Source organism: Cyanobium sp. ATX 6F1, assembly GCF_024346315.1.
Lineage (GTDB): Bacteria > Cyanobacteriota > Cyanobacteriia > PCC-6307 > Cyanobiaceae > ATX-6F1.
In genome coordinates, this window is the sequence record NZ_JAGQCS010000003.1 from 329,299 (window position 1) to 373,689 (window position 44,391).

Sequence of the window (44,391 nt, forward strand, 5' to 3'; positions counted from 1 at the left end):
CTTTGTCGATGCAGGCGCGGGCAAAGATGCCCCGCCCGCGCATGCCGCGCAGGTGGCTGAGGCTGGTGAGCTTGACCAGGTTGCGATAGCCGGTGACGTTCTTGGCCAGCACCACCAGGTGGTAGCGCCGCTCTCCTTTGACCCACGGATCCTCGATCGAACCGTTGATCACGTACATCTCGTTGCCGATGATCGGCTTGATGCCCGCCTTGGTGCAGAGCTTCAGCAGCTCGATCGCGCCATACATGACGCCGTGGTCGGTGAGCGCCAGGGCGCCCATCCCCAGCTCGACGGCCCGCTCCACCATGGCCGGCAACTGACTCGCCCCGTCCAGCAGGCTGTAGTCGCTGTGGTTGTGGAGGGGGACAAAGGCCACGGGGTCCTGGCGCAGAGCGCCACCACAGGTTGGGCTCAGATTACTGGCAACCACCAGATGTGGTGGCCTCAGCGGATCAGCTGGCCCTCGGGGCGTTTCTCCATCACCGCCGCCGCCAGCTCGTAGTGGTGGGCCACCTGCAGCAGCCGTTCCTCCTGGAGCACCCCGGTGATCAGTTGCACGCCGATGGGGAGATCGGCGTCATCGAAGCCGCAGGGCAGGCTGATCGCTGGCAGACCCGCCAGGTTGGCGGGAATCGTCAGCAGGTCGGCCAGGTACATGGCCAGGGGATCATCGGCATTGTCACCGCCGCGGAAGGCGGTGGTGGGGGAGGTGGGCGTGAGCAACACATCGACGGTCTCGAAGGCGGCGTCGAAATCGCGGCGGATCAAGGTGCGCACCTGCTGAGCCTTCTTGTAGAACGCCTCCACGTAGCCCGCTGAGAGGGCATAGGTGCCGATCAGGATGCGGCGCTGCACCTCATCTCCGAAGCCCTCGGCGCGGCTGCGGGATGTCATCGCCGCCAGGCTGGCCTCCCCCTCACTGCGCAGGCCGTACTTGACCCCGTCGTAGCGGGCCAGGTTGGCGGAGGCCTCCGAAGGGGCGATCACGTAGTAAGTCGCGATGCCGTCGTTGAAGCGCGGACAACTGACATCCACCAGCTCGCAGCCCAGGGCCTTGAGCTGCTCGGCGGCCGCCAGCACCGAGGCGGCCACCTGGGGATCAAGGCCGTCCTGCTCGAAGCATTCGCGGATCAGACCCACCCGCAGGCCCGCCACGGGCTGCCCCAGGGCGGCCCGGTAATCGGGCACAGGCACATCCAGACAGGTGGCATCACGGGGATCGGCCCCAGCGATCACCTGAAGCATTTCCGCTGCATCAGCCACGCTGGAGGTGAAGGGGCCCACCTGGTCGAGGGAGCTGGCAAAGGCCACCAGCCCCCAGCGGCTGACGCGGCCATAGGTGGGTTTGAGCCCCACCACGCCGCAGAAGGAGGCGGGCTGGCGGATCGAGCCGCCGGTGTCGGAACCCAGGGAGGCGACGCATTCGCCCGCCGCCACGGCGGCGGCACTGCCGCCGGAGCTGCCGCCCGGCACCCGCTCGATGTTCCAGGGGTTGCGGGTGGCCCCGAAGGCGCTGGTCTCGGTGGAGCTGCCCATGGCGAACTCATCGAGATTGGTCTTGCCCAGCATCACCCCGCCCGCCAGCCACAAGCGCTCGGTGACGGTGGACTCATAGGGGGGCACGAAGTGCTCCAGCATCCGGCTGGAGCAGGTGGTGGCAATGCCCTTGGTGCAAAGGTTGTCCTTGATCGCCAAGGGAATGCCGGCCAGGGGCGGCAAGGGCTCCCCGGCGGCACGGGCGGCATCGATGCGGTCCGCATCGGCCCTGGCGCGATCGGCCGTGACCGTCAAGAAGGCATGCAGGCTGGGATCGACCGCCGCGATCCGGTTCAGGTGAAGGTCGGTGAGTTCACGGGCGGAAATCTCCCCCCGTTCCAGCTGAACCCGCCACTCGGCGATCCCCATCAACCTCTCACCACTTGGAGGCCCGACGCTAGTTCAGGGCGATCCCTCCACCGTGAGCGGTTCACCCCGGCGGACCTGCAACAGCTCGTGCTCGATGAACCCTGGACCTTCGCTCTCCACATCCGCCAGGAAGGCCGGCAGCGCCGCCTCCAGCTCAGTGCGGCGCACGAAAGGGCCGAACCAGTAGGTGACCTCGGGGGAGCGGGTCTGAATCCGCGCCCACCAGGCCAGCCCAAGACCATTGGCCAGGCTTCGGAGCGGCCACAGCAGGGAAGACATCGCAACAGATGCAGTCGCTTCATTCTGAAGGGCCTCCGGCCTTGGGTGACCGCCTTCAGAGACAGATGTCCTCACCGACACAGGCCGCCGCCCCCTTGGCCTGATCTATGGCCTGATCTATGGCCGGGTCGGTGGCCGGGTCGGTGGCCGGGTCGGTGGCCTCGTCCACCAACAGGGCGCTCTGGGAAGGCGCCTCAGGGGTGGAGGCCCCATCACCGGGGCCGTCATCGCTGGGCGACGAGGCCGCAAGGGGAGGCACATCCGAAGCCTGATCATCCACAGGATGAACCTTCAGACCATGGGCCTCGTTCGGCTCGGTTGAGCCAGGCGCGGCCGTCGAGGGGCGGGTGCTCAGCAGGGGACGCACCACCCGGGGTGCCGGAGCGGAGCCGGTGATCTGGCGCATCCAGCCCCTGCGCGCCACCTCATAGAGCAGCAAGGCCGTCGCCACCGAGGCGTTCAGGCTGGGGGTCGCTCCCCGCAGCGGGATGCGCACCAACTGGTCGCAGTGCTTGCGCGTGAGCATCGAGAGGCCCTCGCTCTCCGATCCGGTGACGATCACCAGCGGGCCATCGAGCATCGCCTCGGTCAGGCTGACACTGCCCTCCTCCGCCAGACCGATGACGCGGTAGCCCTCCTGTTTGAGGCTGTCGAGCGATCGATTGAGGTTGACCACCCGCGCCACCGGCAGGTGCTCCAGTGCACCGGCGGCCACCTTGGCCACCGAGCCGGTGAGACCGGCGGAGCGCCGCTGGGGCAGCACCAGCCCGTGGGCCCCGAGGGCCTCGGCGCTGCGCACGATCGCCCCCAGGTTGTGGGGATCGGTGAGGCCATCAACCGCCATCAGCAGCGGCGGCTCCTCCAGGCCGCGGCAGCCCTCGATCAGGGCGTCGAGGTCAAAGGTTTCAGCGGCGGCGGTCTGCAGCACGATGCCCTGGTGCACGGCGCCGCCGGTGAGCTGGCCCAGACGGGCCCAGGTCACCTCCTCCACCAGCACCCCCGAAGACTTGGCCTCCCGCAGCAGTTGCAGGAACTTGGGGCTGAAGCGCAGTTCGGGCGTGCACCAGATCCTGTGGATGGGTCGCTCGGACTCAAGCGTCGCCTGGGCCGAGTGACGCCCCCAGATCAGATCGTCGGCGGGGGCAGCACCGAAGCGCTCGGAGCCGGAGGCCGCCTCTACGGCGAACTCTGTATCTGGTGTGCGCTCGCCCTGGCCCGTCCCAGGGGAGCCCGCCCTGCTGGGGCGATCGGGGCCCTCCTGGGTGGGGCGGCCGGGCCGGCCAGCGAGCGGCCGATAGGCGCCGCGATGGTCGCCATCGCTCTGCTCGGGGCCCCGGCGGCTGAAGCGCCCTCCGACGGGGCGAGCCCCCATCGGCCGGGAACCACCGGGACGGTCCCCACTGGGGCGGGAACCTTCGCCCCAGGCTCCTTCAGCCCGGCGGCCGTCGGAGGGCCGCGCCTCGAAGCGGTTGCCCCGGGGCCGCTCGCCGTAGGGGCGATCCCCTGGGGCGCCGAAACGATCGGGCCGGGGAGCCTTGAAGCGATCCGCCCCAGGGCGACGGCCCTCAGGTCGACGTGCCTGGTAGCTGCCCCCTTCAGCGCCCCGTCCCTCGCCACCTCGTCCGTCGGTACCTCGTCCGTAGGGAGCGCGGCCATCCAACGAGCGCCCCTCAAACGGGCGGCGCTCAGCGCCCCGCCCCTCGGGCCGGCGGCCCTCGTACCTGGAACCCTCTGGCTTGCGGGGATCCGCGCGGCGGCCTTCGAAACGACGGGGCTCATAGCGCCCCCCCTCGGGCCTGGGTCCCTCCCGACGGCCCTCGCCGCCGCGCTCATCACCGCGCGTCCCACCCCGTTCACCGTCGTCGCGCCACTCCGACCTCGGGCCTCTGAAGGCGCCGCCCGAGCGGGGGGCACCGAAACGGGGCGCACCAAACCGCGCAGGCCTCGGTCCCCGTGGACCTTCACCGGCGGAGCCCGCCCCGGAACCCTTGTCCCGGCGGATGAATTTTGGGCTCATGGCAGAAACGGGCGAAGGTCTATGGGTCGGTCTCATCCAGTCGATCCAGCAGCTGAGCGAGCCGGTTCGGGTTCTGCAGAAAGAGCCAGCCCACCATTGTCTCAAATCCCGTCGCCCGGCCATAAATCCCGGCTTCCCCCTTGCGGGGACCCTGACCGGCCCGGTTGCGGCCCCGCCGCACCCATTCCAGCTCCTGGCCTTCAAGCAGCGGTTCGAGTCGCTCCAAGGCAGCGGACTGGGCCTGGGCCCGCACCTCGTTGACCACCGCCGAATGGAGTTCCTGCACCCGGCCAGGACGCTGGCAGCGGCGCAGACGCTGGTGCAGTTCCCACACCGCATCCCCCAGCCAGGCCAATTGCAGGGGAGTCAGCTGGTCCGCCGGACAGAGGGCACAGGCCCGCTCCAGCCAGGCCCCCGCCGGTTCACTGCCTTCCTGCTGGACGGGGGATCCTGGCGGTTCAGGCGGCGGCGAGGGAGCCAATCGCCGTCTCCAGGTCGGGCTGCAGGTGCAGGAAGCTCTCCAGGCGCACCAGCTTCACGGTCTGCACCACCCGGGCATTGCCCACCACCTGGAACTGAACGTTGGCCTCATTGCATTGCTTGGCCAGCTGGACCATGGCCCCAAGGCCGGAGGAATCGATGAAGTCGATGCGGCTGAGGTCGATCACCAGCGCCAGGGCGGCATTCTTGCGGTGCTCGGTGATGAATTCCAGGAACTGCTTCTCGGAATACGCATCCAGCTGGCCCGTGAACCGAAAGAGCAGATGGGAGGCTGCCGGTTCGCAGCCACCCCGCAGGGAGACCGTCAATCGCTGCAGATCCGTGATCGGTCCAGCCCTCAAACGTCACAAGCGTCAGAAGTGTAGAGATCTCTTCGGTCTGTGGAACCGGGTCGAACCATTGGCAACGACGGGCTGCCCATCCGGCGGCGAAGGCCCTCAGAGCGGTCGGCGCTCGGCCATCAAGGCAACGAAACGGCTGAAGTGATGGTCGGCATCGTGGGGGCCGGGGCTGGCCTCCGGGTGGTACTGCACTCCGAACACAGGCAGGTGCCGGTGGACCAGGGCCGCCACGGTGCGGTCGTTGAGGTTGTAGTGGGTGATCTCCACCTGTTCGCCCCGCAAGGACTCGGCGTCGATGGCGAAGCCGTGGTTCTGGCTGGTGATCTCCACCAGGCCGGTGCTGCCGCAGGGGTGGTTGAGACCGCGGTGGCCGAACGCCAGCTTGAAGGTACGTCCCCCCAGGGCCAGCCCTAGGATCTGGTGCCCCAGGCAGATGCCGAACACCGGCAGATTCCGCTGTTGCAGCAGGCCGCGGGCCAGTGCGATGCCAGGGGTGACGGCGGCGGGATCGCCGGGCCCGTTGGAGAGAAAGACCCCCTCAGGTTCATGGGCCAGCACGGCGGCCAGATCACTGCCAGCGGGCAGCACGGTGATGGCGCAGCCGTGGGCCACCAGCCGCTCGAGAATCGCCCGCTTGATGCCGAAATCGATCGCCACCACCCGGTAGGGCCGCTCGGGTCGGGGTTGCAATCGCTGGTCGAAGGCCGCGGGGCACAGCGACTCCCAGTTGTAGGCCGCGGCGGTGCTGACCCTTTCGGCCAGGTTGAGACCCTCCATCGACGGGGCCTGAAGCACCTGCTCCAGGAGCTCTCTCACCGGGGTGCCGTCGCTGCTGATGGCGCCGTTGATGGCGCCACCGTCGCGCAGGTGCCGCACCAGGGCACGGGTGTCCACTCCGGAGATGCCCACCACTCCCTCGTTCTGCAGCCACTGGTTCAGATCGCCCCGCTGGCGCCAGCTGCTGGCCACGGGCGCCAGCTGGCGGGCGATCACACCGCGGATGGCGGCGTGGCCAGCCTCCTGATCCTCGGGGTTGACCCCGGTGTTGCCGAGCTCGGGGTAAGTGAAGGTGATCAGCTGGCCGGCGTAGCTGGGGTCGGTCATCACCTCCTGGTAGCCGGTCATGCCCGTGTTGAAGACCACCTCGCCAAGGGCTGTGCCGACGGCGCCGAAACCCTTGCCCCGCAATACCAGACCATCGGCCAGCACCAGCAGGGCTTCCCGTTGCTCGGGGGCGGGCGCGGCGGCAGTCAACGGCATCAGTGGCTCCACCCCTTGATCATCCCCCAGCGCCATCTGAGGCCAGGGCCGAACGCAGCGCCAGCAGACGCCCCCAGGCCTCGCCGGAGCTCAGGGCCGCCTGGGCCACGGGCAAGGCCTCTGCCACCGAGTCGCAACGACCGGCGGCCCAGAGCACCAGGGCGGTGTTGAGGGCCACCACGTCGCGCTGGGCCCTGGTGCCGCGCCCCTGCAGCACCGCTTCGAGGATGGCCTGGTTGGTGGCCAGGTCACCGCCGGCCAGGGCGTCAGCGGAGGCGACCTCCAGGCCCAGGGCCAGGGGATCGAGAGTGCCGGCGCTGACCTGTGCGCCTTCCACCAGCCGCAGCTCGCTCGCACCGGAGAGGGTGGCCTCATCGAGCCCCCCGTGGCCATGGACCACCACGGCCCGACGCAGACCCAAGCGGGCGAGGGCCTCGGCCATCGGATCGAGCAGGTCGGCACGGGCCACCCCCAGCACCTGGGCCTCGGGAGCCAGGGGATTGACCAGCGGACCGAGCAGGTTGAACACGGTGCGCACCCCGAGGCTGCGCCGCAGTGGGGCCAGGCCCACCAGGGCCGGATGCCAGCCAGGGGCAAACAGAAACGTGACGCCCGCCCGGGGGAGTGCCGCGATCACCTCGGCCGCAGGAGCCCTGAGGTTGAGGCCCAGGGCTTCGAGCACATCGGCCGAGCCCACCCGGCCACTGGCGCTGCGGTTGCCGTGCTTGGCCACTGTGGCGCCACAGGCGGCGGCGGTGAAGGCCACCGCTGTGGAGATGTTGAAGCTGTCGGCGCCATCACCGCCGGTGCCGCAGGTGTCCACCAGGGGCAGATCGGGCCGCTCGCCGGGCACGGGGCAGGCCTGGCGCAGCACCCGGGCCATGGAGGCCAGTTCCTCACCGGTGGGCCCCTTGGCCCGCAGGGCCGCCAGCAGGGCCCCGGTCAGCACCGGATCGATCCGCTCCTCGAGCCAGCCCCCCATCAGCGCCGTCGCCTCATCCCCGCTCAGTGATCGGCCCTGCAACAGGGTCTCCAAAAGAACTGGCCAGGAGGTCGATTCAGCCATCCGGGGCGGTCGGTTGCGGGAGGTGCTCAGAAAAAAGCCCGGGTGCAATGCACTCCGGGCCGGGTGATGGGGACATCTCCACTATCACCCGAAGGGGGCCTTTCTGGCGAACACCCGCAGATGTGTTCGCATCGTTGCGTTCAAGCCATGCCCTCAGTCATTGGTCTGGTCCGCCGTGTCGAAACCGGAGCCCACAGGCTCCTGCTGGGCCAGGGCCCCGGGCCGGTGCCCGGCGGCCCAGATCGCCCGGGTGCGCTGGTGCAACTGCTGGCGATCGAGGGCCCAGAGACGCAGGGTCTTGGCCAGGTCGTCTTGGAGGTCATGGGCACCGGGGAAGCCCTCGTAGCGCATCGCCAGCCGCGCCAACTCCACCAGGTCCTGGTCCACCGGTGCCGTCACCGCCAGCAGGCGGTCCACCAGGTCCCGGTCGGTGGCATAGAGAGGGTGGGTCTGGAGGACATCGGGTTCGGCCATCACTGCGGGTCCGGCGCTGGACGGGTGGGGCTCCAGCATGGCCCCGGGATCCGTAGGTTGGTGCTTCCCTGCCCACCCCGATGGCCGCCCTGCGCCCTGGCCTGCTCTGGAGTTACCTCAGGCCCCACCGCCGGCAGCTCCTGGTGGGCGTGGTGGCGCTGCTGGTGGTCAACCTGCTGAGCGTGGCGATCCCGCTGATCGTGCGCAACGCGATCGATGGGCTGAAGGTGGGATTTGCCCTCAACGATGTGCTGCGGCAGGCCGGGCTGATCGTGGTGCTGGCGACGGTGATGGGCGGCGCGCGGCTCTATTCACGCCTGGTGGTGTTCGGCGTCGGGCGCCAGGTGGAGGTGACCCTGCGCCAGCGGATCTTCGATCACATGCTGCTCCAGGAACCGGGCTGGGTGCAGACCACCGGCAGTGGCGAGGTGATCAGCCGCGCCACCAGCGATGTGGAGAACGTGCGCCGGCTGCTGGGTTTCGCCGTGCTCAGCCTGAGCAACACCGCCCTGGCCTACGCCTTCACCCTGCCGGCGATGCTGTTGATCGATCCCTGGCTGAGCCTGGCGGCCCTGGCGATCTACCCGGTGATGATCTCGGTGGTGCGCCTGTTCGGTGGCCGGATGATGGGCCAGCAGCGACTCCAGCAGGAGGACCTGGCCCGGCTCAGCGACCTGATCCAGGAGGACCTCTCCGGCATCAGCGCCATCAAGATCTACGGCCAGGAGGCCACCGAAGAAAAGGCCTTCGCCGAGCGCAACGGCCGCTACCGCGATGCCGCCCTGCGGCTGGCCCGCACCCGCAGCACCCTGTTCCCGTTGCTGGAAGGCATCTCGGCCCTGAGCCTGCTCCTGCTGCTGGCCCTGAGCAGTGGCCAACTGGAGAACGGACGGCTCAGCATCGGCGACTTGGTCGCCCTGATCCTCTACGTGGAGCGACTGGTGTTTCCCACCGCCCTGCTGGGGTTCACCCTCAACACCTTCCAGACGGGCCAGGTGAGCCTGGAGCGCGTGCAGAGCCTGCTCAGCCGCCAGCCAAGCGTGCAATCGAGCCCCACACCCGTTGCACCCAACCCTGAGGGTCAGGGGGTGCTGGAGGCCCGGGGTCTGGAGGTGCGCTATCCGGGGGCGAGCCGGTCGGCCCTGGCGGGTGTGAGCTTCCGGCTCGAGCCCGGTGAACTGGTGGCGGTGGTGGGCCCGGTGGGCTGCGGCAAGACCACCCTGGCCCGGGCCCTGGGGCGCATGGTGGAGGTGGACCCGGGGCAGCTGTTCCTCGACGGGGTCGATGTGACCGACCTCTCCCTCGACGACCTGCGCCGCAGGGTGGCCCTGGTGCCCCAGGAGGGCTACCTGTTCACCGCCACCCTCGCGGACAACCTGCGCTACGGCGATCCCCAGGCGGGCCAGGCCCGGGTGGAGCAGGCCGCCCAGGACGCCCGGCTGGAGGGCGACATCAAGGGTTTCCCCGACGGCTACGCGACCCTCGTCGGGGAACGTGGCATCACCCTCAGCGGCGGCCAGCGTCAGCGCACGGCCCTGGGTCGGGCCCTGCTGGTGCGCACGCCGTTGCTGGTGCTCGATGACGCCCTCGCCAGCGTCGACAACAACACCGCCGCCGAGATCCTCCAGTCGGTGCGTTCCCAGCAGGGGCGCACGATCCTGATGATCAGCCACCAGCTCTCGGCGGCGGCCGCCTGCGATCGGATCCTGGTGCTCGAGGAGGGACGCCTGGTGCAGCAGGGTCACCACAACGAGCTGGTGAGTGTGCCGGGCACCTATCGGCGGCTGTGGGAACGCCAGGAGGCCGAGCAACAGCTGCAGGCGGTTTGAAGCCTCCCCCAAGACACCTGGACGCGGGTTCACGGGCGTTTTTGCCTAGGCTCCTGGGTGGCTCACGAGCGGGATCGATGGCGGTGATGGACGAACGTCATGCGGTGCTGGGCACGCCCCTGCGCTCAGCGCTGCTCCCCGGCCAGGGGGAGGTGCTGTTCGGTTGCGGTTGCTTCTGGGGAGCCGAAAAGGGCTTCTGGCGCTTGCCGGGAGTCGTGACCACGGCGGTGGGCTATGCCGGCGGCACGACCACCAACCCCACCTATCAGCAAGTCTGCTCCGGTCGCACCGGCCACAGCGAAGTGGTGCGGGTGGTGTGGGATGAAGCACATATCGATTTCAGCGATCTGCTCAAGTTGTTCTGGGAATGCCACGACCCCACCCAGGGCAATGCCCAGGGCGGTGACGTGGGCAGTCAGTACCGCTCGGCGATCTACACCTCCAACGACAAGACCCTGGCCCTGGCCGAAGCCAGTCGGGCGGCCTATCAGGTTCTGCTGAGCGCGGCCGGGTTCGGGCCGATCACCACCGAGATCGCCTCGGGGAAGACCTTTTACTTCGCCGAGAGTTACCACCAGCAATACCTGGCCAAACCGGGCAGCCGGCCCTACTGCTCGGCTCAGCCCAGCGGCGTCAGCCTGGGCGATTTCAGCTCCGCCCACTACCAACTTCCCGCCAGCGTCTGGTCCCACTACGACTGGTCGGTGTCCCACTGCATCCTGCGCGGAGACAACGCTCCGATCGCGCTGAGATGAGCCCAAGGCCCCACCCGCTCAGACCCCCGAAGACCGCCAAGACCGTGGCCCGCAACACTCGTCCGTGCCAAGCCTTCCCAACCCGGCTGCGCTGGCCCCTTTTCGCCACCTCTTTCTCGGCGGCCCTGGTCCCGCTGCTGGCCGCCCCTGGCCTGGCCATGACCTCCCCCTGGTGGGAGGACTACGCCATCAAGACCCGCTACCTCTGCCGGGGCGAGGGGGTGTTGGTGGTGGAACGCAACGACGCCCAGGCCTCGATCATCTCCGGGCGCTTCCGCACCACCCTGTTTCGGGAGAGCTCCGATCTGGCCGGGCTCCGCTACAAGACCAGCGAGGGCATGCGGCTGATCCTCAACGGCGATGAACTCACCATTGAACAGCTGCCCCAGCGGGTGCAGTGCCTGCGCACCGAGGAGGTCTGAACGGCCATGAACCATCCCGAACCACTGGGTGACCGCCAGGTGATCCTGGGGGTGGTGATCACCCTCGGACTCGTCTTCGCCCTGGTGTTCTGGTACGTGCGCCTGCAGGGACCCAGCGAGTCGCCCTTCCTCTGGCGTTCGCCGGCCCCAACGCCACCCGCCCGGCTCAAAGGTGGGCCCGTCGCTTCTTTGCCAGCAGCGCCAGCAGCTTCTCCGCTTCGAGATAGACGAACAGCAGCAGGCTGAAGCCCAGGCACACGCCCAGTTGCTCGAGATCGAGCCACTCGGTACCAAAGAATCTCGCCAGGGGAGCCACGTAGATCAGCGCCATCTGCAGCCCACTGGTGAACACCACCGCCAGCAGCAGCCAGGGGTTGGAGAAGGGCGGCACCTGCACCAGGGGAAGGTCGCTGCGTGCCGTGAGGGCATGGCCCATCTGGGCCAGGCAGAGGGTTGTGAACACCATTGTTTTCCAGGGCCACTGCTGTTGAACGGCCAGGGCCATCAGGGCGATGGTGAGCGCCGCGAAGATCACCCCGATGCGCAGGATGTAGTTACCCAGGCCTCGGGCGAAGATCGATTCCCCCGGCCTGGCCGGTAGACGTTTCATCAGCAGTTGATCCCCAGGCTCCAGCGCCAGGGCCAGGGCCGGCACCCCGTCGGTGACCAGGTTCATCCAGAGAATCTGCAGGGGCGTGAGCGGCACCCCGGTGAGGCCCAGCAGCGGCGCCGAGGCGATCGTGATCAGTTCGCCCACATTGCTTCCGAGGATGTACTTCACGAAACGTCGGATGTTGGTGTACACCAGCCGCCCCTCTTCCACGGCGCTGACGATCGTGGCGAAGTTGTCATCGAGGAGCACCATGTCGGCCGCCTCCTTGCTCACTTCGGTGCCGGTGATGCCCATGGCCACACCGATGTGGGCCTGCTTGAGCGCCGGGGCGTCATTGACCCCATCTCCCGTCATCGAGACGATCTCCCCGCGGGCCTGAAGCGCCTTCACCAGGCGCAGCTTCTGCTCGGGCGCCACCCGGGCGAAGACGCTGCAACGGCCCAGCAGCTCCTTGAGCTGGTCCTCATCGAGGCGGGCCAGATCACTGCCCTCGGTGACCGGATCGCCGGCCGCGCAGATGCCCACCTCCTGGGCGATCGCCAGGGCCGTGAGCGGGTGATCGCCGGTGATCATCAACGGTCGGATGCCCGCCTGGCGGCACACCGCCACCGCCTGGAGCACCTCCCGGCGCGGGGGGTCCATCTGGGCCACCACCCCCAGCAGCACCAGATCCTCCAGGGGCTGCTCGGGGCCGATCGGGTGGGGCGACGCCGCCAGCGCCAGGAGCCGCAGCCCCTGACCGGCGAGTTCGTCGAACTGGGCACGCCACCAGTGGCGCAGAGCCGGATCCAGCGGGGCCGTGCCCCCGGGTCCAAGCCAACGGTTGCAACTGGAGAGCACCACCTCAGGGGATCCCTTGAGGATCAGCAGCTGGCTGGAGCCGCGGGCCACCTCCCCCAAGGGCGCCTGCAGGCTTCCGTCTGGGTCGCTCACCCAGACCGCCATGGACTGACGCTCGGAGCTGAAGGGAATCTCGGCGCAACGGGGATGGCGTTCCCGAACGGCGAAGCTGTCGAGGCCGGCCTTGGCCGCCGCCACCAGCAGGGAACCTTCGGTGGGATCGCCGATCACCTGCCAGGTGCCATCCGCCTCCCGGTGCAGCATGGCATCGGAGCAGAGCAGCGAGGCCGCCAGCAGCAAGCCCGGATCCTGCGACGGGGGGCCTTGGCCGTGGCCCTCGGGCGGAACCAGGGGGCGGTGGCTGAGGGTTCCCGTGGGCTCGTAGCCCTCACCGCTCAGATCGATCGCTTCGAAGCCGACTCGCAGCTGGCGCACCACCTGGCGGTTCTGGGTGAGCGTGCCGGTCTTGTCGGAACAGATCACCGTGACCGAGCCCAGGGTCTCCACCGCCGGCAAGCGCCGGATCAAGGCGGCGCGGCGCACCATGCGCTGGGTGCCGATCGCCAGGGTGACCGTGATCACCGCCGGCAGGCCCTCGGGCACGATCGCCACGGCCATGCTCAACGACACCTCGATCAGGTTGAGCATCGGCTGACCCAGCAGCCAGCCCAGCAGCAACACCACGCCCACAAGTGTGAGCGAAGCGATCACCAGCACATGACCCAGCCGGTTGAGGCGGTCCTGCAGGGGTGTGGTCTCCTCGCCCGCCGTATCGATCAGCTGGGCAATCTTGCCCAGTTCGGTGCCCATGCCCGTGGCGGCCACCACAGCCTGGGCGCGGCCGCGCACCACTTCGGTGCCCTGGAACAGGCAGTTGCGCCGCTCCAGGATCGGCGTTTCCCCGGGCAGCACCAGATCGGTTTGCTTGTAGACCACCTCCGCCTCACCGGTGAGGGCGGCTTCGCGCAGACCCAGGTCCACGGCCTCGAGCAGGCGGGCGTCAGCGGGCACCCGATCCCCCGCCTCCAGTCGGATCACGTCACCGGGCACCAGCTGTTCACTGGGAAGCTGCTGCCAGCTGCCATCGCGCAACAGCTGCACAATCGGTTCGCTCAGCTCGCGCAGGGCCAGCAGGGCCTCCTGGGCCTTGCTTTCCTGCAGGTAGCCCAGCACCCCGTTGAGGCCGACGATCAGGGCGATCGCGATCGCGTCCTTGGGAAATTTCTGCTCCAGGTGGGCCACCACCGCCGCGACGATCGCCACGGCGATCAGCATCAGCAGCATCACGTTGCTGAATTGATCGAGCAGGATGCGCCACTGGCTGCGTCCCGCCGCCGCCTCGATGCGGTTGGGGCCATGGAGTGCCAGCCGTTCGCCGGCTTCGGCCGTGCTCAGGCCCCCGGCCCTGGAGTCGAGCCGGACGAGCGCCTGCTCCACGTTGACGTCGTGCCAGGCAGCGGTGGAAGAGGCGCTCAACGGAGGGGAGACGATCGGGCCGGCGGAACCCTAAGCAGGAGCGCATGCATTGACGGCCCCGGGGCGCCAGAGGGTCGGCAACACCCATGGCAGGTGCCAATCTGTGCCGAAGCATGGAAACCACCGGTTCCGTCCCCGCCATCGCCCCGACGCCCCCAGACCCGACGCCCCCCGAGCCCAGGCTCAGGCCACCAGGCCAGAGGCGCCAGTTGCACCCCCTGCCCAAGGGACTGGTGGAGCTGTATGGCCTGCTGGCGGTGCTGTTCGTGCTGGTGCCTGAATGGATGGCGGGCAGCGCCCTGGTGAGCTTCCGCGACAACCGCAGGGGTTCGGATCTGCCGGTCACTTCGATGGCCTGGCGAAGGCTGCCGGAACTGCGGCTGGCGGCCCTCGACCTGGCGGAGTTACGCGAATTGGGGGCCCAGATGCGGATCTGCGGCTACGGCCGCCTGAACCGTGAGCGGTTGACCGCACGCCTGCTCAAGCGCATCAAGCGGCAGCAAGGCCAGCTGCCCAGGGGCTCGAAGGGGCTGTGATAGCTTCCATCTCGCCGGGGCGTAGCGCAGCTTGGTAGCGCACCACTTTGGGGTAGTGGGGGTCGCAGGTTCAAATCCTGTCGCTCCGATTCACTGACGTTCGTTAGCAACGAAATCCACAACTTTCGCTTCACTGCCGGCCTCCCCAGCCGGCTTTTTTGTGGCTCATGCCAGGCGGGTGATCACCCCGTAGCGAGTCAGCCAGCGGTTCACCCGGGGCCTCAGGCGCGGCGGCACCTCCTGCAGCAACTGAGAAAGTTCCAGGGCCCCCAGCCGGCGCAGGTCGCGCACGTCCACATGCCAGAGGGCTTCGGCCTCTCGAATCAGCCGCGCCCAGGTGCGGCTGTCCTGCCAACGGCGCACGCGGGCCCTGCGGCCGAATGATGGGCCGAACGGGGGTCCAATGCGCCGGCGGACCCGCGGCAGCAGGGGAGGGGTGGCCATGGGTGGGCCTGCGACGTCTCCAGCATGGGAGCGCCAGAGGGATCTGGATGGAAACCTCCAGGCAACTTCCCATTGCTGAAGCAATTGCGATCGGTCCGCTGTACCCCGGCACTGAAGACCTGGCCTCAGGCACTGCGCCGCTGGTCGGGCTCAAGCTCGATCGGCAGCACCTCAAAGGCCAGGGCCGCCACCTCCCGCTCCGACAGCCTGCGGGTCCAGGCATTCCTGACGGGCTCATTCCAACGGAATCCCGCCTCCCGGGCCCGGTGGCGCTCGTCGTAGGAGACCTTGGCCTTGTAGAGGCGACGGGGCTCCAGGGCCACCTGCAGCAGAGCTTCCAGATCGCTCCGGCGCTCGAACACCTGGGCGAGGTAGGTGCAGTCGGTGAGGGCTCGGTGGGCCGCCCAGACGGGGATGCCATGGGCCAGGGCAAGGTCCCGCAGGGAGGGCTGGGGCCGCAGGTGCAACTCGGCGGGCCAGCGGATGTCATCCATGCTGCAGATCCAGGGTTTCCCGATGGCGGCAAGAAAACCGTGGCCAAACCACTGGCGATCGAAGCTGGCGTTGTGGGCCACCACGGCGTCGGTCGCTTCCACCAAGACCTCGAAGGCATCCCGCAGGGGCTCCCAGGGCTGATTCAGGCAGCTGACGGCAGCGGGGATGCCGTTGATCGATTCGCAGGGGTTGCTGGCGCAGGGGAGCAAAAACGAGACCTGACCGAGCACCGCCCTGGGGCCCACCGCAAAAAGGATCGCCCCCACCTCGATGCAGGTCCCCCGGCTGGGATCGAGGCCTGTGGTTTCGGTGTCGAGGATCAGCAGCCGCTCGGGCACCGAAGCTGAGGGCTCGCTTCCGGCCAAGCGGGGCAGAGCGACGCTGCGGGAACGGGGAGCTGGGGCTGGCTCCAGCGGCCCAGGGGCGAGTGGCTTCCCCAGGCTGGCCAGGGCCTTGCTGAGATCAGCTTCGAGGTGATCCTGGGAGGAACGCGCCGTTGGCTCACCCCAGAGGGGCAACTGGCCATCAGCCGGATCTCCCACTTCGTTGGCCATCAACGCGACCTGGTTGCCTTCATGGTCTCAGAGTTGGCAAGGTTTCAGCCAGGCGAACAGCTGAGCGATCTGCCGAGCCATGGGGTGAACTTCTTAGGCTGGTGCCAACTGCACCATCCCGGTGGCCCCAGCCCTGAAGGTGGGCGATCCGATCCCGCCGATCGCCCTCACCGACCAGAACGGCCTTGAGCGCCGCAGCGATCAGTTGAACGGCCAACCGCTGGTGCTGTTCTTCTATCCCAAGGACGACACCCCCGGTTGCACCGCCGAGGTCTGCGCCTTCCGGGACCGCCACGCCGAACTCGAAGCCCTCGGCGCCCAGGTGTGGGGCATCAGCGGCGATGACGCCGCCAGCCACGGCCGCTTTTCCCAGCGCCATGGGCTGCCCTTTCCCCTTCTGGTGGATCGGGGCAACGCCCTGCGCAAGGCCTTCGGCGTGCCCAGCGTGCTGGGGCTGCTGCCCGGACGGGTCACCTACGTGATCGATGGTGGCGGCGTGGTGCGCCATGTGTTCAACAACCTGCTGGATGGCGCCGCCCACGCCCGCGAAGCCCTGACGGCGCTGGGGGCGCTCCAGGTTTGAACCGCCCCCAGCGACCCAGGCGATGAGCGGCTGGCAGCAGCAGGTGCCGCTGTGGTGCCTCACTCCGCGGGAGCCGATCGGGCTGGTGGAGTTCATCGGCGGCACCGGCCTGGCGCTCACACCCCAGCTCAGCTACCGGCGCCTGCTGGAGGCCCTCGTCCGCCAGGGGGCCCAGGTGCGGGCCTGGGGTTATGTGCCCGGCTTTGATCACCAGGCCCAGGCGAATGAGGCCTGGCGTGCCTTCCGCCAGGCCAGGGAGAGGCGGCCGCCCCGTTCAGGGCTGGCGCCCCTGCGCATCGGCCACAGCCTGGGCTGCAAGCTGCACCTGCTCGCCCCCGATGGCGGCCGCAACTGCGCCGGCCTGGTGGCCCTGAGCTTCAACAACTTCGCCGCCGCCAGCTCGATTCCGCTGCTCGGAGAGTTGGCCCCGCGGCTGGGACTGAGCAGCGAGTTCAGCCCTTCGCCGAACGAAACCCTGCGGCTGATTGCCAGCGGCTACGGCCAGCGCCGCAACCTGCTGGTGCGCTTCAGCCGTGATGCCATCGACCAGAGCGAGGAGCTGCTGAGCGTGTTGCGACGGCGGCCGAACGACAACTCCCGGGTGCTCGATCTACCGGGCGACCACCTCACCCCCGCCAGCGCCGGTGTGCGCCAGAACCTGCTGGGCAGCTGGGCCGATGATCCGGAACGTGTACGCCAGATGCGGCAACTCTGCGAACGGCTGATGCGTTGGTGGCAGGAACCCGAAGTATCCAAACCTCGCAACGAATCCAACGAATCAGCCGAGATCGATTGACAGCCTTGGGTTCGCGCCACAGGGTGTACGGGATTCACCTGTCTTGCTGAAGGTTCCATGGCCCAACCCGTTGATGCCTTCGTTTCCGGCTGGCAACGTTCGTTCGAATATGAGGGCCGCTCCACCCGAGGCGACTTCTGGTGGTTCGTCCTCGCGAATTTCATCGTGTCGTTGGTCCTCGCCATCGCGACCAACGCGGTCAGCCAGCTCGCGGCGCTCTACACCCTCTATTCCATCGCCGTGATCGTCCCCTCGATCCCCCTGACGGTCCGTCGTCTGCGGGACGCCGGCAAGCACTGGGCCTGGATCTTCATCTCCCTGATTCCACTGATTGGCCCGATCTGGCTGATCGTGCTGCTGGTGCAGGCCTCGGTGGGGGCCGTGGCCGGCTGAGGGCGCGGGGGCCTGGAGGGAAAAGCCGGGCCCGCTCAGACCCGCAAGGAATCCAGCACGCTGCGGTCCTCCAGGGTGCTGGTGTCGCCGCTCACTTCTTCGCCCGCCGCCAGGGAGCGCAGGATGCGGCGCATGATCTTGCCGCTGCGGGTCTTGGGCAGGGCATCGGAGAAGCGGATCTCATCGGGGCGGGCAATCGGGCCGATTTCTTTGCCCACGTGCTTCTTGAGCTCGGCAGCCAGGGCCCCATCGCCCACACGGCCGGTTTCCAGGCTGATGAAAGCCACGATCCCTTCGCCCTTGAGCTCATCGGGGCGGCCCACCACGGCCGCTTCGGCCACGGCGGGGTGGCTCACCAGGGCCGATTCGATCTCCATCGTGCCCAGCCGATGGCCTGAGACGTTGATCACGTCGTCGACCCGGCCCATCACCCAGTAGTAGCCGTCGGCATCGCGGCGGGAGCCATCGCCGGCGAAGTAAAGCCAGCTGCCATCGGCCGGGCGGATGTGCTCCCAGTAGCTGCGGCGGAAGCGGTCGGGATCGCCGTGCACGGTGCGCATCATTCCGGGCCAGGGGCGCCGCACCGCCAGGTAGCCCCCTTCATCGACCCCCACGCTGTTGCCGCTGATGTCCACCACGTCGGCGGAGATGCCGGGCAGGGGAAGGGTGGCGGATCCGGGTTTGGTGGGGGTGGCCCCGGGCAGGGGGCTGATCATCACGCCGCCGGTTTCGGTCTGCCACCAGGTGTCCACCACCGGGCAGCGGTTGTGGCCGATCACCTCCCGGTACCACATCCAGGCCTCGGGGTTGATCGGCTCTCCCACCGTGCCGAGGATGCGCAGGGAGCCCATGTCGTACTGGTCGGGCACCTCCCGGCCGTTCTTCATGAACGCCCGGATCGCCGTGGGCGCGGTGTAGAAGATCGTGACCTTGTGCTTCTCGATCACCTCCCAGAAGGCCCCGGGCTTGCTGGGGCGCGGGGCTCCCTCGTACATCACCGTGGTGGCGCCGTTCGAGAGCGGGCCGTAGACGATGTAGCTGTGGCCGGTGATCCAGCCCACATCGGCGGTGCACCAGTGGATGTCGTCCTCGCGCAGATCGAAGATCCACTGGAAGGTGAGCTGGGCCCAGAGGTTGTAGCCGGCGGTGGTGTGCACCACTCCCTTGGGCTTGCCGGTGGAGCCGGAGGTGTAGAGCACGAACAGGCGGTCCTCGCTGGCCATCGGCTCGGCGGGCGCCTCGGGGCTCTGGGGTTCCACCAGCTCATGCCACCAGTGGTCCCGGCCGCTGGTGAAGCCCACCTCTTGGCCCGTGCGGCGCACCACCAGCACATGCTCCACCGATGGGCAACCCTCAGCGAGGGCCTGATCCACCGCCGGCTTGAGCGCCACGGGCTTGTCTTTGCGGAAGCCGCCATCGGCGGTGATCACCGCCTTGGCCGAACCATCGATCAGCCGGTCCCGCAGGGCCTCAGCGGAATACCCCCCGAACACCACCGAGTGGGGGGCGCCGATGCGGGCGCAGGCCAGCATGGCGATCGCCGCCTCGGGCACCATCGGCATGTAGAGCGCCACCAGGTCGCCCTTGCCGATGCCCAGGGAGCGCAGGGCATTGGCGGCCTTGCTCACCTCCGCATGGAGCTGGCGGTAAGTGAAGGTGCGCACGTCCCCCGGCTCCCCCTCCCAGATCAGCGCCGTCTTGTCGGCGCGGGGGCCATCGAGATGGCGATCGAGGCAGTTGTAGGAAACGTTGGTGGTACCGCCCTCGAACCAACGGGCGAAGGGCGGGTGGCTCCAATCGAGCACCTGCTCAAAGGGTGTGAACCAGTGCAGCTGCGTGCGGGCCTGCTCGCCCCAGAAGGCGTCGGGGTCGGCCTCCACCCGGGCCACCAGTTCCTGGTAGGCCGCGAGGCTGCCGATCTGGGCTGTGGCCGCGAGCTCCGCGGGGGGGGCGAACACCCGTTGCTCCTGGAGCACCGATTCGATCGTGGCCTCGCTCATCCATCTGCTGCACCGATCGCCCATTCAAGCCAGCGACCGTCCCGGGCGCCCAGGGGGGAGACGGATGTTGAAGGTTGCGGCCTCAAGGCCAGGAGGTGGGCTGGGAGGATGGCCCGATGAGCCGGCCCGCCGCCTGTCTGTTTGACCTCGACGGTCTCCTGCTGGACACCGAGCCCCTGCATGGCCGCGCCTGGCGGGAGGCGGCCCGCCATTTCGGCGTGGAGCTGGCCCACGAACAGCTGCTGGCCCTGCGGGGTCGCCGGCGCGATGACAACGCCCGCCAGGTGCGCCGCTGGATCAAGGCGGGCGAAGCTCCGTCCCCCACGCCGGAGGAGCTGTTGGCCGTGCAACAGCCGATCGCCAGGCAGTTGCTGCCCCAGGCCAGTGCGATCGATGGCGCGGCGGAACTGCTCGCCCGCTGCCGGGAGCTGGCCATCCCCATGGCCCTGGTCACCAGCAGCAGCCGTGAGGCGGTGGCGCGCAAGGCCGCTCCCCACCCCTGGCTGGGGCTGATCGAGCTGCGGGTGCACGGGGACGACCCTGAACTTGGGCAGGGCAAGCCCGCTCCGGATGGTTATCTGCTTGCGGCCCGGCGCCTGGGGGTGCCGGCGGGCGATTGCTGGGCCTTCGAGGATTCTCCGGCCGGGGCCCGCGCTGCCCATGAGGCCGGCTGCCAGGTGCATGTGCTCGCCGGGGATCTTGATGAGGGGGCCTTTCCTGCGGGGGTGCGCTTGATTCGCAGTCTTCGGGAGGTGGAGCTGGCCTAGGCGCTCCCCCACCGCTGAATGTAGGCAGAGGAGGCTGGCCTGGGCCGCACGTTCAATCCCCCCTGAACGTATGGAGACTCACGATCACCCAATCCAGCAGCATTTGCTGAGCGCAGGGAACCTCGTCCAAGTCATTCCAATCGCTCGCTCACCATCCAGCGGCCCTAGTTCCTAAAGCATGACCAAGAGGCACCACTCACCCGGCTGGTGAGCAACCCCGCCGAGACCTCTGCCGCGGAACGACCCCCGAGAGCCTCATATGCCCCCTAAATGCCTCCCATTGGCGCACGGATTTAACGATCTGTGCCTTTGGCTACAAGCCCAGTGCCGCGATCGCCGGACTCTGACCAAGCCCGTTTATCGATCAGTTCCTGCAAAGGGGCGTTGATGATGCGAAGGACCCAACCCTTTTCCAACTGGAGCGCCGCCCTCACGGCCGGCCCCTCTGCTCTCGAAACATTTGACAGCTTCCGCCTCAGATTCATGGCGGGAGTGGAGAACCCTCACCTGCGCCGGTTCGCCGTGGTCCTCCTGGCCGCCGGTGCCCTGGTGATGCCACTGATGGCCGGCGCCGCCAAGGCAGCGCTCACCAAAGTCCCCACCGATGGGGCCGACAACCTGCTGATGTTGGTCGGCTCGGCCCTCGTGCTGCTGATGACCCCGGGGCTGGCGTTCTTCTACGGGGGCTTCACCCGGGCCAAGAACGTTCTGAACTGCATGATGATGAGCTTCTTCCTGATGGGTCTCATCGGGGTGCTCTGGGTGGTGATCGGCTACAGCCTCGCCTTCGGAGTCGGATTCGGGAGTCCCTTCATCGGTGGCCTCGAGTTTTTCATGCTCAATGGGGTGGGTGGTCCCCTCGGAGATGCTCCCCTGGCCGATGGTTTCGCCATCAGCGCCACCAGTTTCGCCCTGTTCCAGGGCATGTTCGCGATCATCACCCCGGCTCTGATCAGTGGCGCTCTGGTGGAGCGCATCAGTTTCAAGGCCTGGTTCTGGTTCTGCCTGTTCTGGAGCCTGTTGATTTACTCCCCCATGGCCAAGATGGTCTGGGGAGGCGGCTTCCTCGGCTGCTTTGGCATCGGTGCGATCGATTTCGCCGGCGGCACGGTCGTGCACATCGCCTCCGGTGTGTCCGCCCTCGTTGCGGCCGCGATCATCGGCAAGCGCACCAACTGGCCCGAGCAGAAGAGCCCACCCCACAACGTGCCCTTCATTCTTCTGGGTGCAGGCCTGCTCTGGTTCGGCTGGTTCGGCTTCAACGGGGCCAGCATGTTCGCCTCCAAGACGGCCGGTTACCCCTTCCTCACCACCACCACCGCGGCTTCGGCGGCCCTGCTCACCTGGTGCCTGCTGGAATGGTTCCTCGATGGCAAGCCCACAGCCGTGGGTGCGGCCACCGGAGCTGTGGCGGGCCTGGTGGGGATCACTCCCGCCGCTGGCTTCGTCTACATGGGGCACTCGATCATCATCGGTGCTCTCACGGCTACGGCCTGCCTGATCGCCGTGAGGGTGAAGATGGCGATCAAGTTCGATGATTCGCTGGACACCTTCATGGTCCACGGCGTGGGCGGAACCATCGGTGCCTTGCTGACGGGGGTGTTCGCCGTCTCGGCCCTCGTTCCGGCGGACTACTTCCCCAAATCTGCCGAAGTCATGGCAGCCGGCGGCAACCTGGGGCTGTTTGTGGTTCAGCTCAAAGCTGTACTCATCACCTACGGATTCGTGGGTATCGGAACGGCTGTGATTCTCTTGATCCTTGGAGCGATCATGCCGCTCCGGATTACTCCCGAAGAGGAGGATCGTGGTGTCGACTACGTGCTGCACGGTGAAGAGGCCTACGACCCGATGGCCTACTGACCGCCGTTGGTCATCAAGCCCTTCAACTGCGCCCCCGCCCAGGCGGGGGCATTTTCATGGCCTCCACCCCAAAGCGCGAGATCTCAGCAGCGACCGAGCAGGGATTCAGAGGCGATGGACCACTGATTCAGGAGCTCAATACAGGCGGCTGAGCACGAAATCAGGCAGGGCCAGCAGGGCGCTGCGGGATTCAGAGGGAGCCAGCCAGGCCAGGGTGCCGGCGGCCTCACGGGCGAATTCTTCAGCCAGAGCCCTTGAGCGCTGGATGGCACCGGAGCCGCGCACCAGCTCGAGGGCTTGCTCCAGATCGCCGGGCTCACAGAGCTCCCGTTCGATCAGGCCCGCCAGGGAGGGCCGCTCTTCGAGGGCATAGAGCACCGGAGCCGTGAGGTAGCCGGTGGCCAGATCGCTGGCGGCCGGCTTGCCCAGCTGCTGGTCACTGCCTGTGAAATCGAGGATGTCGTCGACCACCTGGAAGGCAAGACCCAGCTGGCGGCCGAAACGGTAAAGATCGTCGAGCTGGTCGGCGGGAAGTCCGCTGAGCACACCGGCGGCCCGGGCGCTGTTGGCGATCAGTGAGGCGGTCTTGCAGTAGCTCTTGTCGAGGTAGGTGGCGAAGCTCTGACCCGTGTCGTAGCGGTAGAGGCCCTGGCGCACTTCGCCATCGGCGAGATCCATGATCACCCGCGAAAGCAGCTTGACCACCTCGAGATCGTCGAGGTTGGCGAGGTGCCAACTGGCCTGGGCGAACAGAAAGTCGCCCGCCAGAACCGCCACCCGGTGATTGAAACGACTGTGAACCGTGGCCACACCCCGACGGGTGGAGGCCTCATCCACGACATCGTCGTGGACCAGGGAGGCCGTGTGGATCATCTCGGTGATCTCGGCCAGGCGCCGGTGGCGCGGGCTCAGCTCCCCATCGGGTGCCAGGGCGCGGGAGAGCAGCAGCACGATGCCCGGGCGGATGCGCTTGCCTCCGGCGCTGAACAGATGCTCGGCGGCCGCCTGAAGAATCGGGTGGCCGGCACCGATGAGGTTGCGCAGGTCACTGAGCAGGGTCTCGAGGTCGGCTTCGACCGGCTGGAGTAACTCTGCGACCGTTGCCATGGACCCCTCCGGTCCGCCGATCCTAGAAGGCCCGGGAAAGCGACTGCAGGGACACCTGCTCCACGGTTGGTCGCTGGCCCAGCCAGGGGGTGGCGGCGCTGGCGAAGCTCTCGGCGCAACCGGTGACGCAGAAGCGGCCTTGGCCAACCGCCTCGAGTTGGTGGGGACGGCTGGGCCCAGGGCCCTGGCCATCAAGCAGCGCCTGCAGCCGTGCCACGGCGGCGACGGCGGGATCCACCAGCAGCACCTCTTCTGGCACCAATTGGCGCAGAAGCGGCCCCAGCAAGGGGTAGTGGGTACAGCCGAGCACGATCGCCTCCACCCGCGCCTCCAGTAGCGGCTGCAGGTAGGACTGGGCCGCTTGGATCAATCGTCGGTCCCGCAGGTTTCCCGCCTCGATCAGGGGCACGAACTCCGGGCAGGGCACCTCCAGCACCAACGCACCCTGCAGGTGGTGGCGGATGGCCCGGCCGTAGGCACCGCTCGCGGCCGTGGCCGGGGTCGCCAGCACCCCCACGCGCTGGCTGCGCAGTTGGGTGGCGACGCTGTCGATCAGGCCGTAGACCGGCACTCCGGCCTCATGCACGGCCACATCAAAGGCCAGGGCATTGGAGGTGTTGCAGGCCATCAGCAGGGCATCTACCCCTTCGGCCCGCAGCCAGGCCACCACCTCCGAGGCAATCGCGCGTATCTCCTCGGGTGAGCGTTGGCCGTAGGGCACCCGGGCCGTGTCACCGAGGTAGAGGAAGCGCTGCTGCGGGTGTCGCACCAGGAGTTGGTTGAGCACGGTCAACCCCCCCAGGCCGCTGTCAAAGAGCCCCAGCAGCAAACTCACTGTCCGCCCCTGAGGTAGTTGAGCAGGCCCGTGGCGATCGCCAAGGCCAACCTGCGGCGGTGCTGCCCGTCCGCCAGGCGCGGTGAATCCAGTTCACCGGTGACGAAGCCCATCTCCACCAGCGCCGCCGGCATCACGGTGCGGCGGATCACGAAGAAACGACCCTGGCGCACCCCGCGGTCAGGGCTGCCGGGGGAGACCGCCAGCACCTCCTGCTGCACCGAGGCCGCCAGGCTGCGGGCACTGGCACTCTCGAAATAGAAGGTCTCGATGCCATTCACATCCGGCCGCGACATGCTCAGGGCGTTGGCGTGGATGCTCAGAAAGATGTCGGCGCCGCTGCTGTTGGCGAGCGACACCCGCGGCGGCAGGTCCACATCCACCTCGCTGGTGCGCGTGAGCAGCACCTGAACCCCCCGCTGCTGCAGCAACTGGGCCACCTGCAGGCTGACATCGAGCACCACATCGGTTTCGCGCAGGCCACCGATGCCCACCGCCCCAGGATCTGGACCGCCATGGCCCGGGTCGATCACCACCTTGAAGAGCCCCCGGGGCACCCCCGGCAGCCCGGCCGCCGAGGGGGTCGGGCCGCTGGTCCAGCGGGGCACGGGGGTGCGCCAGCTGGCGGTGGGGGCCACCGGGGTCGGGGCATCCAGGTCACCTTCGCCGATGGCCTGGAATCCACTGGCCGCCAGCCCTTTGAACTCAAGACGCCAGCGGTCCCGGGCGGTGCCTTCGAGCTTGAGCTCACGGGGATCCAGCTCAGTGCCGGGGGCAAACTCGAGCACCAGCCGGGTGCTGTTGGGGGTGGGTTTGCCGATGCGCACCTCCCGCACCACCCCGCCCGCAGGCAGGGTGCGGGTGCGCAGGGGTGCCCCAGGCAGATCAATCCAGATCCGGGGCCCCAACCCGCCGCGACCGGCTTCATAGAACGCCTGGAGGGTGATGTCAGGGGAGGTGCGCAGTTCCAGCACCCCCTCGCGGCTCAAGCGCCAGGCCGACAGGGCACTGGCCGCCATCGCCGGCAGGGCGGCCACCAGGGAGGCCCACTGCAGACCCACACCGAGAACGAGGGCGGGCAGAACCCTCAACAGCCGGGCGCACCCCATCGCCGGCGTCAGAACAGCGCCGGGCGGCGGTGCTGGAGGCTGGGCATCACGGCTCGAACCCGCTGGAGATGGGCCACGTCGATCGGTGCCACGGCCAGACCCGGGGTCACGCCGGCGTCGGAGAGCACCGTGCCCCAGGGGTCGATCACCATGGCGTGGCCATGGCTGTGGCGCCGGCCGTAGTGCACCCCGGTCTGGGCGGGGGCCAGCACATAGACCGTGTTTTCGATCGCCCGGGCCTGCAGCAGTACCTGCCAGTGGTCCTTGCCCGTGAAGGCCGTGAAGGCGGCGGGAATCATCACGAGATCGGCGCCGGCTCCAGCCAGGTGGCGGTAGAGCTCAGGAAAGCGCACGTCGTAGCAGATGGACAGGCCGATGCGGCACAGACCCGGAACGTCCACCACAGGCGGCAGGTCGTGGCCCTGCTGCACCGTCTCCGACTCCCGGTAGGTGTTGCCGTCGGGCAGATCCACATCGAAGAGGTGGATCTTGTCGTAGCGGGCCAGCAACTGGCCGTCCTTGCCCACCAGCTCGGCGCGGTTGAGGGTGAGGCGCTCCCCCGCCGGCACGGGGTAGCCGCCGCCGAGCAGCGTCACCTGATAGCGGCGGGCCATGGTCACCAAAAACCGCTGGCTGCGCTCGGCCAGGGCCGGGGCCTGCGCCAGCCGCTGTTCGTCCTCGCCCATGAAGGCGAAATTCTCCGGCAGGCCCACCAGCTCCGCGCCACGGCGGGTGGCCAGTTCGATCAGCTCCTCAGCGGCGGCGAAGTTGGCGTCCGTGTCCGGGCCGGAGGTGAGCTGCAGAGCTGCCGCCAGGAAGCTGGTCACCGCTGAAGAGGCCTGAGTGGCGGCACTGTAAGGGACCTCTCTCAGGCCGCCTGGAGCACACCGGGCTCCACCTGGGTGGGCACCACCTGGAGGCTGTCGATCGCCGCGCAGCAAACGAAATCAGCGTCGTGGTTGCCCAGGCGGATCAAGCGCTGGCCATGGCTGGAGGCCCGCAGACAGGTTTCAGGGTCAAGGCGCCATTGCTGCCAGAGGGCCAGGGCGGCCAGCATTTCATCGTTGCCGAAGCTGACGCCCACGTGGGGGGCCACCGCCAGCTCCATGGCCGCCGAGGCCACCGCGCCGGCGGCGAGGGAATCCTCCAGGGAATAATCACCCTCCCAGCCACTGCCCACGATCCAGACGCGCCCACAGCCCCGCTCGATCAATCGCCGTGCCGCGGCTGCCCGGTTGGGCAGGCAGGCGGTGAGCAGCAACGGCACCTGCCGCACCCGATCGAGGGAACGGGTGCCGTTGGTGGTGCTCATGAAGATGCGTTTGCCCCCCACCACCTCCGGGGTGACCGCGATCGGCGAATTGCCCAGCTCGAAGCCCTCCAGACGCGCACCGCCGCGCTCGCCGGCCCGCAGACGCCGCTCGGCGGGCCAGGCTTCGGCAGCCGCCTGCAAAGCCTCCAGGTCGGCAAAGGCCTGCACCGCCTCGGCGCCGTTCGCCAGCGACCAGGCAATGGTGGTGGTCGCCCGCAGCACGTCGATCACGACGGCGGCATCGGGAGCCGGGCCGGCGCCATCGGCGGGCACGAGCTCGGAGGTGGGGAAATAGGAGATCTGCACGAACGCACGCCAGGGCCGCGTGCGCCACAGTAGGCAGCACCGGTGGGACACGAATGGGCGGGCCACGGACGCGGCGGGCGAGCCGCGACCTGCGCGGGTTCCTGGAGCTGATCGAGAGCCGCGGACAGCTGCGCCGAATCAGCGCGCCGGTGGATCCCAACCTGGAACTGGCCGCCATCGCCGACCGGGTGCTGGCCCGTGGCGGACCGGCGTTGCTGTTCGAAAATGTGCTCGGCTCACCGATGCCCGTGGCGGTGAACCTGCTGGGCACCGTGGAACGCGTGCTCTGGTCGATGGGCATGGAGCGGCCCGAGGAGCTCGAAGAGCTCGGCAGCCGCCTCGCCCTGCTCCAGCAACCCAAACCGCCCAAGGGCCTCAAGGAAGCCGCCCGTTTCGGCGGTGTGCTCTGGGATCTGATTCGCTCCCGCCCCGACCGGGACCTCACCCCCCCCTGCCACCAGCAGGTGTTCAAGGGGGAGCAGGTGAATCTGGACGCCCTGCCACTGCTGCGCCCCTGGCCGGGCGATGCCGGAGGTGTGATCACCCTGGGGCTGGTGATCACCAAGGATCCCGAAACCGGCGTGCCCAACGTGGGGGTCTACCGGCTGCAGCGCCAGTCGGCCCAGACGATGACCGTGCACTGGCTCTCGGTGCGGGGCGGCGCCCGGCACCTGCGCAAGGCGGCGGCGCTTGGAAAAAAACTGGAGGTGGCGGTGGCGATCGGGGTGCACCCGCTGCTGGTGATGGCGGCGGCCACGCCGATCCCCGTGCAGCTCTCGGAATGGCTGTTCGCCGGGCTCTACGCCGGCGAGGGGGTGCGGCTGGCGAAGTGCAAGACCCTGGACCTGGAGGTGCCCTCCCACAGCGAAGTGGTGCTGGAGGGCACGATCACCCCCGGGGAGCAGCTCCCGGATGGGCCCTGTGGCGATCACATGGGCTTCTACGGCGGCGCTGAGCTCTCACCGCTCGTGCGCTTCAACTGCGTCACCCAGCGGCGCGATCCGATCTTCCTGACCACCTTCAGTGGCCGGCCCCCCAAGGAAGAGGCGATGCTGGCGATCGCCCTGAACCGCCTCTACACCCCGATCCTGCGCCAGCAGATCCCGGAGATCATCGATTTCTTCCTGCCGATGGAGGGGCTGAGCTACAAGCTGGCGATCCTTTCGATTGACAAGGCCTACCCCGGCCAGGCCAAACGCGCGGCGATGGCCTTCTGGAGTGCCCTGCCCCAGTTCACCTACACCAAGTTCGTGGTTGTGGTCGACAAGAGCATCGCCATCCGCGATCCGCGCCAGGTGATCTGGGCGATCAGCGCCCAGGTGGACCCCCAGCGCGATCTCTTCGTGCTGGAGGACACCCCCTTCGATTCGCTCGATTTCGCCAGCGAACGCCTGGGCCTGGGCGGCCGCCTGGCGATCGATGCCACCACCAAGATCGGCCCGGAGAAGCGCCACGACTGGGGCGAGGCCCTCTCGCGCCCACCGGAACTGGAAGCCCAGATCGACGCCCGCTGGGTGGAACTGGGGCTGGCGGATCTCGATGGGATCGAGCCCGATCCGGCCCTGTTCGGCTACGCCCTTGAGCACGTGCTGGAGCGGTTGGCGGCGCGGGGCTGAGCGGAGCTGATGCTGCGCAAGCGCGCCCTCTACGCGATCAAGGCCCTGCTGGAGCTGGCCCGCGATCCCCAGCGCTGGCAATCGGTGAACCAGCTGGCCCAGGCCCAGCAGTTGCCGGCACCGATGTTGGAGCAGTTGCTGCTGAAGCTGCGCCGCGCCCAGCTTGTGGAGGCCCGCCGCGGTCGCAGCGGCGGCTACCGGCTGGCCCAGCCGGCCCGCCAGGTGCGGCTGGCGGCGATCCTGCTGGCGGTGGAGGACGGCGTGCGACTGGGGGAGCCAGGCACCATGGCCGAGAGCGAGCTCCCAGGGATCTCCAGCGAGGCCCTGGCCGGAGATCGGGTGCTGTCGGCGCTGCAACGGCGGCTGAGGCGGGCCCTGCAGCGGGAGTTGGAGGCCCTCAGCCTGGAGGAGCTGCTGTTCGACCTGCGCAGCTGGCAGGAGAGCCTGCGGGAGGACGGTGGCCTGATGGTGGGCTGAAAGGGCCCCTGGGTAACCTCGCCCCCTCTGCCCCATCGCTGTCCATGACCCTCGAGCTGGGATCCACCACCGCTCGCAGCCTGCGGGGATCGGTGCGCGTGCCGGGCGATAAATCGATCTCCCACCGGGCCCTGCTGTTCGGGGCGATCGCCGAGGGGGAGACGCGCATCGAGGGGCTGTTGCCCGCCGAGGACCCCCTGAGCACCGCCGCCTGCCTGCGGGCCATGGGGGCGGACGTGGGGCCGATCGTGGCGGGCGAACCGGTGCTGGTGCGCGGGGTCGGGCTCGATGGCCTGACTGAGCCGGAATCGATCCTCGACTGCGGCAACTCCGGCACCACCATGCGCCTGCTCCTGGGGCTGCTCGCGGGTCGATCAGGTCGCCACTTCGTGCTCACGGGCGACGACTCCCTTCGCCGGCGGCCGATGGCGAGGGTGGCCATTCCCCTGGCGGCGATGGGGGCCACGATCGCCGGCCGCGCCGGCGGCAACTACGCCCCCCTGGCGATCCAGGGCCGCCGGCTCCACGGCGACACGGTCACCACCCCGGTGGCCTCGGCCCAGGTGAAATCGGCCCTGCTGCTGGCCGCCCTCACAGCTGATGGGCCCACCACCGTGATCGAACCCGCCCGCTCCCGCGACCACTCCGAGCGGATGCTGCGCGCCTTCGGGGCCGACCTGGAGGTGGGCGGCGAGGGGAATCGCAGCGTGATCGTGCGCCCCGGGGCGGTGCTGCGTGGCCAGCACGTGGTGGTGCCCGGCGACATCAGCTCGGCCGCCTTCTGGCTGGTGGCCGGGGCGATCACCCCCGGCGCTGATCTCACGGTGGAGAACGTCGGCCTCAACCCCACCCGCACGGGGATCCTGGAGGTGCTTGAGCAGATGGGAGCGGCGATCGAGATCCTCAACCCCCGCCAGATGGCCGGTGAACCTGTGGGCGATCTGCGGGTGAGCCATGGCCCCTTGAGAGCCTTTGCCATCGAAGGTGATCTGATCCCCCGCCTGGTGGATGAGATCCCGGTGCTGGCGGTGGCCGCCTGCGTCGCCGAAGGGGTCTCGACAATCCGGGGCGCGGAGGAACTTCGCGTGAAGGAAACCGATCGGCTGGCGGTGATGGCCCGTCAGCTCGGGGCGATGGGCGCCCGGCTCGAGGAGCACCCCGACGGGCTCACGATCAGCGGCGGCGTGGCGCTCCGGGGCGCTGAAGTGGACAGCGAAACCGACCACCGGGTGGCGATGAGCCTGGCGGTGGCGGCCCAGATCGCCTCCGGCACCAGCCGCCTGCGGCGCAGCGCGGCGGCGGCGGTCTCCTACCCAGGCTTCTGGGATGACCTCGCCCGGCTCCAGAGCTGAGCCCAGGCTGGTTCGAGCGGCGTCAAGCTCGCCAGTAGATTCCGGCCGTTCACCGCAGGGGATCGATGCTCGCCGTCGCCGTGCTGGCCGCCGGGAAGGGAACCCGCATGAAGAGCCAGCTCCCCAAGGTCCTGCAGCCCCTGGCGGGCGCCACCCTGGTGGAACGGGTGCTCGCAAGCTGCCGCAACCTGGCCCCCCAGCGGCAGCTGTTGATCGTGGGTCACCAGGCGGAGCGGGTGGAAGCCTCCCTGGCGGCGGTGGCGGGGCTGGAATTCGTGCTGCAGCAACCCCAGCAGGGCACGGGTCATGCGGTGCAACAGCTGCTGGCGCCCCTGGCGGGCTTCGAGGGCGAGCTGCTCGTGCTCAACGGCGATGTGCCGCTGCTGCGCGCTGACACCCTCGAAAAGTTGCTGGATCAGCACCGCCGCAGCGGCGCGGCGGTGACCCTGCTCACCGCCAGGCTCACGGACCCCAGCGGTTACGGCCGCGTGTTCAGCGACGGGGACGGACGGGTCAGCGCGATCATCGAGCACCGCGACTGCAACGACGATCAGCGGCGCAACCATCTGATCAACGCCGGCATCTACTGCTTTGACTGGAAGCGCCTGGCGGAGGTGCTGCCCCAGCTCAGCACCGACAACGACCAGGGGGAGCTCTACCTCACCGACAGCGTCGCCCTGCTGGGCCACGCCACCCACCTGGAGGTGGCCGACCCCGACGAGATTCTGGGCATCAACGACCGGATTCATCTGGCCCAGTGCGAAGCGGTGCTGCAGGAACGGCTCCGGCGCCACTGGATGGAGAAGGGGGTCAGCTTCATTGATCCCGCCAGCTGCACACTCAGCGAAGGCAGCCGCTTCGGCCGCGACGTGGTGATCGAGCCCCAGACCCACCTGCGCGGAACCACAACCGTGGGCGATGGCTGCCATCTCGGCCCCGGAAGCCTGGTGGAGGACAGCTCCCTGGGGGCCGGCGTGGAGGTGCTGTTTTCGGTGCTGCGAGGGGCCACGGTGGGCGATGACTGCGCCATCGGCCCCTACGCCCAGCTGCGCCCGGGCACCGTGCTGGACAAGCGCTGCCGGGTGGGCAACTTCGTGGAAGTCAAGAACAGCCACCTCGCTGACGACTGCAGGGTGAATCACCTCAGCTACATCGGCGATGCCGATCTCGGGGCGAACGTCAACGTGGGGGCGGGCACGGTCACCGCCAACTACGACGGCGTGCGCAAACACCGCACGATCATCGGCGCCGGCAGCAAGACAGGCGCCAATTCCGTGCTCGTGGCGCCCGTCAAGCTGGGGGAGGGGGTCACCGTCGGGGCCGGCTCCACGATCACCAAAGACGTGCCCGCCGGCGCCCTGGCCCTGGGCCGGGCACGCCAGGTGGTCAGGGAAAACTGGCCGGTAACATCTCCCGCAGCAGGGGAATCAGCCGCTCCAACGCCACCCCCCGGCTCGCCTTGAGCAGCAGGGTGTCCCCCGGCCTCAGCCACTGCCCCAGGGGGCCGGCGGCGGCGGCGGGATCGGCCACCCGCTCCAGGAGGGGCACCCCAGCGGCGGCCAGGAGCATGGCCTGCCCCTCGGCGCCTCCGTCCACCACCACCAGTCCATCGAGTCCGAGGCGTGCCGCCAGGGCGCCGATGGCGGCGTGGAGCTCCAGGCTTTGTTCGCCCAGTTCGAACATGGTGCCCAGGACGGCAAAGCGCCGTCCTCCCTGCTGGGCCAACAGCCGCAGGGCCGCCTCGGTGGCCTCGGGCGAGGCGTTGTAGGTCTCATCGAGCACGTGCACACCGCCCACCTTCAGGCGGGCGCTGCGTCCCCCCGGCAGCTCCACGCGCAGATCGGCCAGCGCTTCCGGCGGCACCCCCAGCTCCAGGGCCACCGTCAGGGCCAGCAGCAGATTGCGGGCGTTGTGGGCCCCTGGAAGCGGCAGCCTGTAGCGGCGCCCCCCCAGGCTGAGGTGCGTCCCATCGGGCTCCAGTTGGCCGATCCCATCGGCCGGCGGCAGGGCCGGATCGAAGGGGCCATCGCCCGCCAGGGCCAGCCGCCGCACCCGGCCCGGCCAGACCGCTGACAGGGCCGCCTCCAGCAGGGGATCCCCCGCCGGCACCACCACCAGAGCGGCGGCCGGAAGACCCGTGACGATCTCGCACTTGGCGGTGGCAATCGCTTCGCGGCTACCGAGCCGACCGATATGGGCCGTGCCGATGTTGGTGATCACGGCGATGTCGGGCCGGGCGCAGCGGCTGAGGCGCTCGATCTCCCCCGGGCCGCGCATGCCCATCTCCACCACCACCGCCGCCTCATCGCCGGTGGCCTTGAGCAGGGTGAGCGGCACGCCCACATCGTTGTTCTCATTCCCCACACTGGCCAGGACCGGCCCCAGGGGGGCAAGGGCGGCCCGCAGCAGCTCCCGGGTGGTGGTCTTGCCGGCTGAACCGGTCACCGCCACCACCGCTGCCGCCAGCTCTTGGCGGCGCAGAGTCCCCAGCAGCTGATAGGCCGCCTGGGTGTCGTCCACCGGCCAGGCCGGCAGGCCTTCGGGCACGTCTGGGAGCTGCGAGCGCTCCACCACCGCCGCCAGAGCCCCGCGCTCAAGGGCCTGGGCGAGGAAGCGGTGGCCATCGAAGCGCTCCCCCACCAGGGGCACGAACAGACTGCCCGGCTGCAGCGAACGGCTGTCGGTGGTCACAGGCCCCAGGGGCTGCTCCAGATCCAGATCCGCTCCGCCCACCGGCGGTCCCCACTGCTCCACCAGCTGCGACAGCCGCATCCCTTCAGGCCCCCTCAGCCGTACGAAAGCAGAATCATGCCGCTCCCCACCCGGGCCTGGCGTCCCAGCACACGGCCACGGCCATCGACCAGCTCGAGCCTGTCGTAGCCGAGGCCCTTGGTCTGCTGAAGCCAGCGGTCCGCCTGGCGTTGAAGCTCGCCGGCGGAGCGGGAGAGAAAGTCGGGCGTCAGCTCCAGCACCAGCAGAGATCGCTCCGGCTGGGGCCGGGCGGCGATCAGCAGTGCGGGTCCATCGCTGGTTCCGGCATCGTCGGCCAGAAGCTCCAACAGGGGGTCGAGGGCCAGCGCTGGCGGGGAAGGCGGTGCTGGCGGTTCGGCCGTATCGATCAGTGGTGCCGGTTCATCGGCTGGGATCGTCGCCGGAAGCGACCCTCCGGCCTCTGCAACGGAACGGGTCTCCAGGGGCGTTGGCACAGGCAGGGGGATCACCTCCACGGTCCGCGCCCCGCCATGGCCCCAGAGCGTTGCGGCGCCGAGCGGCAGCAGCAGCGCAACCAACAGCACAAGGGGCCAGAACACCCTGGAGAGGGCGCCGGGCCAGAAGGCCGGCAGGGGGAGCTGGCCCGAGCCGTTGCGACGCCAGAGTTCCCTGGCCCGCAGGCCCAGGCTCGCCAGCACCGCCCGCAGGTCCTGGCCCAACAGGCTCCACGGGCTCACATAGGAACTGGGCAATGCCGTTCCGCTCTCTGGCAGATCCCCGGGCGGGCCGATCGGCTCGTTCATCGAGCGCGACTCAACACAGCCGGATCATCCCTGGGGACGCCGCAGCAGCCGCGAGAGGGGATGGCGTCGAGCCGGTTCCGGTTCCGTTCCGCCAGCCGATCCAACCGCTGACTTGTCGTGGCCGGGCCCCTCGATGCCAGCCCCCTCAGGGCCAGCACTGGTCTCCGGCTTCGGATCCTGGTGTGAAGGCGCCCCGCCATGGCGGCTCGGATCAGCATCCTGACCCAGGGAGAAGGCCTCCACATCCTGGGCGGAGGGGGTGGGCTCCTTGACCCCGCGCACTTCCCGGTACATGTGGTCGTACTCCAGGGCGGAACGGCCCCAGCTGTGGTCGGCGGTCATGGCACGACGCTGCAGTTCCGCCCAGCTGTCTGGATGGCGGTAGGCCTCCCAGGCCCGCACGATCGCCGTGTAGAAATCCAGCGGGTCGTAGCGGTCGAAGCAGAAGCCGGTGCCGCTGTGGTGGGCCGGATCATGGGGTGGCACCGTGTCCACCAGGCCCCCCACCCGCCGCACCACCGGGATCGAGCCGTAGCGCATGGCCAGCAGCTGGCTGATGCCGCAGGGCTCGAAGCGGCTGGGCATCAAGAAGGCGTCGCTGCCCGCGTAGATCAGGCGCGAGAGGGCATCGTCGTAGGTGAGGAAGACAGAGAAGCGGCCCGGGTGGCGCGCCGCCAGTTGCCACAAACCCGATTCGAAGTGACGATCGCCCGTTCCCAGCACCACGAGCTGGCTGTCGGTGTAGGCCAGCACCCGGTCGGCCACCTGCAACAACAGGTCCACCCCCTTCTGGTCCACCAGGCGGCTCACCAACCCCAGCACGAAGGTGGTGGGGTTGAGGGTGAGCCCCATGCGCTCCTGCAGGGCGGCCTTGCAGAGGGCTTTGCCCGAGAGATCTTCGCTGGAGAAGCAGGCGGGCAGGCTGGCGTCGGTGGCCGGATTCCAGTCAACGGTGTCGATGCCGTTGAGGATGCCGCGCAACTTGCCGCTGATGAAATTGAGCAGGCCATCAAGACCTTCGCCGTAGTTGGGGGTGCGGATCTCCTTGGCGTAGGTGGGAGAGACGGCGTTGACCCGATCGGCATAGAGCAGGGCTGAGGCCATGGTGTGGTCCCCCTGCATGTACCAGGGGCACCAGGTCATGCGGTCCAGCTTCCAGCGCCAGGGGCCCTGGTACTGAAGGTTGTGGATGGTGAAGACCGTGCTGATCTCGGGGTCCTGATGCATCCACACCGGGATCATGCCGGTGTGCCAGTCATGGCAATGGAGCACCTCCGGTTTCCAGTGATGCCAGGCGAACTCGGCCACGGCGCTGGCAAAGAAGGTGAAGCGCCAGTCTTCGTCTTCGCCACCGTAGATGCGCTCGGGATCGAAGACCGGATGGCCCACCAGATAGATCGTCAGGCCGTTTCCGGGGTGGCGCGTTTCGTAGATCGCGAAATCCGTGCCCATGGTGTGGCCGCGCCAGATCGGCTCAACCGAGATCGTCAGGCGACTCCACAGACGGCTGTAGCCGGGCAGGATCAGGCGCACGTCATGGCCGAGGGCCGCCAGAGCCGGGGGCAGCGAGCCGACCACGTCGCCCATGCCCCCCACCTTGACCATCGGGGCGCATTCAGCCGCAGCAAAGAGCACCCGCATTCGGCCGACCGTCCAGACGATCTGAACTTTAGGCGGCCTCCCCCAGACGGCCTCAGCGCAGCACGGTCAGCGCAGAACTGTCACCGCAGCACCGTCAGCGCAATACGGTCACCGGCGTGCCGACACTCACCATCTCGAACAGAGCGCGCACATCCTCGTCATAGAGACGCACACAGCCGTGGGACACGGCGCGGCCGACGGTCCAGCGGTGGGGGGTGCCATGGAAACCGGCCGCGACACAACCCTTGATGTCGAGCACCTGATCGCCATCGGAGGCCTTGCGACCATTGCAATCAAGGTGAAAACCGATCCAGCGGCTGCCCAGGGGGTTGTCAGCGCCGGCCGCAATGCGCTTGGCGCTGGTGGGGTGCTCCCAGACCGGATCGGTGCGCATGTCGGTGATGCTGAAGTTTCCAGCGGGTGTCTCCCAACCCGGCATCCCCACGGCCACGGGGAACTGGCGCAACAGGGCGCCTGAATTGATCACCAGCAGACGGCGGCGGCGGCGATCGAGCACCAGATGCAGGCCGCTCTGGACCTGCAGATCCGGCGGCAGCAGGGTCAAGGGGTTGGCCGGTGGTGCCTTGGCAGGAACTGCTAGGGGAGGAGCGGCCGAAGCCGCCTGCGCAGGGGCGCCCAGCGCCGGCCTGAGCGCCATGCCCCAGCCCAGGGAGAGAGCAAGGGCGGCCAGGGCGGTGCCCCGCAAGCCAGCCCAGCGACGGCCCCGACGACCTGGACCCGGACGCCCAGGGAAGAACAGTTGGAGTGCGGTGCGCATGGTGGTCAGGGCAGCCAGGGCACCCCGGAAAAATCCGGGTCACGTTTTTCGAGAAAGGCGTTACGCCCCTCCTGGCCCTCCTCGGTCCGGTAGAAGAGATGCGTGGCCTGGCCCGCCAGCTCCTGGATCCCCGCCAGCCCGTCGGTTTCAGCGTTGAAGGCAGCCTTCAGGCAGCGAATTGCCGTGGGGCTGTGCTGCAGCACCTCCCGGGCCCAGCGCACCCCTTCCGCCTCAAGCTGCGCCAAGGGCACCACGGCGTTCACCAGCCCCATGGCCAGCGCCTCCTCGGCGCCGTAGCGGCGGCAGAGGAACCAGATCTCGCGCGCCTTGCGCTGGCCCACCACCCGGGCCAGATAGCCGGCCCCGAAACCGCCATCGAAGCTGCCCACCCGCGGGCCGGTCTGGCCGAACACGGCATTTTCAGCAGCGAGGCTCAGGTCACAGAGAAGGTGCAGCACCTGGCCGCCGCCGATGGCGTAGCCCGCCACCAGGGCGATCACCACCTTGGGCAGGCTGCGGATCAGCCGCTGCAGATCGAGCACATTGAGGCGCGGCAGCCCCTGCTCATCGACGTAGCCGCCGTCGCCGCGCACGCTCTGATCGCCACCGGCACAGAAGGCATGGACCCCATCGGCCGCTGGCCCGGCACCGGTGAACAGCACCACCCCCACCGACGGGTCGTCACGCACCCGTGAGAAAGCGTCGCAGAGCTCCTGCACCGTGCGCGGCCGAAAGGCGTTACGGAGCTCCGGGCGGTTGATGGCGATGCGGGCGATGCCGTTGCCCGAGAGCTCGAAGCAGATGTCGTCGTAGGAGCCGGCAGGGGTCCAGCGCACCGGATCTGGCATCAGCTGGGGGCAAACGGTGGTGCCATTCTGCGATCCGGCCCGGGAAGCCCCCGGCGCAGCCGCTGGCGCAGGGCGGCATCGCGGCGGCGATCCGTGCGCAGTTCAATCAGCGCCAGGGTCAGAGGTTCTGCCCAGGCCAGGGCCGCCGCCAGCTCCCCAAGCTCGTTCAGCCGGCGAACGGGCACCCCATGGGCCACCGCCAGATCGAGGGGGTCCACCGGCTGGGGCATGGCAAACAGCCGATCAAAATCCAGCCAGGCTTCGGCCGCCTCGCCCGGGCGGATGGGCAGTTGCTCGAAGATGCCCCCGCCACCGTTCTGGATCAGCACGACGGTGAGACGAGCGCGCAACTGGCGATGCCAGAGCCAGCCGTTGGTGTCATGCAGCAGGGCCAGATCGCCCGTCAGCAGCACCAGGCGCCCCTCGCTCTGGGCCAGGCCAGCGGCCAACGACAGGGTGCCGTCGATGCCGGAGGCGCCGCGTAAGCCATGGATGCGCCGGGGCGGGGCCGCCGGGTCGGCGAAGCTCTCCCAGTCGCGCACGGGGCTGCTGCTGGCCAGCATCACCGCCACCCCTTCAGCCACCAGGCGGCTGAGCTGGCGTGCCAGGGCCGGTTCGCTGGCGGCGGCGGGGTGCAGCTCCCGATCCAGCAGGCACTGGGTGTGGGCCTCGAGCGCCTGCCACTGGGCCGCCTGATCCAGGCTGGCGGAGGCCGGGGCGCCCTCAGCGAGGTGGTCGCGCCATTGGTCGCTCCAGGCCACCAGGCCGCAGCCCCATTGCCGTTGGGCGCAGCCGAGGGGATCGAGGGGGCGCTCGTCCCCTTCGCTGATCAACAGCTGCAGGCCCCCCGTTGCGGTGAGCCAGCGCTGCAGCCGGCGGCTGGCGGGCAGAGGTCCCAGCCGCAACACCTGATCCACCGGCGGCAGGGCAGCGGGATCCTCAAGGAACAGGTCGTAACCGCCGATCGCGCCCAGTTCCGGCAGACCCCGCAGCCAGGAGAGACCATCGGCGAGCAGCGGCCAGCCGCTGCGACGTCGCCAGAGGGCCAGCAGGCGGACAAAGGCCTCAAAGCCGGCCCGATCCCCCCGCCAGGGGCCGGCCACAATCACACCGGGCCGGTCCAGGTCGAAGGGGAGCTCTGGGGCCAGGCCGGCAGCCTCGGCGGGGGAGCGCCCCAGGGCTGAGCCGGCCAACGCCTGCCCAACCTCCCATTGCCCTGCTGAGGCAAGCTCCCTGGCCAGAGCGATCAGGGCCTCACCGCCCAGGTGAAGGGGCTCGTCGAAGGGGAGGTTCAGGTGCACGGGCCCGGCGGGCCGCTCGGGACCCTTGCCCTGGGCGGCCTCCCAGGCAGAGAGGGCCAGCAGCTCGATGGCCTCGGGCTCCATGGCCGCCAGCCCACTCGGATCACCCTGCAGCAGTCGCCGGCAGGAACCCCATAAAAACTGCTCCTGGTTCACCGTCTGATTGGCGCCTGTGCCCTTGAGCTGGGCGGGCCGATCGGCCGTGAGCAACAGCAGTGGAATGGCCGAATAATCGGCCTCCACGGCAGCCGGCAGCAGGTTGGCCACGGCCGTGCCCGAGGTGGTCACCACCGCCGCAGCCACCCCATCGCCCCGCCCCAGCCCGAGGGCAAAGAAGGCGGCGGAGCGCTCATCGAGGGCGGTCGTGAGCATCAGACCGAAGGGCTCCAGCAGCGCTGCCGCCACGGCCAGGGGCCCCGACCGGCTGCCCGGGCAGAGCACCAGCTGGCGCAGGCCGCAGCGCCGCAGCGCCTGCAACAGGGTGAGGGCGGCCCGCAGGTTGGCTTCAGCTCCCGGGGGGGACCCGGTGGGGATCGGGGACACGCTCGGCTCGGCCCTCGGCTGGTCAGGATGTGCCGATCATGCTGAACGGACCCGTCCCGATGGCCAGACGCTGGGGCCCATGAACGATTCCGCCTCTGATCCTGCCCCTGGTTCTGCCCCTGGAGGGGCCGCTGATCCTGCCGCTGGCGCCATGGCCCGCGCCGGCTGGCGCCGTCAGCTGTTCTCGCTGTTGCTCTGGGTGGCGGTGGCGCTGCTGCTGCGCACCTGGGTGATCGAGCCGCGCTGGATCCCGTCGGGTTCGATGCTGCCCACCCTGCAGCTCCAGGACCGGATCCTGGTGGAGAAGATCAGGCCTCACCTTGGCTCGCCCCTTCCCGTGGGCACAATCGTTGTGTTCAGCCCCCCGGATGCGCTGCTGCGGGCCGGTTACGACCCCCAGTCGGCCCTGATCAAACGGGTGGTGGCTCTGGCCGGCGATGTGATCGAGGTGCGTGGGGGGCAGCTGTGGCGCAATGGCCAACGGGTGGAGGAGCCTTGGTTGGTGCAGCCGATGGACTACGAGCTGCCTCCCTTGACCGTTCCCGATGGCCAGCTGCTGGTGCTGGGCGACAACCGCAACGCCAGCCTCGATTCTCACCTCTGGGGGCCCCTGGGCCGCGACCGGGTGATCGGCACGGCGGTGCTGCGTTATTGGCCGCTCGATCGGCTCGGGGCGATCCGGTTGTCCACCTCGCCGGCTGGACGTCCAACCGATCGCCTGCAGTAGGGTTTCGTTGTGCTGCAGACAACACCGGAGATGTTCAACCCGGAGTTCTTGGCCACAGACAGTGAAGCGATCAACGGCAACTCCCTGATCGAGTACCTGCAGGATCAGTCTCCGGATGTGTTGCAACGGGTGGCGCGCTCCGCCAGTGGCGACATCCAGGACATCATTCGCCACAACGTTCAGGGTCTGCTGGGGATGCTTCCCGGCGAGCAGTTCGAGGTCAAGATCCAGGCCAGCCGCGACAACCTGGCGGGCCTGCTGGCCTCGGCGATGATGACTGGCTATTTCCTGCGCCAGATGGAGCAGCGCATGGAACTGGAAGCGAGTCTCTTCGGCGAGGCCGGGCTGGAAGCGGACCCGGGCGAACTGGAACTCTGAACTCCGGCGGCGAACGTCCCTCAGGCCTGCCGAGACGTTGAGAGCACGCAGGAGGCCAGCACACGCTCATCGAGCTCCCGCAGGAAGCTCCAGACCCCATCACCCGGGCAGGGGCCCTCTCTGATGGCCTCAGCCAGTGCGCCCAGCACCGCCCCTGAGCAGGGCACGGGAGCCCCGTGGTGGGCAGGGATCACCCAGCGCAGGCCATCGAGGGCCGCCAACTGGGTGAGCCAGGTGGCCAGCAGCTCCCGGTGGCGGGGAAACACCAGCCGCTCCACCACCGGCGCCACCTGAAGCCGGGGTTGAGCGCCTGGACCCAGCAGGGCCAGGAACGCCTCCTCCCAGCCGCCGCTCCAGCGAAATGGATAGAGCCCGAAGTGACTGCGGGGGTTTCTCAGTCCGGACCCCAGGGCCCCGCCGCAGGTCTTGGCCAGGCTGAGCACCTCCAGACCCTGGGGTCTGAGGTAGGTGGCAAACAGCACCATCCGCCACCAGCCGCGCCGGCGCTGCTCAAGGCCATCGCTGAGCGCTTCATCGCCGCGATCACGGGCATGGAAGAGCAGCGGGGTGGGATCGGCCGCGAAGATCTCCGGTGGCTCCGCCTCAATCGCCAGGAGGGCATCGGTGAGCAACAGGGCCCCACTGGCGCGGTGGAAGCAGGCCACTTCTGAAAAGAAGCCGATGCCCAGATCGAGGGGACCAAGGGCGCACCAGTCGATCTGATCGCCATGGGGCACACCCTGCTCGATTAACACCCGGGTGCGCTGGGCCGGGAAACCCAGCCAGGCCAGGGGCAAGCGCAGGGGAAAGCTCCACTGCTCGGGAGCCACCCAGAGACGGGCCGCCGGAAAGGCACGGGCCATGGCCGGCACCGGCAGTTTGTGCTCAAGGCCGGAGGCGGTGGGCAGCACGATCGTGACCACCGGACCATGGCGCTCCTCCAACTCCCGCAACGCCGCCAGCAACTCGGCGGTGGGGGCGACGGGGGCGTAGAGCAGCAAGCCCTCGCGCAGCTTCACCACGGTCATGCGGATCGGCACCGCCACGTAGTAGAGGCCGATCAGTTGCTCGAAGCTCCAGATCTGACCAGGAATCAGTTCCCGCAACAGGGTGCGGCGCCTGCCGTAGGGGTAAAGCGGCAGCAGGGGCCACCAGAACCAGCGACGGTCACGCCATCCGTTCATCGGGCCCCGCCGCTGCGCCGCAGGGCCAGCAGACCATGGCGCGGGGCGAACAGGAAGCTGAGCACAAACAGCCCCGTCTGGGCGAGCACGATGCAGCCTGCCGTGGACGCATCCATCCAGTAGCTCCAGTAGATCCCGATCAGGCTCGAGAGCACTGCCGAAGCGATCGCGATCCAGCTCATGCGATCGAACCGGTCGGTGAGCAGATAGGCCGTCGCCCCAGGGGTGACGAGCATCGCCACCACCAGAATGATTCCCACCGTCTGCAGGCCGGCCACCGCGGCCAGGGAGAGAAGCGAGAGCAGCAGGTAGTGCAGGGCACCAGTGGGCAGGCCGATCGAGCGGGCGTGGGTCGGGTCGAAACAGAACAGAATCAGGTCGCGGCGGAACACCAGCAGCAGCGTCAGCACAACGGCGCTGATCCACAGGGTCTGGGTGATGTCGGAGGCACCGATCCCCAGCACGTTTCCGAACAGGATGTGTGTGAGGTCGATCGTGCTGCGCACCTTCGAGACCAGCACCAGGCCCAGGGCAAAGAACCCTGTGAAGACCAGTCCGATCACCGTGTCTTCCTTGATGCGGGAGGTCTGCTTGATGAAGCCGATCACGATCACCGAGCCCACGCCGAAGACGAAGGCACCCAGGGCAAAGGGCAGGTTCAAGGCATAGGCGATCACCACCCCCGGCATCACGGCGTGCGACACGGCATCGCCCATCAGCGCCCAACCTTTGAGGGTCATGAAGCAGGAGAGCAGTCCGCAGACGGCGGCCACCAGTGCGCTCACGAGCAACGCCCGGACCATGAAGGGGTGCTGCAGCGGTTCGATCAGCCAGTGCAGTGGATCCATCAGAGGTCGTTCAGCGTCCGGGCGCTCTCCACGGTTGCGGTCGGATCGGCGCTGAAGGTGCGGGCCAGATTTTCCCTGGTGAACACCTCGGAGGTCTCGCCATACACCAGGACCGTTTTGTTGATCAGCACCACCTGATCGCAGAAGCCCGTCACATGGGCCAGATCATGGGTGGAAATCAACAGGGTGCGGCCTTCGCGGCGGAAGCGCTCGAAGAGCTCGACCATCAGCTTTTCGGTGTGGATATCCACCCCGTTGAAGGGCTCGTCGAGCAGCAGCACCGAAGCCCCCTGGGCCAGCGCCCGCGCCAGAAAGGCCCGCTTGCGTTGACCGCCGGAGAGTGTGCCGATCTGCCGCTGGCGCAGGTCCCAAAGATCCACCTGTTCGAGGCTTGTGCGCACCGCCTGGTGATCGCTGCGGCGGGGAATGCGCAGCAGATTCATGCCGCCGTAACGCCCCATCATCACCACCTCGGCGACGCTCACAGGGAAGTTCCAGTCCACACTTTCCATCTGGGGCATGTAGGCCACCGCCTGCTGGCGGAGTGCTCGATCGAGCGGCCATCCATTGATGCTGATCTGACCGCGCGACGGGCGAACGAACCCCATCAGCGCCTTGAACAGCGTGGATTTCCCAGCGCCGTTCATGCCGACCAGCCCGCAGATCGTGCCGGCGCTCACCCGCAGCGACGCGTCATGGAGCGCGACCACGCCGTGGTAGGCCACACAGAGGCCCTGCACGACGATCCGATCGACCGTCAAAGGGCTGTGATCGGGGCCACGGCGTTCCATGGTTTCATTCTCCCTTCAAGCCGCTCACCAGCAGCCGGGCGTTGTGCCGCTGCAGCTCCAGCAGCGTCGGCGCCGGTCCGCCGGGGAGGGAGAGGGAGTCCACATAAAAGGCTCCGCCGTAGCGGCTGCCACTCTCCTGGGCCACCTGGCGCTGGGCCTTGTCGCTCACCGTCGTCTCACAGAACACGGCCGGCACGCGCCGCCGCCGCACCAGCTCCACCAGCCTGGCCATCCGCTGCGGGGTCACCTGGGATTCGGCGTTCACCGGCCAGAGGTAGGCCTCCTGGAGCCCATAGTCACGGGCCAGGTAGGAGAAGGCCCCCTCACAGGTCGCGAGCACACGGCGCTGGGGCGGGATGCTGGCGAGGGACCGGCGCAACTCCAGATCGAGCTGGCGCAGCTGGGCGCGATAGGCCGCAGCGTTGCGGCGGTAATGCCCTGCGCCGGGGGGATCGAGGCGGGTGAAGGCACCGCGGAGGTTCTCCACATAGACCTCCGCCAGGCGGGGGGACATCCAGGCGTGGGGGTTGGGCTTGCCTCGGTAGGCATCAGCGGCGATCGGCAGCGGTGTGATCCCCGCAGAGAGGAAGACATGGGGAACCCCCGGCAAGTTGGCCGTGAACCGGCGGGCCCAGCGCTCAAGATCAAAACCATTCTCGAGAACCAGCACCGCACCGCTGGCCCGCCTGATGTCACTCGGCGTGGGTTCATAGCCATGGATTTCGGCCCCGATCTTGGTGATCGATTCCACCCGCAGGCGATCTCCTGCGACCATGCGAGCCATGTCGGCGAGAACACTGAAGGTGGTCAGCACCAGGGGCCTTTCGCTGCGATCACCGCTGGGGGATCGAGGGGGCGGGAGGGACTCGCTCTGGCATCCCCCCAGCACCACCAGAAGGAGCAGGGCGACCAGGGGCGTCAAGCCGGCCGCTGGAGCCAAGCAACGCCAACGAAACATTTTTTGAAGCTAAAGGAAAGCCCCCCCTCCGCTGGGAGGGGGGCTGATGAACGGATCCTGTTGGCGATCGCGCTCGTTGGGCTGTTCGATCAACCGATCGCAGGTGCGGTCAGCGCCACGGGCGCCGTCTGGCTGGTGGCCAGATCGAGCGGGAAGTTGTGGGCATTGCGCTCGTGCATCACCTCGAAACCGAGGTTGGCACGGTTGATCAGATCGGCCCAGGTGTTCACCACGCGGCCCTCAGAATCCAGGATCGACTGGTTGAAGTTGAAGCCGTTGAGGTTGAAGGCCATCGTGCTCACGCCCAGGGACGTGAACCAGATCCCCACCACGGGCCAGGCGGCCAGGAAGAAGTGGAGGCTGCGGCTGTTGTTGAAGGAGGCGTACTGGAAGATCAGGCGACCGAAGTAACCGTGGGCGGCCACGATGTTGTAGGTCTCCTCTTCCTGGCCGAACTTGTAGCCGTAGTTCTGGGACTCGCTTTCGGTCGTCTCACGCACCAGCGAGCTGGTCACCAGCGAGCCGTGCATGGCCGAGAACAGGCTGCCGCCGAACACAC

At 68.6% G+C, this 44,391-nt stretch carries 43 protein-coding genes, 1 tRNA gene and 1 pseudogene (1 of these 45 only partly in view); 16 read left to right on the top strand and 29 right to left on the bottom strand.

The window, feature by feature from the left end:
- From KBZ13_RS06810 to KBZ13_RS06850, 9 genes are all read right to left on the bottom strand, one after another.
- On the bottom strand, nt 1–376 hold the 5' end (the start) of the coding sequence (locus KBZ13_RS06810; protein ID WP_255007756.1) for a DNA polymerase III subunit alpha. It extends 3,149 nt beyond the left edge of the window; the window shows 376 of its 3,525 coding nt (coding positions 1–376); it begins with the start codon at nt 374–376; the stop codon falls past the left edge of the window.
- A 68-nt stretch (nt 377–444) separates the two neighbouring features.
- Entirely contained in the window at nt 445–1,905 is a 1,461-nt protein-coding gene (gene gatA / locus KBZ13_RS06815) for an Asp-tRNA(Asn)/Glu-tRNA(Gln) amidotransferase subunit GatA (protein WP_255007671.1), read from the bottom strand.
- Nucleotides 1,906–1,938: 33 nt separating this feature from the next.
- Complete coding sequence (locus KBZ13_RS06820) at nt 1,939–2,184, bottom strand: DUF1816 domain-containing protein (protein ID WP_255007673.1); 246 nt, start codon at nt 2,182–2,184, stop codon at nt 1,939–1,941.
- A 55-nt stretch (nt 2,185–2,239) separates the two neighbouring features.
- Entirely contained in the window at nt 2,240–4,201 is a 1,962-nt protein-coding gene (rlmB, locus tag KBZ13_RS06825) for a 23S rRNA (guanosine(2251)-2'-O)-methyltransferase RlmB (protein ID WP_255007675.1), read from the bottom strand.
- 19 nt (nt 4,202–4,220) lie between these two features.
- Nucleotides 4,221–4,607, bottom strand: coding sequence for a Mini-ribonuclease 3 (locus KBZ13_RS06830; protein ID WP_315859610.1), 387 nt, complete (start codon nt 4,605–4,607; stop codon nt 4,221–4,223).
- Between the two features lie 52 nt (nt 4,608–4,659).
- Nucleotides 4,660–5,010, bottom strand: coding sequence for an STAS domain-containing protein (locus KBZ13_RS06835; protein ID WP_255007677.1), 351 nt, complete (start codon nt 5,008–5,010; stop codon nt 4,660–4,662).
- A gap of 129 nt (nt 5,011–5,139) precedes the next feature.
- Nucleotides 5,140–6,303, bottom strand: coding sequence for a glutamine-hydrolyzing carbamoyl-phosphate synthase small subunit (gene carA, locus KBZ13_RS06840; RefSeq protein ID WP_255007760.1), 1,164 nt, complete (start codon nt 6,301–6,303; stop codon nt 5,140–5,142).
- A gap of 19 nt (nt 6,304–6,322) precedes the next feature.
- Entirely contained in the window at nt 6,323–7,369 is a 1,047-nt protein-coding gene (gene trpD / locus KBZ13_RS06845) for an anthranilate phosphoribosyltransferase (RefSeq protein WP_255007679.1), read from the bottom strand.
- Between the two features lie 153 nt (nt 7,370–7,522).
- Nucleotides 7,523–7,843 carry a DUF3288 family protein gene (locus KBZ13_RS06850; protein WP_255007681.1) on the bottom strand — a complete coding sequence of 107 codons (321 nt, stop codon included), beginning with the start codon at nt 7,841–7,843 and terminating at the stop codon, nt 7,523–7,525.
- Between the two features lie 80 nt (nt 7,844–7,923).
- Here KBZ13_RS06850 and KBZ13_RS06855 point away from each other — a divergent pair, with 80 nt between their 5' ends.
- The 3 genes from KBZ13_RS06855 to KBZ13_RS06865 all read left to right on the top strand — a co-directional run bounded on the left by KBZ13_RS06855 (nt 7,924) and on the right by KBZ13_RS06865 (nt 10,849).
- Nucleotides 7,924–9,672, top strand: coding sequence for an ABC transporter ATP-binding protein (locus KBZ13_RS06855; protein WP_255007682.1), 1,749 nt, complete (start codon nt 7,924–7,926; stop codon nt 9,670–9,672).
- Between the two features lie 86 nt (nt 9,673–9,758).
- Entirely contained in the window at nt 9,759–10,427 is a 669-nt protein-coding gene (gene msrA, locus KBZ13_RS06860; protein ID WP_255007684.1) for a peptide-methionine (S)-S-oxide reductase MsrA, read from the top strand.
- A complete protein-coding gene (locus KBZ13_RS06865; protein ID WP_255007685.1) occupies nt 10,424–10,849 on the top strand; it encodes a hypothetical protein in 426 nt (141 codons plus the stop codon). Before msrA ends, KBZ13_RS06865 begins: the two co-directional genes overlap by 4 nt.
- 166 nt (nt 10,850–11,015) lie before the next feature.
- On the opposite strand, the gene KBZ13_RS06870 is transcribed toward KBZ13_RS06865, so the two are convergent.
- Nucleotides 11,016–13,778, bottom strand: a complete 2,763-nt coding sequence (locus KBZ13_RS06870) for a cation-translocating P-type ATPase (protein ID WP_255007687.1) — start codon at nt 13,776–13,778, stop codon at nt 11,016–11,018.
- Nucleotides 13,779–13,987: 209 nt separating this feature from the next.
- Between KBZ13_RS06870 and KBZ13_RS06875 the strand changes: the two genes are divergently transcribed.
- Both KBZ13_RS06875 and KBZ13_RS06880 read left to right on the top strand, forming a co-directional pair.
- Nucleotides 13,988–14,314, top strand: a complete 327-nt coding sequence (locus KBZ13_RS06875) for a hypothetical protein (protein WP_315859606.1) — start codon at nt 13,988–13,990, stop codon at nt 14,312–14,314.
- 15 nt (nt 14,315–14,329) lie between these two features.
- Nucleotides 14,330–14,403, top strand: a tRNA-Pro gene (locus tag KBZ13_RS06880).
- A 76-nt stretch (nt 14,404–14,479) separates the two neighbouring features.
- On the opposite strand, the gene KBZ13_RS06885 is transcribed toward KBZ13_RS06880, so the two are convergent.
- Nucleotides 14,480–14,719 carry a hypothetical protein gene (locus tag KBZ13_RS06885; protein ID WP_255007762.1) on the bottom strand — a complete coding sequence of 80 codons (240 nt, stop codon included), beginning with the start codon at nt 14,717–14,719 and terminating at the stop codon, nt 14,480–14,482.
- 164 nt (nt 14,720–14,883) lie between these two features.
- The gene (locus tag KBZ13_RS06890) at nt 14,884–15,807 is read right to left on the bottom strand and encodes a 3'-5' exonuclease (RefSeq protein ID WP_255007688.1); all 924 of its coding nucleotides are present in this window, start codon (nt 15,805–15,807) and stop codon (nt 14,884–14,886) included.
- Between the two features lie 121 nt (nt 15,808–15,928).
- On the opposite strand from KBZ13_RS06890, the gene KBZ13_RS06895 reads away from it, so the two are divergent.
- From KBZ13_RS06895 to KBZ13_RS06905, 3 genes are read left to right on the top strand one after another with little or no spacing between them, the layout of a single operon-like run.
- Nucleotides 15,929–16,390 carry a peroxiredoxin gene (locus KBZ13_RS06895; RefSeq protein WP_255007690.1) on the top strand — a complete coding sequence of 154 codons (462 nt, stop codon included), beginning with the start codon at nt 15,929–15,931 and terminating at the stop codon, nt 16,388–16,390.
- A gap of 22 nt (nt 16,391–16,412) precedes the next feature.
- Nucleotides 16,413–17,186 (top strand): DUF1350 family protein, encoded by a 774-nt coding sequence (locus KBZ13_RS06900; protein WP_255007691.1) that lies wholly within the window; start codon nt 16,413–16,415, stop codon nt 17,184–17,186.
- A 57-nt stretch (nt 17,187–17,243) separates the two neighbouring features.
- Nucleotides 17,244–17,579, top strand: coding sequence for a DUF805 domain-containing protein (locus KBZ13_RS06905; RefSeq protein ID WP_255007693.1), 336 nt, complete (start codon nt 17,244–17,246; stop codon nt 17,577–17,579).
- Nucleotides 17,580–17,614: 35 nt separating this feature from the next.
- On the opposite strand, the gene acs is transcribed toward KBZ13_RS06905, so the two are convergent.
- Nucleotides 17,615–19,579: an acetate--CoA ligase gene (gene acs / locus KBZ13_RS06910; RefSeq protein WP_255007694.1), complete on the bottom strand. Its 1,965-nt coding sequence runs from the start codon at nt 19,577–19,579 to the stop codon at nt 17,615–17,617.
- A gap of 116 nt (nt 19,580–19,695) precedes the next feature.
- Between acs and KBZ13_RS06915 the strand changes: the two genes are divergently transcribed.
- Together KBZ13_RS06915 and KBZ13_RS06920 are read left to right on the top strand one after the other, a co-directional pair.
- Complete coding sequence (locus tag KBZ13_RS06915) at nt 19,696–20,346, top strand: HAD family hydrolase (protein ID WP_255007696.1); 651 nt, start codon at nt 19,696–19,698, stop codon at nt 20,344–20,346.
- 483 nt (nt 20,347–20,829) lie between these two features.
- Nucleotides 20,830–22,206, top strand: a complete 1,377-nt coding sequence (locus KBZ13_RS06920) for an ammonium transporter (protein WP_255007698.1) — start codon at nt 20,830–20,832, stop codon at nt 22,204–22,206.
- A 135-nt stretch (nt 22,207–22,341) separates the two neighbouring features.
- Here KBZ13_RS06920 and sds read toward each other — a convergent pair whose 3' ends face one another.
- Genes sds through KBZ13_RS06945 form a run of 5 tightly spaced genes read right to left on the bottom strand, consistent with a single transcriptional unit; the run spans nt 22,342 to nt 26,875 of the window.
- Complete coding sequence (gene sds / locus KBZ13_RS06925) at nt 22,342–23,313, bottom strand: solanesyl diphosphate synthase (RefSeq protein WP_255007700.1); 972 nt, start codon at nt 23,311–23,313, stop codon at nt 22,342–22,344.
- 22 nt (nt 23,314–23,335) lie between these two features.
- The gene (gene murI / locus KBZ13_RS06930) at nt 23,336–24,148 is read right to left on the bottom strand and encodes a glutamate racemase (RefSeq protein WP_255007701.1); all 813 of its coding nucleotides are present in this window, start codon (nt 24,146–24,148) and stop codon (nt 23,336–23,338) included.
- Entirely contained in the window at nt 24,145–25,257 is a 1,113-nt protein-coding gene (locus KBZ13_RS06935) for an N-acetylmuramoyl-L-alanine amidase (protein ID WP_409995620.1), read from the bottom strand. Before KBZ13_RS06935 ends, murI begins: the two co-directional genes overlap by 4 nt.
- A gap of 8 nt (nt 25,258–25,265) precedes the next feature.
- On the bottom strand, nt 25,266–26,084 hold the full coding sequence (locus KBZ13_RS06940) for a carbon-nitrogen hydrolase family protein (RefSeq protein WP_255007703.1): 819 nt from the start codon (nt 26,082–26,084) through the stop codon (nt 25,266–25,268).
- Between the two features lie 41 nt (nt 26,085–26,125).
- Nucleotides 26,126–26,875 (bottom strand): 2-phosphosulfolactate phosphatase family protein, encoded by a 750-nt coding sequence (locus tag KBZ13_RS06945; RefSeq protein ID WP_255007704.1) that lies wholly within the window; start codon nt 26,873–26,875, stop codon nt 26,126–26,128.
- A gap of 53 nt (nt 26,876–26,928) precedes the next feature.
- On the opposite strand from KBZ13_RS06945, the gene KBZ13_RS06950 reads away from it, so the two are divergent.
- The 4 genes from KBZ13_RS06950 (at nt 26,929) to glmU (ending at nt 31,783) form a co-directional block, all read left to right on the top strand.
- Nucleotides 26,929–28,491, top strand: a complete 1,563-nt coding sequence (locus KBZ13_RS06950) for a UbiD family decarboxylase (RefSeq protein ID WP_255007705.1) — start codon at nt 26,929–26,931, stop codon at nt 28,489–28,491.
- A 9-nt stretch (nt 28,492–28,500) separates the two neighbouring features.
- Complete coding sequence (locus tag KBZ13_RS06955; RefSeq protein WP_255007706.1) at nt 28,501–28,968, top strand: RrF2 family transcriptional regulator; 468 nt, start codon at nt 28,501–28,503, stop codon at nt 28,966–28,968.
- A 44-nt stretch (nt 28,969–29,012) separates the two neighbouring features.
- Complete coding sequence (gene aroA / locus KBZ13_RS06960; protein WP_255007707.1) at nt 29,013–30,320, top strand: 3-phosphoshikimate 1-carboxyvinyltransferase; 1,308 nt, start codon at nt 29,013–29,015, stop codon at nt 30,318–30,320.
- 65 nt (nt 30,321–30,385) lie between these two features.
- Nucleotides 30,386–31,783, top strand: coding sequence for a bifunctional UDP-N-acetylglucosamine diphosphorylase/glucosamine-1-phosphate N-acetyltransferase GlmU (gene glmU, locus KBZ13_RS06965; RefSeq protein WP_255007708.1), 1,398 nt, complete (start codon nt 30,386–30,388; stop codon nt 31,781–31,783).
- Here glmU and murF read toward each other — a convergent pair.
- The 6 genes from murF to menD form a co-directional block, all read right to left on the bottom strand.
- Entirely contained in the window at nt 31,707–33,092 is a 1,386-nt protein-coding gene (gene murF / locus KBZ13_RS06970; protein WP_255007709.1) for a UDP-N-acetylmuramoyl-tripeptide--D-alanyl-D-alanine ligase, read from the bottom strand. The two genes, glmU and murF, sit on opposite strands and share 77 nt — an antisense overlap.
- 14 nt (nt 33,093–33,106) lie before the next feature.
- Nucleotides 33,107–33,835, bottom strand: coding sequence for a hypothetical protein (locus KBZ13_RS06975; RefSeq protein ID WP_255007710.1), 729 nt, complete (start codon nt 33,833–33,835; stop codon nt 33,107–33,109).
- Between the two features lie 24 nt (nt 33,836–33,859).
- Nucleotides 33,860–35,476: a glycogen synthase GlgA gene (gene glgA / locus KBZ13_RS06980; RefSeq protein ID WP_315859607.1), complete on the bottom strand. Its 1,617-nt coding sequence runs from the start codon at nt 35,474–35,476 to the stop codon at nt 33,860–33,862.
- A 94-nt stretch (nt 35,477–35,570) separates the two neighbouring features.
- A complete protein-coding gene (locus KBZ13_RS06985) occupies nt 35,571–36,134 on the bottom strand; it encodes a L,D-transpeptidase (RefSeq protein WP_409995625.1) in 564 nt (187 codons plus the stop codon).
- Nucleotides 36,135–36,259: 125 nt separating this feature from the next.
- Nucleotides 36,260–37,102 carry a 1,4-dihydroxy-2-naphthoyl-CoA synthase gene (gene menB, locus KBZ13_RS06990; RefSeq protein WP_255007714.1) on the bottom strand — a complete coding sequence of 281 codons (843 nt, stop codon included), beginning with the start codon at nt 37,100–37,102 and terminating at the stop codon, nt 36,260–36,262.
- Entirely contained in the window at nt 37,102–38,946 is a 1,845-nt protein-coding gene (gene menD, locus KBZ13_RS06995) for a 2-succinyl-5-enolpyruvyl-6-hydroxy-3-cyclohexene-1-carboxylic-acid synthase (protein ID WP_255007715.1), read from the bottom strand. Before menD ends, menB begins: the two co-directional genes overlap by 1 nt.
- Before the next feature lie 79 nt (nt 38,947–39,025).
- Here menD and lepB point away from each other — a divergent pair, with 79 nt between their 5' ends.
- A complete protein-coding gene (lepB, locus tag KBZ13_RS07000; protein WP_409995621.1) occupies nt 39,026–39,673 on the top strand; it encodes a signal peptidase I in 648 nt (215 codons plus the stop codon).
- A 30-nt stretch (nt 39,674–39,703) separates the two neighbouring features.
- The gene (locus KBZ13_RS07005) at nt 39,704–40,051 is read left to right on the top strand and encodes a DUF760 domain-containing protein (protein ID WP_255007716.1); all 348 of its coding nucleotides are present in this window, start codon (nt 39,704–39,706) and stop codon (nt 40,049–40,051) included.
- Between the two features lie 20 nt (nt 40,052–40,071).
- Here the strand turns inward: KBZ13_RS07005 and KBZ13_RS07010 are convergent, their stop codons facing one another.
- The 5 genes and pseudogenes from KBZ13_RS07010 to KBZ13_RS07030 all read right to left on the bottom strand — a co-directional run.
- Nucleotides 40,072–41,235, bottom strand: a complete 1,164-nt coding sequence (locus KBZ13_RS07010) for a DUF4336 domain-containing protein (protein ID WP_255007717.1) — start codon at nt 41,233–41,235, stop codon at nt 40,072–40,074.
- Complete coding sequence (locus KBZ13_RS07015) at nt 41,232–42,083, bottom strand: metal ABC transporter permease (RefSeq protein WP_315859608.1); 852 nt, start codon at nt 42,081–42,083, stop codon at nt 41,232–41,234. The genes KBZ13_RS07010 and KBZ13_RS07015 overlap by 4 nt, the downstream gene beginning before the upstream one ends.
- Nucleotides 42,083–42,874: a metal ABC transporter ATP-binding protein gene (locus KBZ13_RS07020; protein ID WP_255007719.1), complete on the bottom strand. Its 792-nt coding sequence runs from the start codon at nt 42,872–42,874 to the stop codon at nt 42,083–42,085. The genes KBZ13_RS07015 and KBZ13_RS07020 overlap by 1 nt, the downstream gene beginning before the upstream one ends.
- A 4-nt stretch (nt 42,875–42,878) precedes the next feature.
- Nucleotides 42,879–43,814 (bottom strand): metal ABC transporter substrate-binding protein, encoded by a 936-nt coding sequence (locus KBZ13_RS07025; protein ID WP_409995622.1) that lies wholly within the window; start codon nt 43,812–43,814, stop codon nt 42,879–42,881.
- 107 nt (nt 43,815–43,921) lie between these two features.
- Nucleotides 43,922–44,391 (bottom strand): annotated as a pseudogene (locus KBZ13_RS07030) (photosystem II q(b) protein); the annotation flags it as partial.

What these genes read in the sequence shown, in the direction of transcription:
- gatA (WP_255007671.1), bottom strand. Translation starts at nt 1,905, where the DNA reads ATGGGGATCGCCGAGTGGCGGGTTCAGCTGGAACGGGGGGAGATTTCC.
- KBZ13_RS06820 (WP_255007673.1), bottom strand. Translation starts at nt 2,184, where the DNA reads ATGTCTTCCCTGCTGTGGCCGCTCCGAAGCCTGGCCAATGGTCTTGGG.
- rlmB (WP_255007675.1), bottom strand. Translation starts at nt 4,201, where the DNA reads ATGAGCCCAAAATTCATCCGCCGGGACAAGGGTTCCGGGGCGGGCTCC.
- carA (WP_255007760.1), bottom strand. Translation starts at nt 6,303, where the DNA reads ATGCCGTTGACTGCCGCCGCGCCCGCCCCCGAGCAACGGGAAGCCCTG.
- trpD (WP_255007679.1), bottom strand. Translation starts at nt 7,369, where the DNA reads ATGGCTGAATCGACCTCCTGGCCAGTTCTTTTGGAGACCCTGTTGCAG.
- KBZ13_RS06850 (WP_255007681.1), bottom strand. Translation starts at nt 7,843, where the DNA reads ATGGCCGAACCCGATGTCCTCCAGACCCACCCTCTCTATGCCACCGAC.
- KBZ13_RS06855 (WP_255007682.1), top strand. Translation starts at nt 7,924, where the DNA reads ATGGCCGCCCTGCGCCCTGGCCTGCTCTGGAGTTACCTCAGGCCCCAC.
- msrA (WP_255007684.1), top strand. Translation starts at nt 9,759, where the DNA reads ATGGACGAACGTCATGCGGTGCTGGGCACGCCCCTGCGCTCAGCGCTG.
- KBZ13_RS06865 (WP_255007685.1), top strand. Translation starts at nt 10,424, where the DNA reads ATGAGCCCAAGGCCCCACCCGCTCAGACCCCCGAAGACCGCCAAGACC.
- KBZ13_RS06890 (WP_255007688.1), bottom strand. Translation starts at nt 15,807, where the DNA reads ATGGCCAACGAAGTGGGAGATCCGGCTGATGGCCAGTTGCCCCTCTGG.
- KBZ13_RS06900 (WP_255007691.1), top strand. Translation starts at nt 16,413, where the DNA reads ATGAGCGGCTGGCAGCAGCAGGTGCCGCTGTGGTGCCTCACTCCGCGG.
- KBZ13_RS06905 (WP_255007693.1), top strand. Translation starts at nt 17,244, where the DNA reads ATGGCCCAACCCGTTGATGCCTTCGTTTCCGGCTGGCAACGTTCGTTC.
- acs (WP_255007694.1), bottom strand. Translation starts at nt 19,579, where the DNA reads ATGAGCGAGGCCACGATCGAATCGGTGCTCCAGGAGCAACGGGTGTTC.
- KBZ13_RS06915 (WP_255007696.1), top strand. Translation starts at nt 19,696, where the DNA reads ATGAGCCGGCCCGCCGCCTGTCTGTTTGACCTCGACGGTCTCCTGCTG.
- KBZ13_RS06920 (WP_255007698.1), top strand. Translation starts at nt 20,830, where the DNA reads ATGGCGGGAGTGGAGAACCCTCACCTGCGCCGGTTCGCCGTGGTCCTC.
- sds (WP_255007700.1), bottom strand. Translation starts at nt 23,313, where the DNA reads ATGGCAACGGTCGCAGAGTTACTCCAGCCGGTCGAAGCCGACCTCGAG.
- KBZ13_RS06935 (WP_409995620.1), bottom strand. Translation starts at nt 25,257, where the DNA reads ATGGGGTGCGCCCGGCTGTTGAGGGTTCTGCCCGCCCTCGTTCTCGGT.
- KBZ13_RS06950 (WP_255007705.1), top strand. Translation starts at nt 26,929, where the DNA reads ATGGGCGGGCCACGGACGCGGCGGGCGAGCCGCGACCTGCGCGGGTTC.
- KBZ13_RS06955 (WP_255007706.1), top strand. Translation starts at nt 28,501, where the DNA reads ATGCTGCGCAAGCGCGCCCTCTACGCGATCAAGGCCCTGCTGGAGCTG.
- aroA (WP_255007707.1), top strand. Translation starts at nt 29,013, where the DNA reads ATGACCCTCGAGCTGGGATCCACCACCGCTCGCAGCCTGCGGGGATCG.
- glmU (WP_255007708.1), top strand. Translation starts at nt 30,386, where the DNA reads ATGCTCGCCGTCGCCGTGCTGGCCGCCGGGAAGGGAACCCGCATGAAG.
- murF (WP_255007709.1), bottom strand. Translation starts at nt 33,092, where the DNA reads ATGCGGCTGTCGCAGCTGGTGGAGCAGTGGGGACCGCCGGTGGGCGGA.
- KBZ13_RS06975 (WP_255007710.1), bottom strand. Translation starts at nt 33,835, where the DNA reads ATGAACGAGCCGATCGGCCCGCCCGGGGATCTGCCAGAGAGCGGAACG.
- glgA (WP_315859607.1), bottom strand. Translation starts at nt 35,476, where the DNA reads ATGCGGGTGCTCTTTGCTGCGGCTGAATGCGCCCCGATGGTCAAGGTG.
- KBZ13_RS06985 (WP_409995625.1), bottom strand. Translation starts at nt 36,134, where the DNA reads ATGGCGCTCAGGCCGGCGCTGGGCGCCCCTGCGCAGGCGGCTTCGGCC.
- menB (WP_255007714.1), bottom strand. Translation starts at nt 37,102, where the DNA reads ATGCCAGATCCGGTGCGCTGGACCCCTGCCGGCTCCTACGACGACATC.
- lepB (WP_409995621.1), top strand. Translation starts at nt 39,026, where the DNA reads ATGAACGATTCCGCCTCTGATCCTGCCCCTGGTTCTGCCCCTGGAGGG.
- KBZ13_RS07005 (WP_255007716.1), top strand. Translation starts at nt 39,704, where the DNA reads ATGTTCAACCCGGAGTTCTTGGCCACAGACAGTGAAGCGATCAACGGC.
- KBZ13_RS07010 (WP_255007717.1), bottom strand. Translation starts at nt 41,235, where the DNA reads ATGAACGGATGGCGTGACCGTCGCTGGTTCTGGTGGCCCCTGCTGCCG.
- KBZ13_RS07015 (WP_315859608.1), bottom strand. Translation starts at nt 42,083, where the DNA reads ATGGATCCACTGCACTGGCTGATCGAACCGCTGCAGCACCCCTTCATG.
- KBZ13_RS07020 (WP_255007719.1), bottom strand. Translation starts at nt 42,874, where the DNA reads ATGGAACGCCGTGGCCCCGATCACAGCCCTTTGACGGTCGATCGGATC.